The 57,671-nt window shown below is 65.1% G+C and carries 41 protein-coding genes (2 of these 41 running past the window's edge); 15 read left to right on the top strand and 26 right to left on the bottom strand.

Annotation, left to right across the window (positions count from 1 at the left end; all coding sequences use genetic code 11):
- Both AC1MH0_RS12720 and AC1MH0_RS12715 read left to right on the top strand, forming a co-directional pair.
- Positions 1–508, top strand: partial view of a LysR family transcriptional regulator gene (locus AC1MH0_RS12720; protein WP_480963086.1) — the final stretch only. Its footprint begins 686 nt before the window's first position; 508 of the gene's 1,194 nt are visible here — the last part of the coding sequence; its start codon lies off the left edge, out of view; the stop codon is at positions 506–508.
- 239 nt (positions 509–747) lie between these two features.
- Entirely contained in the window at positions 748–885 is a 138-nt protein-coding gene (locus AC1MH0_RS12715) for a hypothetical protein (protein WP_480963085.1), read from the top strand.
- 207 nt (positions 886–1,092) lie between these two features.
- On the opposite strand, the gene AC1MH0_RS12710 is transcribed toward AC1MH0_RS12715, so the two are convergent.
- From AC1MH0_RS12710 to AC1MH0_RS12695, 4 genes are all read right to left on the bottom strand, one after another.
- Positions 1,093–2,022 (bottom strand): dioxygenase family protein, encoded by a 930-nt coding sequence (locus tag AC1MH0_RS12710; RefSeq protein ID WP_480963084.1) that lies wholly within the window; start codon positions 2,020–2,022, stop codon positions 1,093–1,095.
- 87 nt (positions 2,023–2,109) lie between these two features.
- Positions 2,110–3,348, bottom strand: a complete 1,239-nt coding sequence (locus AC1MH0_RS12705) for an ATP-binding protein (protein ID WP_480963083.1) — start codon at positions 3,346–3,348, stop codon at positions 2,110–2,112.
- Between the two features lies 1 nt (position 3,349).
- Positions 3,350–4,105, bottom strand: coding sequence for a response regulator (locus tag AC1MH0_RS12700; protein ID WP_480963082.1), 756 nt, complete (start codon positions 4,103–4,105; stop codon positions 3,350–3,352).
- A gap of 352 nt (positions 4,106–4,457) precedes the next feature.
- A complete protein-coding gene (locus AC1MH0_RS12695; RefSeq protein ID WP_480963081.1) occupies positions 4,458–5,639 on the bottom strand; it encodes a TraB/GumN family protein in 1,182 nt (393 codons plus the stop codon).
- A gap of 929 nt (positions 5,640–6,568) precedes the next feature.
- Between AC1MH0_RS12695 and kdgD the strand changes: the two genes are divergently transcribed.
- From kdgD to AC1MH0_RS12680, 3 genes are read left to right on the top strand one after another with little or no spacing between them, the layout of a single operon-like run.
- The gene (kdgD, locus tag AC1MH0_RS12690) at positions 6,569–7,507 is read left to right on the top strand and encodes a 5-dehydro-4-deoxyglucarate dehydratase (RefSeq protein ID WP_480963080.1); all 939 of its coding nucleotides are present in this window, start codon (positions 6,569–6,571) and stop codon (positions 7,505–7,507) included.
- A gap of 31 nt (positions 7,508–7,538) precedes the next feature.
- On the top strand, positions 7,539–8,429 hold the full coding sequence (locus tag AC1MH0_RS12685; protein WP_480963079.1) for a LysR substrate-binding domain-containing protein: 891 nt from the start codon (positions 7,539–7,541) through the stop codon (positions 8,427–8,429).
- A complete protein-coding gene (locus tag AC1MH0_RS12680) occupies positions 8,426–9,970 on the top strand; it encodes a carboxylesterase/lipase family protein (protein ID WP_480963078.1) in 1,545 nt (514 codons plus the stop codon). Before AC1MH0_RS12685 ends, AC1MH0_RS12680 begins: the two co-directional genes overlap by 4 nt.
- Here AC1MH0_RS12680 and AC1MH0_RS12675 read toward each other — a convergent pair.
- Positions 9,967–11,802: a DUF8034 domain-containing protein gene (locus AC1MH0_RS12675; protein ID WP_480963077.1), complete on the bottom strand. Its 1,836-nt coding sequence runs from the start codon at positions 11,800–11,802 to the stop codon at positions 9,967–9,969. The genes AC1MH0_RS12680 and AC1MH0_RS12675 overlap by 4 nt on opposite strands.
- Positions 11,799–13,151: an MFS transporter gene (locus AC1MH0_RS12670; RefSeq protein ID WP_333927598.1), complete on the bottom strand. Its 1,353-nt coding sequence runs from the start codon at positions 13,149–13,151 to the stop codon at positions 11,799–11,801. The genes AC1MH0_RS12675 and AC1MH0_RS12670 overlap by 4 nt, the downstream gene beginning before the upstream one ends.
- 283 nt (positions 13,152–13,434) lie before the next feature.
- Here AC1MH0_RS12670 and AC1MH0_RS12665 point away from each other — a divergent pair, with 283 nt between their 5' ends.
- Entirely contained in the window at positions 13,435–16,314 is a 2,880-nt protein-coding gene (locus AC1MH0_RS12665) for a TonB-dependent receptor (protein ID WP_480963076.1), read from the top strand.
- 113 nt (positions 16,315–16,427) lie between these two features.
- On the top strand, positions 16,428–18,041 hold the full coding sequence (locus AC1MH0_RS12660) for a family 43 glycosylhydrolase (RefSeq protein ID WP_480963075.1): 1,614 nt from the start codon (positions 16,428–16,430) through the stop codon (positions 18,039–18,041).
- 16 nt (positions 18,042–18,057) lie between these two features.
- Here the strand turns inward: AC1MH0_RS12660 and AC1MH0_RS12655 are convergent, their stop codons facing one another.
- On the bottom strand, positions 18,058–19,050 hold the full coding sequence (locus tag AC1MH0_RS12655) for an alpha/beta hydrolase (RefSeq protein WP_480963074.1): 993 nt from the start codon (positions 19,048–19,050) through the stop codon (positions 18,058–18,060).
- Between the two features lie 78 nt (positions 19,051–19,128).
- The gene (locus AC1MH0_RS12650; protein WP_480963073.1) at positions 19,129–22,131 is read right to left on the bottom strand and encodes a TonB-dependent receptor; all 3,003 of its coding nucleotides are present in this window, start codon (positions 22,129–22,131) and stop codon (positions 19,129–19,131) included.
- A gap of 303 nt (positions 22,132–22,434) precedes the next feature.
- Here AC1MH0_RS12650 and AC1MH0_RS12645 point away from each other — a divergent pair, with 303 nt between their 5' ends.
- Complete coding sequence (locus AC1MH0_RS12645) at positions 22,435–22,821, top strand: cupin domain-containing protein (protein WP_480965739.1); 387 nt, start codon at positions 22,435–22,437, stop codon at positions 22,819–22,821.
- On the opposite strand, the gene AC1MH0_RS12640 is transcribed toward AC1MH0_RS12645, so the two are convergent.
- The 6 genes from AC1MH0_RS12640 to AC1MH0_RS12615 all read right to left on the bottom strand — a co-directional run bounded on the left by AC1MH0_RS12640 (position 22,818) and on the right by AC1MH0_RS12615 (position 29,823).
- On the bottom strand, positions 22,818–24,377 hold the full coding sequence (locus AC1MH0_RS12640) for a carboxylesterase/lipase family protein (RefSeq protein WP_480963072.1): 1,560 nt from the start codon (positions 24,375–24,377) through the stop codon (positions 22,818–22,820). The two genes, AC1MH0_RS12645 and AC1MH0_RS12640, sit on opposite strands and share 4 nt — an antisense overlap.
- Entirely contained in the window at positions 24,364–25,371 is a 1,008-nt protein-coding gene (locus tag AC1MH0_RS12635) for a sugar kinase (protein WP_480963071.1), read from the bottom strand. Before AC1MH0_RS12635 ends, AC1MH0_RS12640 begins: the two co-directional genes overlap by 14 nt.
- A gap of 155 nt (positions 25,372–25,526) precedes the next feature.
- On the bottom strand, positions 25,527–26,282 hold the full coding sequence (gene kduD, locus AC1MH0_RS12630) for a 2-dehydro-3-deoxy-D-gluconate 5-dehydrogenase KduD (protein WP_480963070.1): 756 nt from the start codon (positions 26,280–26,282) through the stop codon (positions 25,527–25,529).
- Positions 26,283–26,397: 115 nt separating this feature from the next.
- Positions 26,398–27,240 carry a 5-dehydro-4-deoxy-D-glucuronate isomerase gene (kduI, locus tag AC1MH0_RS12625; RefSeq protein ID WP_480963069.1) on the bottom strand — a complete coding sequence of 281 codons (843 nt, stop codon included), beginning with the start codon at positions 27,238–27,240 and terminating at the stop codon, positions 26,398–26,400.
- Positions 27,241–27,252: 12 nt separating this feature from the next.
- A complete protein-coding gene (gene uxaC, locus AC1MH0_RS12620) occupies positions 27,253–28,695 on the bottom strand; it encodes a glucuronate isomerase (RefSeq protein ID WP_480963068.1) in 1,443 nt (480 codons plus the stop codon).
- Positions 28,696–28,785: 90 nt separating this feature from the next.
- Entirely contained in the window at positions 28,786–29,823 is a 1,038-nt protein-coding gene (locus AC1MH0_RS12615; RefSeq protein WP_480965738.1) for a LacI family DNA-binding transcriptional regulator, read from the bottom strand.
- A 94-nt stretch (positions 29,824–29,917) separates the two neighbouring features.
- Here AC1MH0_RS12615 and AC1MH0_RS12610 point away from each other — a divergent pair, with 94 nt between their 5' ends.
- The 6 genes from AC1MH0_RS12610 (at position 29,918) to AC1MH0_RS12585 (ending at position 40,565) form a co-directional block, all read left to right on the top strand.
- Positions 29,918–31,396 carry a UxaA family hydrolase gene (locus AC1MH0_RS12610; protein WP_480963067.1) on the top strand — a complete coding sequence of 493 codons (1,479 nt, stop codon included), beginning with the start codon at positions 29,918–29,920 and terminating at the stop codon, positions 31,394–31,396.
- A gap of 29 nt (positions 31,397–31,425) precedes the next feature.
- Positions 31,426–32,832 (top strand): mannitol dehydrogenase family protein, encoded by a 1,407-nt coding sequence (locus AC1MH0_RS12605; RefSeq protein WP_480963066.1) that lies wholly within the window; start codon positions 31,426–31,428, stop codon positions 32,830–32,832.
- Between the two features lie 73 nt (positions 32,833–32,905).
- A complete protein-coding gene (locus tag AC1MH0_RS12600; protein WP_480963065.1) occupies positions 32,906–33,700 on the top strand; it encodes a 2-keto-4-pentenoate hydratase in 795 nt (264 codons plus the stop codon).
- A gap of 24 nt (positions 33,701–33,724) precedes the next feature.
- Positions 33,725–35,044 (top strand): MFS transporter, encoded by a 1,320-nt coding sequence (locus AC1MH0_RS12595; RefSeq protein WP_480963064.1) that lies wholly within the window; start codon positions 33,725–33,727, stop codon positions 35,042–35,044.
- 103 nt (positions 35,045–35,147) lie between these two features.
- Positions 35,148–38,975, top strand: coding sequence for a LamG-like jellyroll fold domain-containing protein (locus tag AC1MH0_RS12590; RefSeq protein WP_480963063.1), 3,828 nt, complete (start codon positions 35,148–35,150; stop codon positions 38,973–38,975).
- 195 nt (positions 38,976–39,170) lie between these two features.
- Complete coding sequence (locus AC1MH0_RS12585; protein WP_480963062.1) at positions 39,171–40,565, top strand: DUF885 family protein; 1,395 nt, start codon at positions 39,171–39,173, stop codon at positions 40,563–40,565.
- 379 nt (positions 40,566–40,944) lie between these two features.
- Here AC1MH0_RS12585 and AC1MH0_RS12580 read toward each other — a convergent pair whose 3' ends face one another.
- Genes AC1MH0_RS12580 through AC1MH0_RS12555 form a run of 6 tightly spaced genes read right to left on the bottom strand, consistent with a single transcriptional unit; the run spans position 40,945 to position 49,200 of the window.
- The gene (locus tag AC1MH0_RS12580) at positions 40,945–41,862 is read right to left on the bottom strand and encodes an alpha/beta hydrolase (protein ID WP_480963061.1); all 918 of its coding nucleotides are present in this window, start codon (positions 41,860–41,862) and stop codon (positions 40,945–40,947) included.
- Positions 41,863–41,900: 38 nt separating this feature from the next.
- Positions 41,901–43,028 carry a CaiB/BaiF CoA transferase family protein gene (locus tag AC1MH0_RS12575; protein ID WP_480963060.1) on the bottom strand — a complete coding sequence of 376 codons (1,128 nt, stop codon included), beginning with the start codon at positions 43,026–43,028 and terminating at the stop codon, positions 41,901–41,903.
- Positions 43,025–45,181: a PQQ-dependent dehydrogenase, methanol/ethanol family gene (locus AC1MH0_RS12570; protein WP_480963059.1), complete on the bottom strand. Its 2,157-nt coding sequence runs from the start codon at positions 45,179–45,181 to the stop codon at positions 43,025–43,027. The genes AC1MH0_RS12575 and AC1MH0_RS12570 overlap by 4 nt, the downstream gene beginning before the upstream one ends.
- 29 nt (positions 45,182–45,210) lie before the next feature.
- Positions 45,211–46,809 (bottom strand): flavin-containing monooxygenase, encoded by a 1,599-nt coding sequence (locus tag AC1MH0_RS12565; RefSeq protein WP_480963058.1) that lies wholly within the window; start codon positions 46,807–46,809, stop codon positions 45,211–45,213.
- Positions 46,802–48,028: an acyl-CoA dehydrogenase family protein gene (locus AC1MH0_RS12560; protein WP_480963057.1), complete on the bottom strand. Its 1,227-nt coding sequence runs from the start codon at positions 48,026–48,028 to the stop codon at positions 46,802–46,804. Before AC1MH0_RS12560 ends, AC1MH0_RS12565 begins: the two co-directional genes overlap by 8 nt.
- Entirely contained in the window at positions 48,025–49,200 is a 1,176-nt protein-coding gene (locus AC1MH0_RS12555; RefSeq protein ID WP_480963056.1) for an acyl-CoA dehydrogenase family protein, read from the bottom strand. The genes AC1MH0_RS12560 and AC1MH0_RS12555 overlap by 4 nt, the downstream gene beginning before the upstream one ends.
- 88 nt (positions 49,201–49,288) lie before the next feature.
- Here AC1MH0_RS12555 and AC1MH0_RS12550 point away from each other — a divergent pair, with 88 nt between their 5' ends.
- Complete coding sequence (locus AC1MH0_RS12550) at positions 49,289–50,389, top strand: acyl-CoA dehydrogenase family protein (RefSeq protein ID WP_480963055.1); 1,101 nt, start codon at positions 49,289–49,291, stop codon at positions 50,387–50,389.
- A 140-nt stretch (positions 50,390–50,529) separates the two neighbouring features.
- Here the strand turns inward: AC1MH0_RS12550 and AC1MH0_RS12545 are convergent, their stop codons facing one another.
- The 6 genes from AC1MH0_RS12545 to AC1MH0_RS12520 all read right to left on the bottom strand — a co-directional run.
- On the bottom strand, positions 50,530–51,612 hold the full coding sequence (locus AC1MH0_RS12545) for a Zn-dependent alcohol dehydrogenase (protein WP_480963054.1): 1,083 nt from the start codon (positions 51,610–51,612) through the stop codon (positions 50,530–50,532).
- Positions 51,612–53,156 (bottom strand): long-chain-fatty-acid--CoA ligase, encoded by a 1,545-nt coding sequence (locus AC1MH0_RS12540; protein WP_480963053.1) that lies wholly within the window; start codon positions 53,154–53,156, stop codon positions 51,612–51,614. Before AC1MH0_RS12540 ends, AC1MH0_RS12545 begins: the two co-directional genes overlap by 1 nt.
- A 12-nt stretch (positions 53,157–53,168) precedes the next feature.
- The gene (locus tag AC1MH0_RS12535; protein ID WP_480963052.1) at positions 53,169–53,966 is read right to left on the bottom strand and encodes an enoyl-CoA hydratase/isomerase family protein; all 798 of its coding nucleotides are present in this window, start codon (positions 53,964–53,966) and stop codon (positions 53,169–53,171) included.
- 79 nt (positions 53,967–54,045) lie between these two features.
- The gene (locus tag AC1MH0_RS12530) at positions 54,046–55,104 is read right to left on the bottom strand and encodes a phosphotransferase family protein (RefSeq protein WP_480963051.1); all 1,059 of its coding nucleotides are present in this window, start codon (positions 55,102–55,104) and stop codon (positions 54,046–54,048) included.
- On the bottom strand, positions 55,101–56,297 hold the full coding sequence (locus tag AC1MH0_RS12525) for an acetyl-CoA acetyltransferase (RefSeq protein ID WP_480963050.1): 1,197 nt from the start codon (positions 56,295–56,297) through the stop codon (positions 55,101–55,103). Before AC1MH0_RS12525 ends, AC1MH0_RS12530 begins: the two co-directional genes overlap by 4 nt.
- Positions 56,290–57,671, bottom strand: partial view of an OB-fold domain-containing protein gene (locus tag AC1MH0_RS12520; RefSeq protein ID WP_480963049.1) — the 3' portion only. The gene runs 73 nt beyond the window's last position; the window shows 1,382 of its 1,455 coding nt (coding positions 74–1,455); its start codon lies off the right edge, out of view; it ends in the stop codon at positions 56,290–56,292. The genes AC1MH0_RS12525 and AC1MH0_RS12520 overlap by 8 nt, the downstream gene beginning before the upstream one ends.

Here is a 57,671-nt window from a genome sequence, read left to right as displayed (position 1 = left end):
CGAACTTCTCCGCAGCGGCAAGATCGATATCCTCATCGGCGCGCTTCGTGATCACCCCGGGACAGACCTTCTTCAGGAACCTCTCTTCGATGATCGGCTCACGATAATCGGACGGGCCGAGCATCCGCTTGCTGGCAGCGTTGCCGGATTTGAAGAGTTGGCGGCATACCCTTGGATTGTTGCCCGCCGCGCGTCCGGCTTGCTCGATCGGTGGCAGAAAATGTTCGATCGGTCCGGGATGGTACGCCCGGAAGCACCCATACAGTGCGGATCCGTGGCACTTATCCGTGGCGTTTTAGTACGTAGCGAATTTCTGACTCTTCTTTCTAAGGATCAGGTAACCGCGGAGATTGAATCCGGCACGCTTGTGAAAATCGATTCTTGCATACCGGATACCATGAGGACGATCGGCGCGATCACCCGTCGCGATCAGATCCCGACCAGACTACAAATATCGTTTATGAACTGCCTCACAAAAGTTGCAGCGGATGTGGGAAACCAGGTCTAGGTATGACCCAAAAGCTGTAGGTCAGCAGCGACGCCGAATGGCTTAAGTTGGTCGGAAGCTGACGTAGCCGTTGGGACCTATCCCCAGACGCTAAACACGCGGGCGAAGCTGCTTATAAACAGGCGGACATTCACCTCGTCTTAAAATGCCACAGTTTCTCTGGCAAAGGTCAGTAACTAATCTAGTAATAGATGTTTTTCCCGTCTGCACCACAAGATGGTGTCTGCTGGAACCGAGCAATGGCGAAGAACGAACATACGAGCGAAAAGGCTGGCAAGGCGGCCTCGAAGGTCTTGAAGGACGGACGAACCGGAAAGGACTCCAAGACGGCCGCTGGATCCGCGTTATCTCAGCGCCCTGAAAAGAAGAAGAAGTGATCGACGAGGTCGGTCGGTACCGGCCCCACCCATAAACATGTCGACCCAACTGTGGACGTTCAAGCGCCCTTTCTAGCTTCTCAAGTTCGGACGGTTGTTCATATCTGGAATAGGACTGATGTGAAATTCCGCCTCTTGCTCGCCGACGTCATCAGCTGAAGGATCGCAGACAATCCGCCTCTGGATAGGCGGGACGCCGATTATCTCCTACCGAGCGATGCCAATAATTGCGGTCGCAACATATCCGTTCGTTGGATCGCCCGTCATCGTTGGCGTTTGCTGCGCGATCTGCGCGGCCGTGTTGTCGCTGAAGACGTTATCGTTGCCGATCATAGTTTGGGTGAAGCGTGTGGCGCTGCCGGGGTAAGTCGTCGTGTCAGCGAACACGGCCGTACATGCTGCTGCGGGCATGGCAAGTTGCGAGGTAAGTACGGAGTAGCGTCCGCCGGTCGCGTTGGCGAGGCTTGAGAAGACCTCGAAATGCATATGGGGATAGCGGCCGGAGTAAGCAGCTGGGAAAATGGTGGTGAAGGTCACTTCGCCATTCGCATCTGTCACTTGGACACCACGCAGATAGGATTCGGCTGCGCTCGATGTTCCGTAGAGCGAGTAGTTGCCCGTCCGGTCACAATGCCAGAGGTAAACAGCATACCCCGCGAGCGAGGCGCAGCTCGCGTTAACGTTCACCACCCGTAGCGTGAGTACCACCTTCACGCCGGTTGCTACCGTCGTCGAGTTGATGAAGCTGGCACGGATATCGGAGCGGACGATACCGCTGACAGTCAAAGCGTTGGAGGTCGAGCCATTCGACGTGTTGGTGCCATCGGCCGGGTATGGCCCCGCGGTTTCGGTTGGATCGGCAATACACGCGGTAGTGCCGGACGATGCCGGGGTCGGGGTCGGCGTCACTGTTGTCGTCGGCGTCGGGGTTGCGGTGGCCGTCCCGCCAGAAACGACAGCGACGGTATCAGACGCGTCACTGCCGCTTCCTCCGCAGCCTGCCACCAGCGCGGCGGTGCCGGCGCCTACGAACCACTTAAGCGCGCGACGACGATCGGCGAGACGGTTCATCAGGACCAAATCCTCCGCCAAACTGTGGCCGTGGTCCGGTTCGTCGATCATGTGCTGCTCGGTCATTCATCCCTCCTCGTGCTTCGGTGGACCTTGTCGAGGAGGTGTCACGCACCCGTATTTCGGCATCGACGCGAATTGTTGCTGTATGTTTCAGCAGGGCAGCAGCACGCGGATCCGCGCGCCGTGCGCGCTCGACTCGAAGGCCACCTGCCCCCCGTGCCGAGACACGATGGCGCGAACGATAGCCAGACCAAGGCCGGTGCCCCCCGTCTCGCGATTGCGTGACGGGTCGCCGCGAACGAACGGCTCAAAAAGGCTTTCAGCTGTTTCAGGATCAACGCCTGGGCCATCGTCATCGACCGATACGGCGACAGCGCCATCGAGCGCATGCCATTCAACACGCGCCCGGTCACCATAACGGACGGCGTTGCCGATCACATTGGCGAACAGTCGCCGAAGCGCAGCCGGATCGCCCATAACCACTATGCGCGGACCAAGGGTGATCGTCACATCGTCACCCGCCGCGCGCGTGTCCTCGGCCAGGCTGTCGAGCAGGCTTCCCAGATCGACGCGCAGGGTTGCACGATCCATGAGCTCGTCGCGCGCATATCCGATCGCAGCGCTAATCATCGCGCGCATTTCGTCAACGTCGGCAGCGGCGCGTGCGCGGGCGACTTCGGGCAACCCTTCGATATGAAAGGCAAGGCGCGACAATGGCGTGCCAAGATCGTGCGCGATCGCAGCGAGCATGGTCGTCCGCCCCTCGGCATGTTGACCGATGCGGGTGTGCATGTCGCTGAGCGCAACGGCCAGTTCGCGCACCTCTCGTGAGCCTTCTTGTGGCAGCGCCAACGGCAGCCCGACCCGCGCAGCCTGGGCCACGCCAACCAAGTGTTTGAGGGGACGCGAAATGCGGCGCGTGATGAACCACGCGGCAACTGACAATAGGACAAGGGCGAACCCCATGCCGCCGAAGGTTACGATGAGCCAGTTTGTGAGGAGCGGCCGGTCAGGGCTGCGAACAGTTCGCCAGCCGTCCGTTGTACGGCCCGACACGGTGAAGCCACCCCGGACCTCGCCCGATTGCCCACGTTCGCGCTCGGCGTAGGAACCAGCGACGGAGCCTCCCAAGGCCAAGGCAAGGGATGCGTCATGTTCAGGATCTGAGATTTCACCCGTCCGTGAGGAATGTCGACCCGGCAGCACGACGAGGTACGGCACGGTCGCGCCGCGCAGTGCGTTGACAATATCTGTGTCGGAAACCGGCCTCGGGCGTGGTGGAGGACCATTGAACGTAATCGCAAACGTGACGGCCGTCGCCAATAAGATGGCGGCGATCACCAACAGAAAGATGGGTTGCGCGATCGATGCTGCGCGCCTGGCGGTCATGTCAGCGTCGCTCGACGTCAGCGGTAAACAGATATCCTTCGTTGCGGACAGTCCGGATCAACTCTTCGCCCCCGCGCCCATCGTCGCGCGCGAGCTTGCGGCGCAGCCGACTGACTTGAACGTCAATCGCGCGGTCGAATTGTTCTGCGTCCATGCCGCGCGAATGATCGAGAATGAAGTCACGGGTGAGAACGCGCCGCGGATGCTCGATCAGGGTCAGCAGGAGACGAAACTCACCATCGGTCAGGTTGATGAGTACATCGTCGGGATCGAACAGTTCGCGCGCCGCAGGATCAACGCGCCAGCCTGAGAAACGAAGAAGCGCTTTGCCTCGATCAAATGGCGCCGGAGCATTTCCGCCCCGGCGGAGGACCGCGCGAATGCGCGCGAGAAGCTCTCGCGGGTTGGCGGGCTTTGCCAAATAGTCATCGGCCCCCATTTCAAGCCCAACGATCCGATCGACTTCCTGACCGATCACCGAATGCATGATGACAGCGGGCCCGTTCGTTCGATCCAGCGAGCGAAGGATCGACAATCCATCTTCGCCGGGCATCATCACATCGAGGACAATGAGGTCATAATGATCGCGCGCCAGCGCAACGCGCATTGCGGAGCCGTCCGGCACGGCATCGACCACAAAACCGTGCTGAACAAGAAACTGAGTGGTCAGCTCGCGGATACCCGGGTCGTCATCGACAATAAGGAGGCGTGTGGTGAGATCCATTATGTCCCGGTGGGCTAGTGCGATGTCGTACATGCCACGATTTTTGGCCTCTCAACGTATCTGCAGCATTACCGGGCTGCAACGATGAGAAACGCGGTCGCGCCGGAAGAAACATTAAAGGCGGGACTGTCACGTCGAAATAGCTGCGGATTGGTATCCGATGAAAAACGCATTTAAAGGAGGGGCTGTGTCCGAGACGCTGTTCTCACCCGGTAAACCTATTCGGGTTGAGGAAATCCAGAAGCGGACGCTCAAAGCATCGGTTCAGCTTCTTAATTTCGGCCGCTTGTTCATGTCCACGGCCAGAGGGAAGTTGGGGCGGCGAGCCCCCTCCCTCTGACCACCAAGGCTTTCTCAGAAGGGATCCGAAAAGGAATTCCGCCTTTTACCGTCCCTGCTCGGGGCCGACCACGAAAGCCAGCGTCAGCTTAGGAGCGATTGCGACCAGATCATAGGCTTGCACCAGCTGACGCCAGCCAGCTGGCATGTCCGGCGTTGGTCGTCCGCGAAGCCGCCGGAGATCGATCAGCAGCCAATCCGATCCGGTCATCGCCTTGGGACGGGCGGCTAGAGCATCCCCCAACCAAGAGTAACTGGCATCCGACATAGGGGTATATGGCTGAATAGCGACTTGCTGGTCGACGCCGTTATACCCGCCCAGTGAGCCGCTGGCGCCCACCACGAGAATGTGCAGCGAGGAAGACCCTTCGCCGTCGGCACGCTCGGCAACGAAATTACCGAGATCGCGCTGCCGCAGAGTGTTCACGCCCTTGGCGGTGTGAACATCGCCAAACTTCATCAGGATACGGCTGCCTGCCGGAGCCTTTGCCAGATAGCCGGACAATGTGCGCTTGATGAGCCTGGCCCGGCGTCCGTTCGGGTCACTCTGCCCGCTTGCCGATGCCAGATAGATTGATCTTGTCTCTGCGAGCGCATCAAACAACTGTCGCGCCCGTGCGCCGCCATCGGTCGCGATCGCAAGCCGCGCATCGTCCATTTGGCGATCGGTTATCGTGTAGATCAGGAACTTGCCCGGCGAATGGGAGGCAATCGCGTCGGCCGTCGCAGCGCGATCTAACCCCATGAGCCGGCTGATAGAAGCCTTGGCCACGGGACCGGTAGATGCTGCCGCCATTTTATCAAGGAGGAAGCCGCTACTGCCGAAAAATTCCTGATCCAGCCCCCAGACCTGGAAAGTAGGCCCTGCTTCGCGGGCGCAGCCCGCAGCCATGTCGCTTTCATCCCTGCCGTTCTGGAACGCCATCGCATCCGGGTTCGCGTGCATGAATTTGGACAAGCGTGCGAGCCGGTCAGACCGGCGGAGATTGGCGTTCACGATCTGCGCGGCTTCCGGTCCAGTCTCAACGGCTATCGCGCTGAGACCTTGCGGTGCCATGAGGTGACAGAGCGCGACCGTGAACCGCGGAATCTCACGCGAGAAGTGAGCTTCCCCAATGAGAACATAACGAGCCTGATTGATCGCAGCTGCCAAAGTCGTGGAACCCGGCCCGCTCAGGTTCGCATCGCCTAACTGAAATTCGCTTTCAGAAGCAGCGACCTTCTCCATGAACGACGGTGCCGGAACAGGTGTCTGGGCGAAGGACGATGTTGAAAGGACGCTGACCAGCAGTCCGAACGCACAATGTATCCTCAACTGCAGCCCCCCATCCTGTTTCAGCTTTGAATGGCCGCTAACGTGCGAAGCTGCAAGGTTCGGAAACGCTCCGTCGACGAGCGGACATTGGGTAACATCAAGATGGCAGCCGCCGGCTTACTCAATTGGGAACCCATAGCGGGAACGTCGCACAGGCAATCGCGCCAAGATCTGTCCGGGGGGACCCCTTCCTTAAAAAATATGTCCCGATTGCTCCCCTGGAAATGTCCTGCCCTAGACTGAGCAACGGGAAAGATCGCGATTTATGAATGGCCGTTATTGACAGCCGCATCGCCAGCCTGGAACGGGTAAGCATGGGCGGCACCACCCATCAACGCGGGGCCAGCAAGACCCACAATCGGACGCTCACGTCCCGCCCCTCGCTTCCCAACTTCGGACGCTGGTTCATATTTGTACGAAAGGTGGCAGCGGTCCTCAAGAACAAGATTACCCCGACATTCGCGCGGTCTTTCCCGCTTTCCTACGTTGACCACTCGTTCATTTGGTTGGACGTCAACTCGCTCCGCTTTCTGTACGGTACACATGGAAGGCAAACAGCCATGGCAGTCGTGGAGTGACATATTTGGAAACGCCGATTGCCCGACCATCCGTGGGTTGTCGTCCGATCTCGATTCCACCGATAGATAGTGTCAAGATTGCGATCTAATCCACATACTACCAAGGCCCGTGCGGTAGGAAGATCATGCCCCAACAAGATCGAGCTAGTATACGCATCGATCGAGCGCGCCTTTGGTTTGGACCCGCGCGGCCGTGCGACCTACCTAGATCCCCGGATTGGCCGCGACATGAGGGCGGACCAGGCGATCGAGGGGATGCACGTTATGACGACCATGAGCCCGACCGAGATGGCGCAGCGCCTTGGCGGCGGATTGCTGTCGTTCCCTGTCACCCATTTCGATGCGGAGGGTGCGTTCGTCGAGGACGAATATCGCAAGCATTGCGCATGGATGCTCGAGCACGAACTGTCCGGCCTGTTCGCGGCAGGCGGCACGGGCGAGTTCTTCTCGCTGACGCCAGCCGAAGTCGCCCAGGTCGTCGGCGCCGCGGTGGCCGAAGCCGGCGGGCGACTGCCGGTAATCTCGGGCTGCGGCTACGGGACCGCGATCGCAACGGGAATTGCGCGCGACGCGGAGAAGGCTGGCGCAGACGGCCTGTTGTTGCTCCCCCCCTATCTGGTCGGATCGAAGCAGGAAGGGCTCGCCGCGCATGTAGAGGCGGTCTGCAAGGCGACCGGGCTAGGCGTGATCGTCTACAACCGCGACAATGCGATCCTCGACGACGATACGCTGGCGGGCTTGTGCGATCGCAACCCCAATCTGGTCGGCTTCAAGGACGGTGTCGGCGACATCGAGCTGATGACGCGCGTCTATGCGCGGATGGGCGACCGGCTGACCTATATCGGTGGCCTGCCGACCGCCGAGACGTTCGCAACGCCGTATCTGACGATGGGCGTCACGACCTATTCGTCGGCGATCTTCAACTTCCTGCCCGAATGGGCGCTGGCCTTCTACAAGGCGGTGCGCGCTGACGACCGGGTCGAGGTTCTGAACCAGCTCCGCGATTTCGTGCTGCCCTACATCACACTGCGCAACCAGGGCCGAGGTTATGCGGTGTCGATCGTCAAGGCGGGCATGCGCGTCGTCGGGCGCGATGCCGGGCCGGTGCGCTCGCCGCTGACCGATCTGTCGGCGGCGGAGGACGAGCGGTTGCGCGTGCTGATCGAGAAGGTCGCCCCCACCGCTCTTGCCAAGGCGGCGTGACAGCGGGCGAAAACCGACGGATAGTGCGGCGATGATGTTCGAACTGAGCCAGCTTCGCTGCTTCGTCGCCGCCGCCGAGGAACTCCATTTCGGGCGCGCGGCACAGCGCCTGAACATGACGCAATCGCCGCTCAGCCGGCAGATCCAGCTGCTCGAGCGAATCCTCGACGTGACGCTGCTCGAACGCACCAGCCGGCAGGTGAGCCTGACGCCTGCCGGCCGCGTGTTCCTGATCGAAGCGCGGCGGATCGTCCGGCTGTCGGAGAGTGCAGCGCTATCGGCGCGGCGCGTGGCGAAGGGCGATGCGGGACGCGTCGCGATCGGCTTCACCGCGGTGTCGGGGTATAATCTGGTGCCGCAGATCGTCGCGCAAGCGAGAGCGAGCCTGCCCAATATCGACCTCGAACTGCGCGAGATGGTGACGACCGATCAGGTCGATGCGTTGCTGACCGGGTTGATCGACATCGGCTTCGTACGACCGCCGCTCGATCGTCACGAGTTCGACACCGTCTGCGTACAGGTCGAGCCACTTGTCGTCGCGCTGCCCGCGGGGGATCCGCGACAGGCGAAGGCGGAACTCGAACTGAGTGATTTCGATGGCCTGCCGCTGATCATGTATGCGCGGCAGGGCGCGGGGTATTTTCACCAGATGCTTATCGGGCTGTTCGACGGTGCGGGCGTGTCGCCGCACTATGTCCAGCACGTGACGCAGATCCATTCGATGCTGGGGCTCGTGCATGCGGGGCTGGCCGCAGCGATCGTGCCGGAATCCGCATCGGGGCTGCACATGAACGACGTGCAGTTCCGTCGGCTTGCGACCGAGCCCGAGAAGCCGGTCGAGCTGCACATGGCGTGGCGGCGCGACAACAGTAACCCGGCGCTGGAGCCGATGCGGCGGTTGTGCGCCGAAACCGCGGCGTGATCGACCGGCGCGCGGTGCTCGCTGGGCTCGCGGCGACACCGGCGCTGGTTGCGGCGCGCGTACCGGCGAGCCTCGTCGCGACGACGCGATGCGGACGGGTGCGCGGGACGGTAGAGGGCAATGTGCTGGTCTTTCGCGGGGTGCGCTACGGCGCGGATACGCGCACGCGACGGTTTGCGCGTGCGGTGGCGCCGACGCCTTGGACCGACATTGCGGATGCCACGCGGTACGGCGCCGCATCGCCGCAGACCAAGGCGACCGAGTCGACCAGCGAGGATTGCCTGTTCCTCAACGTCTGGACGCCTGCGCTCGACGCAGCGCGACGGCCGGTCATGGTGTATATCCACGGCGGGGCGCACGCGCACGGCTCGGGGTCCGATCCGCTGTATGATGGCGGCAATCTGGTGCGGCGCGGCGACGTGGTGGTCGTCACGCTGAACCACCGGCTGGCGGCGCTCGGCTATGCGTATCTCGCGCAGCTTGGCGGGCCGGCGGAATCGGGCAATGTCGGCAATCTCGACATCATCCTCGCGCTGCAATGGGTGCGCGACAACATCGCAGCGTTCGGGGGCGATCCGAGCCGGGTGATGCTGTTCGGCCAGTCTGGCGGCGGGGCGAAGATCGTGACGCTGATGGCAATGGCGGAGGCGCGCCCGCTGTTCCATGCCGCTGCAACGATGAGCGGCCAGCACGTTACGGCGGCTGGGCCGAACCACGCGACGATCCGGTCGCGGGCGTTTATGGCGAAGGCCGGCGCAGGCGACTTTGCGGCACTAAACGCGCTGCCGATCAAGCGGCTGGTCGAGGCGATGGCGACGACCGATCCGATCGAGGGCAAGGGCGAGATCAGCTTTACCTCGACGCTCGATCACCATGTGCTGAAGCGTCATCCGTTCTTTCCCGACGCGCCGCGCGAGGCTGCTCATATTCCGCTGATCGTCGGCAATACGCATGACGAGACCGGGTTGTGGATCGGCGAGATCCTGAAGCGCGGCGACACGAACTGGGAGAACCTACCCGCGCGGTTGGTGCGGGAGATGGCCAAGGACCTCGAGCCCGATCACGTCATCGCGCGCTACCGCGACCTCTATCCCGATCGGACGCCGGGGCAGATCCTGCTGGCGGCATCGACCGCGGGTCGGTCCTGGCCCGGGCATCTGATCCAGGCCGAGGAACGCGCGAAGATCGGTGCGCCGACCTGGATGTATCAGCTCGACTTTCCTTCGCCGGAAGCGGGCGGCGTGCTCGGCGCGTTCCATACGCTCGATATCGGCCTGGTGTTCGACAATACGCGGGAGCCGAGCGCGCGGACGGGTGATGGGCCGGAGGCGAGACAGCTGGCCGGGCGGATGGCGGATGGGTTCATCGCGATGGCGCGGACCGGCGATCCGAACTGTGCGAGCGTGCCGACCTGGCGTCACTATGACCTGGCGCGGCGCTCGACGATGATCTTCGATCGGGCGGTGCAAATAGAAGACGATCCCCGGCGCGAGGAACGCCTGCTGTTCGCGGTCGCGCCGTATATCAAGCCGGGCGGCTAGCGGTCCCACGGAAAGGCGAGCGTCGGGCGGTTGGCGTAGCGGCGCAGGCGCAGGCTCAAGCGCGCACCGGCGCCGGGCTCGAGCCGGATCGTGAACGCGGCGCCGACGACGTCGGTCGTGCGGCCGTCGATCGTCACGGCCTCTATCCGGTGCTCCGCATAGGCGCCGCCTTGCACCACGACCGTACGCGGTTGCGTGGTGCTCAAGTTCACCAGTGTTACCTCGGTCGTCGTGTCGCCCAGCGTTTGCACCAGCGCGGCGACGTCTTCGGGCACGCCAGCGCGTTTGCGGTCCGCATCGAAGTAGCGGAGCCGGCAGTGGAGCGGCACGCCGCCTTGCGATGGCGAAGTCTTCGACCAGGGCGGGCGGGCGATGTGCAGGCCCCCGGTCATGAGCTGCACGAGGCTGGTGACGTTGGCGGGGTTGATGTCGATCGGCCAGTCTGCGAGCCGGGTCTCCGGCGTCGTCGGATCGGACACGCGCGCCGCGACCCGGTCGGCGACGGCCTTCAGGTCCGCGCGCAACGCGGTTACGGCGTAGCTCGGGTTCTTGCCTTCGAGGAAGCTCACCCACGGATGATCGCCGGCAGCCGCGCGGTCGGCGGGCGCCTGCGACATGTACCAGATCTCGAAGCCGTTGGTCTTGAACGGACCAGGTTGCCAGCCATACCAGCCGTCCGCACCGTGCATCGTCGGCGTAGACAGCACGCCGCCGATCGTCTTGGCTTGCGCGTTGATCCGCGCGGTCTGGCGGCGCCAGACGTCGATATACCCCTGGTCGCTGGTCAGCAGCGTGCCAGTCATGAACGCCGTGATCGAACGCGGCACGCGGTTGCGGTTCTCGCGCTTGCCGGTCTGCGGCACGATCGGCGAGAAGCCCCAGCCATAGACGCCACTCCACCAGTCGCGCGGGACGATGCCATCCAGACCAACGCGGCTGGGGATGATGTCGCCGTTCGCTTTTGCCCGGCCAACCCACGCGTCGAGATAGTCGAGCGCCCAGGTCCGGTATCGGTCCCCTGCCCCGAGCGCATAGGCGTTCAGTCCGAGCGTCGTCGCCTGCAGGTTGAGCGGATTGTCGCCGACAACGTCGCCGTACTCGGCATAATGCGCGAGCGTCTGCGCATAAGTCGTCTCGCCATGCTCCATGTGGAAGCGTTCGCCGGCAGCGAACGGATCGCCCGCCCAGTCGAGCTCGGTCGCGCGGCGCAGCATCGGGCCACGACTTCCGTTCATCAGGCTACGCATCATCCGCAGCTTCGGATCGTAGTTGCCCGTCGTCGGATCGCGGCCGGTGTAGAAATCGGCGTAGCGGCGCGTGCGTTCGATCAGCTTCAGGTCGCGCGGGCCGGACAGCCCCATCATGTTGAAGGTCGTCAGCCCTTCCGCATTGTGCTGCCAGTCCATCTGGACGGGAAACTCGCGAAAATACATCCCCTTGCGTGCGATCGGCACGTCGACCGTGCGCGCAGCGGTGAACTGATTGAGGTGACCCTCCCACGCCCGTGCGTACAGGTCGCGGATACGATCGGAACCGCCTAGCGCGTGCAGGATCGCCCAGTCGTTCGTCGCTTCCGCCGCATCGTCGGGGCCGTCGTTCGCACCCCAGCGCTCGAACACGCGCAGCCAGCCGCGACTGTCGACATACTTTGCGTAGAACGCTTCGCAGGCTTCGGCATTGGCGGCGAGCAATCGGCGTTGCAGGACTGCCCATTCCGGCGCTGCCATAGGCGTTGTAACCCGCAACGTCGCTGGCGCAGCACGAACGGCTGTGGGTAATGTGGCAAGCGCGGCCGCGGCACCCCCGAGCAGCGTACGGCGATCGACGGTCATGCGGCCAGCTCGACACGGCGGATAGGACCGACGATCACCAGAAACGAGAAGATCGTCAGCAGGCAGTGCGCGCCGACGAACACCAGCGCCCAATCGAACGAGCCGGTAGCGCCGACGATAAAGCCGATGACGATGGGCGTGACGATCCCGGCGACGTTGCCGAACATGTTGAACACGCCGCTGGTCAGCCCGGCGAGCTGCTTCGGCGCGACGTCCGACATTACGGCCCAGCCGAGCGACGCGACGCCCTTGCCGAAGAACGCGACCGCCATCAGCGTGACGACCAGCCACTCGGCCTCGACGAACACGCAGGCGATGATGAGCGTCGCCAGCAGCATCCCGAACACCAGCGGCACTTTGCGCGCGATGTCGATCGAGCCGGTGCGCTTGAGCAGCAGATCGGACGTGTAGCCGCCGACCAATCCGCCGACGAAGCCGCACAGCGCTGGTGCAGCAGCGGCGAAGCCCGCCTCCATGATGTTCAGCCCGCGCTCTTTTACGAGGTAGATCGGGAACCAGGTGACGAAGAAATAGGTCAGCACGTTGATGCAATACTGGCCGAGATAGATGCCGAGCAGCATCCGGTTCGCGAGCAACTGGCGCAGGTTCGTCCACGAAAAGGCCTGCGGACGGTTGGCGGCATCCTCCATCCGGATCAGCCCGCCGCCAGCCTCGATATGCGCGAGTTCGGCGGCGTTGATCTTCGGATGGCGGACCGGGCTGTGGATGTAGCGGACGAACAGCGCGGTCGCGACCAGGCCGATCGCGCCCATCACCCAAAACACTGCGCGCCATCCATAACTATGCACCAGCCAGCCCATCAGTGGAGCAAACGCAACGAGCGAGAAATACTGCGCCGAATTGAAGATCGCCGACGCGGTGCCCCGCTCGGCACCGGGAAACCAGGCCGCGACGAGGCGGGCATTCCCGGGGAACGACGGTGCTTCGGCGAGACCGACCAGGAAGCGCAGCGCAAACAGCATGGCGACCGCAGACACACCCGCGATCAAACCGGTCAGCCCTTGCGTGGCGGTGAAGATCGACCAGGCGAGGATCGCGCCCGCATAGACGCGCTTGGTGCCGAACTTGTCGAGCAGCAGCCCGCCGGGGATCTGCGCGAGGACATAGGCCCAGGCGAAGGCGGACAGGATGAAACCGGTCTGGACCGACGACAGCCCGAGTTCGGTCGAAGCGGCAGAGCCTGCGATCGAGAAGGTCGCACGGTCGGCGTAGTTGATCGAGGTGATCAGGAAGATGAGCGCGATCACGCGGTATCGCACCGCGGTCGGACGCCCGGTCACGCCTCCTGCGACCGCATCTTCGGCGGGGGATGATGCGGCGATCGTCATGCTTCGCTCTCCAGTCCGGCACTCGATCTGCGCGAGTGTTCCGGTTCGGTGTATCGAGCAGAATGGGGTCGGTCCAAGTCCTAAAACGGGTTGATCCAGCCAACCCATGACTTGATGGGATAGCGGAGCGACATGCCGGTCTCCGATCAGTGCATCGTTCGCATCGATCGATGTCGGAATGAGATTGGCTTAGGCGACCGCACCCGGCCTAACACAGATTGCGACAGACCGGCTCTAACGAAGCCGGCAGCGGGCACATCGTGCCGGAGTTAGGGGAGTGAGTATGACTGGGATCCGCAGCTTCAAATCCGTGTTGGCCATGTCGAGCGCGATCGTCGCCTGCTCTCTGGCGACGATGGGCCATGCCCAGAGCGTGCCGGAAACGACCGCGCAGAAGGAAGCGCGCGCCGCTGGCAACACCACCGATACCGACACGCCCCCCGCCTCCCCTGCTCTGCCGCCCGAGCAGAGCGTGACCGACGCGCCCCTCGCAGCAGATGTGCCCGATATCGTCGTCACCGGGTTCCGCGCGAGCCTCAACAGCGCGATCAATATCAAGCGCACGCAGACCGCGACCGTCGACGTCATCAAGGCGGAAGACATCGCCGAATTCCCCGACCTCAACCTGGCGGAATCTTTGCAGCGCATCCCCGGCGTCTCGATCAGCCGCGTCAACGGCGAAGGCCGCAACATCTCGGTACGCGGTCTCGGCCCCGACTATACCCGCGTTCGGATCAACGGCATGGAGGCGATCGGCACCACCGGCGGCACCGACAACTCGGGCGGCGTCAACCGTGGCCGCGGGTTCGATTTCAACATCTTCTCGTCCGACCTGTTCAACAGCATCGCAGTTCGCAAGACCGCCACCGCCGACGTCGAGGAGGGTTCGCTCGGCGGCACCGTCGACCTGCAGTCGTCGCGCCCGTTCGACTACAAGAAGGCCACCGCGGTCATTTCTGCCAGCGCGAGCTACAACGACCTGCGCGAGAAGGTGACGCCGAAGATTTCGGGGCTGATCACCAAGACGTCGGATGACGGCCGGTTCGGCGTGCTGCTGTCCGTCGCGTACGAAGAGCGCGCGATCAAGGAGGAGGGCGCGAACATCACGCGCTGGACGTATGGCGGGTTCAACGCCGGGTTCAACGCCGCGTCGCGGTTGCCGGGCAAGACGCTCGCACAGATCAACGATCCGAACCCCGTAACCGGGCTGTACCATCCGCGTATTCCCGGCCTCGTCAGCTACGACATCTTCCAGAAGCGGCTGGGTGCGGCAGGATCGGTCCAGTTCCAGCCTACGTCCAAGACGCTGATCTCGCTAGACGCGCTGTATTCACGGCTCGATGGGACCCGTAAGGAATCGCAGCTGCAGGCGATAAGCTTCAGCCGTTCGGGCACCGGCAAGCCGCAGACGATCATCCGCGACGGCGTGGTCGACGGCGACAACAACATCATCAGCGGCACGTTCGACAATGTCGATCTGCGCACCCAGTCGCGCTACGACAAGCTGGTCACCGATTTTTACCAGGTGACCGGTACGCTCGACCAGAAGTTCGGCGAGAACTTCAAGGTCGGCGCGGTCGTCGGCTATGCGGACTCGGCATTCAGCAACCCGATCCAGTCGACCGTCACGATCGACGCCGCCAACACGCCCAATTTCTTCTACGATTTCCGCACGCGGTTTCCGACGATCAAGCCCGGCGTGGACCTGACCAACCCGAACAGCTTCACCTTCGTTAGCGGCACGTCGGAAGTTCGCATCCGTCCGCAGACCGTCAACAACAGCTTCACCAACGCCAAGACGTTTGCCGAGTGGACGGTCAATCCGTTGCTCAAGCTGAAGGTCGGCGTCGACTGGCGCCGGTTCGACTACAGCTCGACCGAGCAGCGACGCCTGTCCGGCGAGTCGGTCGTGCAGACGCTGACGCCCGCGCAGCTCGCCGCGGCGACGACGCTCTTCTCCGGCTTCGGCAAGGGCCTCGACACGCCAGCCGGTACGCCGACGGCGTGGGTCGTCCCCGATCTCGCCAAGTTCGCCGAGCTCTACGGGATCTACTCGAACCCACTCTACGCGACCGGTGGGGTGAACAATGCCAGCGCACGCGGATCGTTCATCACGGTGCGCGAGGACGATATCGGCGGCTGGGGCATGGCGGAGTTCAACTTCGCCGATCGCGGGCTGCCGATCCGCGGCGATGTCGGCGTGCGCTACGCCAACACCGACCAGCGCTCGACCGGCTATGCGGGACAAGGCGTCGCGACCAACCTCGTCGTCGCGGACCGTAGCTATCACCGCTGGCTGCCGTCGGGGAACCTGGTGATGGACGTCACCGATACGCTGCTGGTCCGCTTTGCCGCGGCGAAGACACTCGCGCGCGCCGGCATCTCGGCGATCGCACCGGGCGGCAACCTCAGCGTTTCGGGCGGCAACCGCACCTTCAGCAGCGGCAACCCCGATCTGAAGCCGACAGAATCGGACAATCTCGACGTTTCGGTCGAATGGTATCCGACGCGCGGCGCGATCTATGCCGTGTCCGCGTTCCAGAAGGACATCGGCACGTTCGTCCAGTCGCTCAGCACCACGGTGCCGTTCAGCAGCCTGGGCCTGCCGGACTCGCTCCTGGCTGGCACGAGCGCATCGCCGACCGACCTGTTCATCGTCAGCCAGCCGGTCAATTCGAGCGGCGGTCGGCTCAAGGGTTTCGAGGTCAACGTCCAGCAGCCCTTCAGCTTCCTGCCGGGCTTCCTGTCCAACTTTGGCGTGCTGGCCAACTACACGCACGTGACGTCGAACATCCAGTATCTCACGTCTGCCACCGGTGGCACGTCGGTGACGGCGCCGCTGATCGGGCTGTCGAAGCACGCCGCCAACGGCACGCTGTATTTCGAGACGGCGAAGTTCCAGATCCGCGGCTCGATCGCCTATCGCTCGCGCTATCTGACGGCCGTCCCCGGCACCGAGGGCAATGCGTATAACGGCACGAGCGGCACCACCAACGTCGACGCGCAGATGTCGTACAATTTGACGGATAACCTCAAGTTCAGCATCGAGGCGATCAACCTCACCGATCAGGTCAACGACCAGTTCGTCGACGAGACCAACCGCCTGAATGTGCTGACGCATAGCGGCCGTCAGTTCACGGCGGGGATGCGCTTCTCGTTCTGATGGTTCGGTGCCGCCCGGCTGGATGGTGACAACCATCGATCCGGGCAGCATCATGCTGGGACGACGGGTCTCGACAGTCAGGTCACGACGCCAAATCAGAACAGGACGAGCGCATGACTTATAATCGCCGCGAGACGTTTGGACTGGCATTGGCGGGCGGTACGGCTGCGCTCGTTCCGGCTACGCCCGCCGTCGCGGAACCGCCCAAGCCGGACGCGTGCGTGCCGTGGTTCGACGACGGTTGGCGGCGCGGCTTCGAAGGGCAGCGCGTAGCCGACCTCGGGGATGGCCGCTTCCTTAATCCGTTGATCGCCGGCGACCATCCCGATCCCGCTATCCTGAAGGATGGCGCGGATTATTACATGACGTTTTCCAGTTTCGATTCCTATCCGGGGCTGACGATCTGGCACAGCCGCGACCTGGTGAACTGGCAACCGCGCAAGGCCGCGCTGACGAAGAACATCGGCTCGGTCTGGGCGGTAAGCCTCGAGAAGCACGACGGCCGCTACTTCCTGTATATTCCCGTCAAGGCCAAGCCGAACGCGATCCACGTCATTTGGGCCGATCATATCGACGGCCCGTGGTCCGAACCTATCGATCTCGGGCTGCCCGACCATATCGATCCCTGTCACGCGGTCGGCGAGGACGGATCGCGCTGGTTGTTCCTGTCCGGCGGCGACCGGATTCGGCTTGCCGACGATGGTCTGTCGACGGTCGGCAAGGTCGAGCATGTCTATGATCCGTGGCGCTATCCCGACACCTGGGACGTCGAAGGCTTCAGTCCGGAGGGGCCGAAGATCGTCCGCCACGGCGGCTGGTTCTACATGATCACCGCAGTCGGAGGCACCGCCGGGCCCCCGACGGGGCACATGGTGATCGTCGCCCGTTCGCGCTCGATCCACGGCCCCTGGGCGAACGATCCCGCCAACCCGGTCGTGCGAACCGTCAGCACCGACGAGAAATGGTGGTCGCGCGGTCATGCCAGCCTCGTCGAGGCCCCCGACGGCAGCTGGTGGTCGATCTATCATGGTTTCGAAAACGGCTATTGGACGCTCGGCCGGCAGGCGCTGCTCGATCCGATCCGCTGGACCGCCGACGGCTGGTTCGCGATGACCGGCGGGGATCTGTCGAAGCCGTTGGCAAAGCCGAAAGGCGGCGCCGCGCTACCTCATGGCCAACCGCTCTCCGACGATTTCCGCACGCTGCAAATCGGCAGCAAATGGAATTTCTTTCGGCCGAGCCGCACCGAACGCGACCGGTTACATGTCAGAGACGGTGCATTGATACTCAAGGCCACCGGCACCGCGCCAGTGGACTCGTCCCCCTTGATGCTGATCGCCGGCGACCAGGCCTATCGGTTCGAATGTGATATCGAAATCGCACCCGGTGGCACCGCTGGCCTCGTGCTGTTTTACGACGACAAGCTGTATTGCGGGCTGGGCTTCGACGAACAGCGATTCGTCACGCATCAATATGGAAATGAGCGCGGGCGTCCCGCCAATCCGCACGGACGCCGCATGCGGATCCGCATCACGAACACGCGCCACATCGTCGCGATCCATACCAGCAGCGATGCGGGCAGGAGCTGGCAGCGCTTCGATCGGGGCATGGAGGTGTCGGGCTATCATCACAATGTCCGCGGCGGGTTCCTGATGCTGCGCCCCGGCCTGTATTCGGCCGGTAGCGGCGAGGCACGGTTTCGCGATTTCCGATACGAGGCACTCTGATCCCGGCGCGCGTCCCTCACCCAAGGCCTTGCGCGCGCGCCCATTCCTCGAACAGCGTCGGCCATGAAGCTGCCGGCTTGCCGACTGCCCTGCTCAGGCCGAAACCATGTCCCCCGGTCGCGAACAGATGCGTTTCCACCGCCACGCCGGCCTTGATCGCCGCCGCCCGAAACGCCAGGGTATTGTCGACGACGACGCTCCGATCGTCTTCGGCGTGGACGAGGAAGCAGGGCGGCGTCGCCGACGTGACGTTCGAGGCGGTCGAATGCGCGTGCTCTAGGGCGGGCGTCGGCGACGGTCCGAGCAGCAGCGTACGTGACCCGCAATGTGCGAGCGGCAACGCCATCGATTGCACGGCGTACATCAGCGCAGCGATGTCGGGCCGTGCGCTGGCTCGATCTGCGCTATCGACCGGCGTGTAGGTTGGCTGCGCGAACCTCGTCGCCAAGTCGCCACAGACATGACCGCCGGCTGAGAACCCCATCGCAGCAACGCGGTCGGGCTTGATTCCGTATGTGCCAGCGCGTGCACGGATCAGTCGCATCGCGCGTTGCGCATCGGACAAGGCAACGTCGGGCCCGGCCGCCCAGCCATCGCCGGGCAACCGGTAGAACAGCACGAACACCGTCCAGCCGCGATCCGCCAGCCGGCGTGCGATCTCATACCCTTCGCGATCGACGACGATCCGGACATAGCCCCCGCCCGGCATCACCAGTATCGCCGACCCGTTGGGCTTTGCTGGGCGGAACACGACCATGCGCGGACGGGCGATGCCGTGGACGGCGCGATCGGTCATGCCGGCATCCGTCGCCCGATCCTCGACGATTTCTACCGGCAAGGTCCGTGGTGCGCCGGGTGCTCCAGCCGGCCAGAGATCGATCGTTTCGGTCGGGTCCGGCTGCTTCGGCCCACGGCCACCGACCTGCGCGGGTGGCGGCGTCTGTGCATCGACGCCCGCCGACAGACCGACGGCCAGCGTCCCCAGGATTGCACTCCGACGATCGATCATCCGCTTAGGCCCATCAAAGAAATAGGCGCACTCCGTGAGGAATGCGCCCGAGGAGAGGAGAGATTATGCCCGGCGCGCCTACATCTTGAAGCGCGCACCAACGAGGAAGGTGCGGCCGAAGTGATTGTTCTCGTAGTTCCGGTTCGCATCGAGATCGGTGTAGCGGGTGCGATAATTATCGGTGAGGTTGGTCCCCTCAAGCGACACCTCGATCGCGGGAGTCAGCTTGTAGCGCATCGATGCATCGACGTTGGTCGTCGCGCCATAACCCTCGAACAGATTGCCCGTCGCCGATGCGCCGTCGATATACGGGCTGCGATAGCTAATTGATCCGCGCGCGCTGAACTTCGTGTCCTCGTAATACAGCGTGCCGTTATACGCGCGCTTCGACAGGCCGTAGAGCGTCGCCGAGCGGGTCGTGTTCGGCAGCGCGCCGAGCGTGCCTGCGGGGGTAACGATCGTCGTGGCCGGACCGCCCTGCGAATAGCCTGCACTCGAATCGACGAACGTCGCGTTGGCGAGCGCGCCGAAGTTGCGCAGGAAACCAGGCAGGAAGCGGAACGTCGTCTGGAGCGAGATTTCCGCCCCCTTCAACGACGCACCGGTGCCGTTGATCGGCGAGGTGATCTGCCACAACTGCCCTTCCGGGTTACCGGCGGCTGGCGAGCTTGCCGGGATAACGGACAGCGGCAGGCCGGTCGACGCGAACGTCCCGCTGCGCGTCGCCGAGACGGGGAAGCTCTCGACGTTCTTCTTGAACAGCGCGACGGAGAAGATCGACTGCGGTGCGAAATACCATTCCGCCGAGATGTCGAACGCCGTCGCGCGGAACGGGTTGAGCTGCGGGTTGCCGAAGTTCACGCGGTAGTTGAAGCCGTCGACCGAGCCGCCCGGCGTCAGGCTGCCGAGGCTCGGCCGGGTCAGCACCTTGGCGATCGCGCCGCGAATGATGACGTCTTCCGCCGGGAACAGCGCGACGTTGATCGCGGGCAACCAATCGTCATAGGTCCGCTCCACGGTCGCAGGGGTATTGACGGTCACGCCGCCGACGACCGCGGACGACAGCCCAGTCGAGCGCTGCTTGGTGTGGACGTACCGAATGCCGGCATTCGCGGCGTAGCGCAGGCCGAGGATGTCGCCCTTGACGTCGAACTCGGTGTAGCCGCCGGTGACCTGCTCGGACACGCTGCGGGTGTCGCCGACCAGCACGGTCGCCGGACGGTTGTAGAGTCCCGTATAGGCCGCCGACGCATCGATGTTCGGGATCAGGAAGCTGGTCGTCGTCCCGGCAGGCTGGCCGGCCTTGCCGAGATTGAAGATTTCGCCGAGGTTGCCGGCGGGGAAGCCGTATACCGCGGTCGGCCCGAACAGCGTGTTCGGCGAACAGGTCAGCGTCCCCAGCACGACGTCGCGACCGCCGGCATTGGGGCAGACGACCGCGTCGCGCGAGAAGCCCTGCGTGTCGAAGGTGAACTTGCGGTACAGCCCGCCCGCCTTGATCTGGAACCCTTCCGCGACGTCCCATTCGGTCCGCAACTGCGCGGTGCGGAACTTGTTGACCGTCTCGGACGGCCGATCGCGGATTTCCGCGAGCTGGAAGTTCGCCGGATCGGTGACGCTCGTCCCGAAGGTCAGCTTCGGGCTCTTCATGTCGGTATAGTCGTAGCTATACCCCTGCGCGTCGCGGTCATCGAACACGAAGGTCGTCTCGACCGGGATCGTCGCATCCGATTTCGAAATGCCGCCCATCAGAGTGAAGCGCAGCTTGTCGGTGACGTCCTGATCCCAGCTGCCGCCAAGCTGGTAGAATTCGGTCTGCGACTTGCGCAGATAATGCTCGGTGCGCACCCAGGCGTCGTTGAGCGTCGCCTTGATCAAGTTGTTGTTCAAATCGATCGTGTAGTTGCTGATATCGATCGACCGCTCGTTCGACCGCAGCAGGACCTCGCCCCATTTCTCCTCGCGGGTTTCCTTGAACCGCGAATACAGCCCGTCGATCGAGACCTTGGTCGCCTCGCTCGGCGACCACTGGACGCTGCCCGTGATACCCAACCGCTCGCGCTCGTGCCGGACCGAGCCGTAGCGCGGGATGCGCGGGTGAAAGGCGAGCGCAGCCGCGGTGCAGGCCGTGCTTGGCACATACACCCCGCCACGGTTCTGCGTGGTGTAGCAGCGCGTGCCGTCCACCGAATCGAACGGCCCCTGTGCCCAGCGCACGGTGTTGTTGCCGAGCTCGAAGTTGTTCGTCTTCGAATAGGCTGCCGACGCCGCGACGCCGAAGCTGCCGTCCGCCGATTTCCACGACAGCAACCCGGCGAGGCGTGGCCCGGTATTCTTGCTCAGGTCGTTATAGCTCGCCTGTGCCGAACCGACCGCGGTAAAGCCGATCTTGCCACCGAGCGGGTTGCCCGTGTTGAGATCGACGACCGCGCCGAGCGAGCCTTCGTCGAGCGAGGCCTCCGCGGTCTTGTGGACGACAATCGAGTTGAACAGTTCGGAGGCGAAGACGTTGAAGTCGAACGCTCGATCGCGGTTCGAACTGGCGCCGTCGGTCGAGGTGGCGACCGTCTCCATGCCATTGACGCGGACGCGCGTAAACTGCGCACCGAGGCCACGCACCGTGATCGCACGGCCTTCACCGGCGTCGCGCTGGATCGAGATGCCGGGGATACGCTGCAGCGACTCGGCTAGGTTCTGATCGGGAAACTTGGCGATATCTTCCGCGACGATTGCGTCGACCGCGGCAACGGACTGCCGCTTAACGTTGAGCGCGGCGTCGAGCGACTTGCGAAAGCCGGTGACGATGATCTCGGCGGTCTCGCCTTCCGGTTGCACCGTCCCGGGTGCGGTCTGCGGTGCGGTGGTCGCGGCCTGATCTACAGTCTGCCCCTGCGGCACGACGGCGGTCTGTGCAGGCGACGGATCGACCTGGGCCGGCGTTCCCGGCGACGCGCTGTTGGGGATCTGTGCCGCCTGCGCCGCTGCGATCGAAGGCATCGCGAGCGCGAGAACCAGACTGCCTGCGGACACGCCGCCCAGCCAGCCCATCCGTCGAACCGCAACCGTTGCTTGAACTTCCATTGCATCCACTCCCCGTTCGGCAATCGCCGATGACACCGGTTGCGCTATCGACGGCCCGCCGTTGCGCTTCCGACCTGACTATCTTGGAGAGTTCGACCCGTTACTGACCACGGTGGCGCCCGATCCTCTGCCGAAAAGCCAGCTCTTGCTGGTCTCCCCACCCGTCCCTTGCCTGCCTAGGTAACCGGTGTCACAACAATGTCGCAGGATCTTTGGCGTGTCAACATGCCGCGTCACACATCATATCAAGCAGGAGATGCATTGATGAAATTGTTGGGAATTATCGCCCCCGCGCTCGCCATCATGCTATCCACGACGGCACCGGCACAACAGCCCGCCTCGCGCCCGATGGTCATAGTCGACGAGGCCGATACGATGCGCCAGGAGCCCCCTCCCCACGGCGCGATCGGCTTGAGTACCGCATATCGGATCAGTGACGGCGTCCCCGGCCGTACGATGGAGTTCCGCAAGCGCATCCTCCATCCGGGCAACGCGATCGGCCTCCACCGCATCGCGCATGACGAGGTCTATTACGTGATTTCGGGTACGGGCGCGGTCTCGTCCGGCGGCGCGACACGACCGGTGCGGACGGGGATCGCGGCCTATCTATTCGACGGCGAAACGGTCGGCATCCGCCAGACGGGTCGTGACCCGCTCGTGCTGATCATTGCCTATCCGATCCCGCGCTAGGTTCCGGGCTGGATATACGGGACGCGCGCGAACAATTCGCGCTCCCACCTGCGCGGATCGTCCTCGACCCTGGATCGCGCGTCGAAGATCATCGTCGCTCGACGAGCGCGGTCGTACCGCGGCCAATGGGCCATGCCCGCATGATCGGGATCGCCCGTGATCGCGAACGCGACGAAACTGTCCTGCATCGCCTTCGACGCCGCCTGCGCATCCGCCGCGGTGCCGGTCTGAGATCCGGTCGCGCCCAGCGTGCCGAACACCAGCGGGATATCCATCGTATGGAACGCGCCGCGCCGTGGGTCCGTCCGCGACGCGAAATCGATCTGATAAACCCAGGTCGGCGTTCGCGCATCGGCGCGCGCCTCCGCCTCGATCACCTGCCCGCGCCAGCTCCGCCCCGCCGTCGTCGCGCCGTAGAAGACGTCGGTCGGCGACCAGTCCGGATAGCGCGCGCGGTACTGCGCCACGACCCATTCGGGCAGGATGTCGATCTTAAGCTCTGGCGCCATCCGCGCCGCGACGTTGCTCCAATCGAGCCCCCTCACCTTTGGGGAGTCCAGCCCAATGAACGCCCGCGTTTCGTCATGCGTGTTGCCGAGCATCATCGGAATGCGGTTGCCGAGCGGGTTCGCATCCGGCCAGAACGGGTGTCGCGTCAGCCACGTCATGTCGAGCACCGGCCCGAAATAAACCCCGCCACCCATGATCGGATCGCTCGCCGACAGCGCCGCGACCAGCTTTTCGACCGGCATCGTCAGCAAAGGCGATAGGTCGGCCTCGGCCGCCCCCAGCTTCGCCAGATAAGCGCGCGCCCGCGTCGTTGCGTTGAGTGGACCGGATGCGGTCACCTGCTGCCCGCTCATCGTCGCCGCCCGGTGGAACAGGCCGGCGGCGACGGGCATCCCCATCATCGTCGCGATCTTCGCGCCGCCGCCAGACTGGCCGAACACCATGACGCGGGAGGGATCACCGCCAAACGCCGCGATGTTGTCGCGCACCCATTTCAGCGCGAGGATCAGGTCGAGCTGCCCTGCATTGCCACTGTCGGGAAACCGGGAATCGAGCCGCGCGAGATACAGATAGCCCAGTGCATTGAGCCGGTGGTTGACCGTCACGACCACGACATCGCCGCGCGCCGCCAGCGCCTGCCCGTCATTCTGGGGATCGGTGACGCTGCCGTTCGAATACGCGCCACCGTGGATGTAGACCATCACCGGTTTCTTCGCGCGGCGGTCGGCGTCTGCGGTCCAGACGTTCAGGAACAGGCAGTCTTCGGACTGCGGACCGTAAGCGCCGGACTGCGGACAGACCGGTCCGAAATCGCGTGCCGGGCGCGTCTGGCCCGGCATCGCCACGGCGGTCGGCGCACGAAACCGTTCGGCGCGACCATAGCGTATACCTTTGAAGATATGGACGCTTTGATCGACCGTTCCGACGAAGTTACCAGCCGGCGCGCGGACCGTGAGCGACGTCGCCGCGCGGGCGCCGGACGCCAGGATCAGCGCAGCGCCTCCACCCAGCGCCCCACGTCGCGTCCAGCCGTCAGCGACGGACATCGAGTCCACCCGCCAGATACGCATCGATATCGGCCTGTCGGAACAGGCTCGCATCGCCCGGCAACGAATGCTTCAGAGCAGCAAGCGCGAGGCCAATCCGCGCGATGTCGCCAATGTCCTCACCGGAGCGAAGTCCGTGCAGCACGCCTGCCGCAAAGGCGTCGCCGCCGCCGATCCGGTCGACGATCCCGGCCAGCACCACTTCGTCCGTCTGGACATGCGCCGACCGCGTGTCGATCCGTGCCGACAGCCGGTGAAGATCGACATGCTCGACGTGCCGCGCGGTCGACGCAATCGTCTGCAGCCGCGGGAACGCTTCGAACGCCGCTTCCGCCGCCTCGCGCCGCCGGTCCTCCGCACCGCCTGCAAAATCGCGGTCCAGCAGCAGCGCGATATCGCGGTGGTTGCCGAACATCAGATCGGCATGCGCGACGAGGTCGGTCAGGATCGTACGCGGGTTCGAGTCCCAGCGTTCCCACAGTTTGCCACGCCAATTGCCGTCGAACGAGACGGGAATGCCGCGCTCCGTCGCTGCTTCGACGGCAGCGAGCGCACTGGCCGCCGGAACCGGGCCGAGCGCCGGCGTGATGCCCGAGAGGTGGAAGCGATCGACACCGCCGAGCAGCGTATCCCAGTCCCACGCGCTCACCTGCGCCTCGGCAAACGAAGACCAGGCGCGATCATAGATCACTTCGGTCGCGCGCAGGCCCGCACCCGAAGTGACGAAATACAACCCCATCCGTTCGCCGCCGACCGCAATCGTCGACGCGTCGACACCGTGACCGCGCAGCGTCGTGATCGCCGCGCGGCCGAGGTCATTATCGGGCACCATCGTCGCCATGCCGACGTCGTGGCCAAGCCGTGCCAGTTGCGTGACGACGTTCGCCTCCGCGCCGGCGACCCACACATTGAGCTTTGGCGTCTGCAACAGCAACTCGCGCCCCGGTGGCGAAAGCCGCAACATGATCTCACCGAACGCCAGAAATTTGCTCATATCGCCCCTTGTTCAAATCCGTACGCTACCGCTGACATCCGTATCGTCATTCCCGCGAAGGCGGGAACCCATCGTGGCAAGCTTAGCGATACGATCACTAGCCTTCGCCAATATGGATCCCCGCCTGCGCGGCGATGACGAACAAGCAGGCGAGATTATCGCGCCAGCCAGCCGCCATCGACTGCGAGAATGTGCCCCTGGACATACTTCGCCGCCGCCGACGACAGGAACACCGCCGCGCCGCCGAGATCGCTCGCATCGCCCCATTTGCCCGCCGGAATACGGTCCATGATCGATTTGTTGCGTACTTCGTCCGCCTGCAACGCCGCGGTATTGTTGGTCGCGATATAGCCCGGTGCTATCGCGTTGACGTTGATGCCCTTGCTCGCCCATTCGTTGGCGAGCAGCTTGGTCAGGCCGCCGATACCCGACTTGGACGCGGTATAGCTCGGCACACGAATGCCGCCTTGGAATGTCAGCATCGACGCGATGTTGACGATCTTGCCGGAACCTTGCGCGATCATGTGCCGCCCTGCCGCCTGGCACAGGAAAAACACTGACTTCAGGTTCGTGTCGATCACCGCGTCCCAGTCCGCTTCGGTGAAGTCGACCGCGTCGGCGCGGCGGATGATGCCGGCATTGTTGATCAGGATGTCGAGCCCGCCGAGCTTGGCGACGGTTTTATCGACGACGCGCTGAACCGGCTCGATCGTCGACAGATCCGCGGACACGATCTCGGCCTTGCGGCCAAGCGCACGAATCTGCGCGACGGTGTCTTCGGCAGGCGTACGGCCCACGCAAGCGACGTCCGCGCCGGCGGTCGCAAGCGCGACGGCGATCGCCTGGCCGATGCCCGTGTTCGCGCCGGTGACGATGGCGACCTTGCCGGTTAGGTCGAAGGGATTTGTCATGCTTTCTCTCTCATTCCCCTCCCGCTTGCGGGAGGGGTTAGGGGAGGGGAAACGCGGACCAACCTTGCGGCGCGCCCCTCCCCCGACCCCTCCCGCATGCGGGAGGGGAGAAGATTTACGCCAGCTGGCAGATATCCAGGACGTTCATGTCGGTATAATCCTGGTTCTCGCCGGCCATCGCCCAAATGAACGCATAGGCCTTCGTGCCCGAACCCATGTGGATCGACCAGGGCGGGCTGATCACCGCTTCCTCGTTGCCCATCACGATATGCCGGGTCGCCTCGCCCTCGCCCATATAGTGGAACACGCGATCCTTCTCGAGATCGTCGAGCTCGAAGTAGAAATAGATCTCGCTGCGCCGCTCGTGGATGTGCGGCGGCATCGTGTTCCACACCGAGCCGGGCTTCAGGACCGTCAGGCCCATCACCAGCTGCGCGCTGTCACAGATGCCGGGAATGACCATCTGGTAGATCGTCCGCTCGTTCGAGTCCTCCAGCGAGCCACGCTCTAGCGTCGTCGCGTCGCCGACCGAGATCACCCGCGTCGTGAACGCCTTGTGTGCGGGGCACGACGCGAGATAGAAGCGCGCGCCGTCGCCGGAGAACTGCACGTCCTTCGCGCCCATCGTCACGTACAGGCAATCCTTGTTGCCCAGCGTGAACGTCTCGCCGTCGACCGTAACGGTGCCACTGACCTTGCCGACATTGACGACTGCAAGCTCGCGGCGTTCGAGGAAAGGATGCCCTGCCGCCGACGCTGGCTCGGCCTGATCGGGCAGCTTCACCGCTCCGCTAGCAACGGCGACGCCGCCGATCACGAAGCGCTCGGCGTGCGTATAGTTGAGAACGCACTCACCGTCGCGAAACAGGTCCTGGATCAGATAGCGGTCGCGCAGTTCGTCGTTGGAGACGCACTCCATCATGTCGGGATGCGTGGCGTAATACGTGCGGTCGTACATAATTAGCTCCGGTCAGGCCGCTTGCGCAGCGAAAGATGGTTCGTCGATACGGTAGGCGCGGCGGACGAGGCCGCTGGTAAGTTCGTGGGCAAGATCGGCCGCTTCCCAGTCGGCAAGCCGGTGTTCCGCCACCAGTCGCGCCAGGAACCCGCAATCGATCCGCCGCGCGACATCGTGCCGTGCCGGGATCGAGAGGAACGCCCGTGTGTCGTCGTTGAAGCCGACGGTGTTGTAGAAGCCCGCGGTCTCGGTCGTCATCTCGCGGAACCGGCGCATCCCCTCGGGACTGTCGTGGAACCACCAGGACGGCCCGAGCTTCAGGCACGGATAATGCCCGGCAAGCGGCGCCAGTTCGCGCGCATACGAACTTTCGTCGAGCGTGAAGAGAATGATCGACAGCTCCGTGCTGATTCCGAACCGATCGAGCAACGGCTTCAGCGCATGCACGTAATCGGTCCGCGTCGGGATGTCGGCGCCCTTGTCACGGCCATGGCTCGCGAACAGGCCGGCGTTGTGATTGCGCGACGATCCCGGATGGATCTGCATCACCATGCCGTCCTCGACCGACATCGCCGCCATCTCGGTCAGCATCTGCGCGCGGAACAGTTCGGCGTCCGCCGGCGTCCAGTCGCCGCGCGTCACCTTGGCGAACAGCGCCTCCGCCTCGACGCTCGACAGGTTCGCGGTCGCGGCGGTCGGATGACCGTGGTCGGTCGCCGTGGCCCCTGCCGCACGGAAGTCGGCGCGGCGCTTGCGGTGTGCGGCGAGATACCCCTTCCAGTCGTACACGTCCTCGCCGGTCAGTTCGGCGAAGCGCGCCATCGCTGGCTTGAACGCCTCGTGCTCGACGTCGATCACGCCGTCCGGGCGATAGGTCGTCACGACGCGCCCGTTCCAGCCCGATTGGCGGATCCGGCGATGCGCGGCGAGATCGTCGTGCGCGCCTTCCGTGGTCGCGAGAAACTCGATCCCGAACCGGTCGAACAGTGCACGAGGACGGAACGCGTCGGAAGCCAGCTTCTCGCCGATGAGGTCGAAATACCGGTCCGCAGTCGACGCTTCGAGCGCGACGTCGATCCCGAACACGTCGGCGAACACATGATCGAGCCACAGCCGCGACGGCGTTCCCCGGAACAGCGTATAATGATCGGCGAACAGCTTCCACGCCGCACGCGGATCAGTCGCCGGCACGCCGCTCAACCGCGGGATCGCCAGCGCATCGAGGTCGACGCCCTGGCTGTAGAGCATCCGGTAGAGATAGTGATCGGGTGCGAGCAGCAGCGAAGTCGCGTCGGTCCAGTTGGCGTTGTCCGCGAACCAGGTCGGATCGGTATGCCCATGCGGGCTGACGATCGGCAACGCCGCCACCTCGGCGTACAGCGCCCGCGCAATCGAACGCGTCGCCGGTTCCGCCGGGAAAAGGCGGTCCGGATGCAGTTCCAGAGCCCTTGCCATCGTCCATCCTCCTTGCCGCTTCGCGCGATCCTCGGCGGATCTGGTAACCGGTGTCAGCAGATCGTGCAACTGCGATTTCCGCCGATCAGCCTACGACTCGCCGTCCGCCGGTGGCGAAACCGATGCACGCCGGATCAGCGTCGAGAGGAACAGTGACGGCTCCTCGACCAGATCGCTGCCATCATCGACACCCGCGATCAACTTCAACGTGGCCGAGCGCGCCATCGACGCGATCGGCCAGCGCACCGTGGTCAGTGGTGGCCAGACATGCGCGGCGATCGGCGTATCATCGAACCCGATGATCGACAGGTCGCGTGGAATATCGAGCCCGCGTTGCCGCGCGGCATGAATGATCCCCGCCGCCATCTCGTCATTGGACGAAAAGATCGCGGTCGGTCGCGGCATGACGTCCAGCAGTCGTTCCGCCGCGACCAGCCCCGACTCGAACGTGTAATTGCCGTCCGCGATCATGCTGCGGGGCAACGCGATCCCCGCTGCGGCCAAAGCATCCTCGAACCCTAGACGCCGCTCGCGCGCCGATCGGAACCCGTGCGGCCCCGCGACCAGTCCGATCCGACGATGCCCTTGCTCGATCAGGTACTCGGTCGCGGTCCGCACCGCCTCGCGGTCGTTCGACGCGACCATATGGTCGGTATCGTCGATCACCGCCGAGCCCATCCGCACATAGCGACAGCCGATCGAATCGCACAATTTGGCGACCGAATCATTCTCGCTGACCGGCGGCATCAACAGCACGCCGAACAATCGCTGCCGCTCGAGAAAATGCCGGAGGTCGTCGAGCATCGTCGCGGAGCCGCGATCGAGCGGACGCACCACCATCTCGAACTCCGTCCCCTGCAACGCCTCTAACATGCCCTGCTGCACGTTCAGCACGGTCTGCGCATTGGGGTTGTCGTGGACCAGCCCGATCAGGAAATTGCGGCGCAGCGCCAGCGCCCGCGCCTGTGGGTTGGGAATATAGCCGAGCTCGCCGATCACGTCCTCGACGCGCTTGCGTGTATCGTCGTTGAGCAACGGCGATCGGTTGATCACCCGGCTCACCGTCTTCTTGGAGACCCCGGCGATCCGGGCAACATCGTTGATCGTCGGCTGACCGGTCTTCTGCATCGCAAGGACATAGCCCGACCAGACCAAGCCGTCTTGCGGAAAAGCCATCGCCGCCGCATAATGCTGACACCGGTTACCGATATAAGAGGATGCGATGGTCAAGGCTCTGAGGGTCGATCCGCGCGACGGCGTGGCGACGCTGCTGCACGATGCGCTGGCGGGCGAAGTCGTGACGGTAGGCGAAGACGCGTTGGTCCTGAGCGCTGATATCGGGCGCGGTCACAAGGTTGCGCTAGCATCGATCTCCGCGGGCGAGCCAGTGCTGAAATACGGCTTCCCGATCGGCACCGCGACGCAGCCGATCGCCCCCGGTGGCCACGTCCATTCGCACAATCTCAAGACTGGCCTCGAAGGTACGCTCGCCTATCGATTCAATCCCGCCGATATCGTGTCTGCCACCAGCGCATCGTCCGCGATGTTCGAAGGCTATGTCCGTGCGGATGGCAGCGTCGGCACGCGCAACGAGATCTGGATCCTGTCGACCGTGGGCTGCGTCGCGCGCACCGCCGAACGAATCGCCGCCACGGCCGCGGCGCTGGTCGGCGATAGCGTCGACGGCGTCCACGCCTTCACCCATCCGCATGGCTGTTCGCAGCTTGGCCAGGATCTGGAGGGGACGCGCACGATCATGGCGAGCCTCGCCTGCCATCCCAATGCCGGCGGCGTTCTGATCGTCGGGCTTGGCTGCGAGGAGAACCAGATCAGGGCGTTGCTCGCCACGATTCCGGAGGCACGCCACGCATTAATCCGCACCTTGACGACGCAGGTCAGCGGCGACGAGATCGCGGAAGGCTGCGCGCTGGTCGCTGAACTCGCCGCGCTGGCGAAGGCGTCGCGCGAGACGGTCGGTCTCGACAAGCTCGTCCTCGGCGTCAAATGCGGGGGGTCGGATGGCCTGTCGGGCCTCACCGCCAACCCATTGGTCGGCCGGATGAGCGACCGCGTCACGTCGGCGGGCGGGCGTGTGCTGGTCACCGAAATCCCCGAGATTTTCGGCGCCGAACAGATGCTGATGAACCGTGCGGCGAGCGAGCCCGTGTTCGACCGCATCGTCGCAGTCGTGAACGATTTCAAACGCTATTTCCTGGATCACGGCGAGACGGTGTCGGAGAACCCCTCGCCCGGCAACGTCGTCGGTGGCATCACCACGCTCGAGGAAAAGTCGCTCGGCGCAGTCCAGAAGGCGGGCCGTGCCGCGGTCGCCGACGTGATCGACTATGGCGCGCGGGTCCGGATCGACGGGCTGACGCTGTTGGAGGCGCCGGGCAACGACGCGGTCTCCTCGACCGCGCTGGCGGCGGCGGGCGCGACCGCGATCCTGTTCACGACCGGCCGCGGCACGCCACTTGGCTTCCCCGTGCCGACGATCAAGATCGCGTCCAACACCGATCTCGCCACGCGCAAGCCCGGCTGGATCGATTTCGATGCAGGCGCCGTGCTGGACGACGGTTTCCTGGCAACCGAAGAGGCGCTACTTGCGCGCATCATGCAGGTCGCGTCGGGTGCCGAGACCGCCGCCGAGCGCAACGGCGAACGCGAGATCGCGATCTGGAAACGAGGCGTAACGCTTTGAACCGACTGTCTTTCGCAAGCCTGTCCACCATGCCCGACTCTGTGCAAAGCCCGAAAGGGCGCCCACCCGGCGGCGTCGGCATCGTCCATTTCGGCCCCGGCGCATTTCACCGCGCACATCAGGCAGCCTATGTCGACGACCTGCTAATGCACGATCCTCGCTGGGGGATCGCCACGGTATCGATGCGGACGCGCGGCACGATCGACGCATTGGCGGAGCAGGACGGGCTTTATACGCTTGCGATCCGCGACGCCGATCCATCGATGCGCGTGATCGGCGCGCACCGCCGCTTCCTGGGGCCTGAGGACGCGGCAGAGACCCACGCGCTGCTTGCCGACCCGGCCGTCGCGCTGTTGACGTCGACCGTGACCGAGAAGGGTTATTGCCTCGCGGGCGATGGCACGCTCGACATGGGCCATCCCGATATCGTCCACGACCTTGGCGGAACTACGGTTCCGCGCAGCATCGTCGGCTGGATTGTCGCCGGCCTCGCCGCGCGCCGGGCCGCCGGGACCACCCCGTTCGTGCCGATGCCGTGCGACAATCTCGCGAGCAACGGCGCCAAGTTGCATGCCGCACTGGTCGCCTTTGCTGGACGAACCGACGCAGGACTTGCGGATTGGATCGCGAGCGAGGTCCGCGTGCCCTCGACGATGGTCGATTCGATCACCCCGGCAAGCGACGCCGCGCTCTATGCCGATGTCGCCGCGACGCTCGGCGTCGATGATCGCGCCGCGGTTCAGCGTGAATCGTTCACACAATGGGTCATCGAGGACATCGGACGCCCGCTCGGCCCCGACCTCGCCAGCGTTGGCGCGACTGTCACCAACGACGTCGGAGGCTATGAAAAGGCCAAGCTGCGGATCCTGAACGGTGCGCACTCCACGCTCGCTTATGCTGGCCTGTTGCGCGGATCGAGCAGCGTCGCCGACGCGATGCGCGACCCGGAACTCGCTGCGTTCGTCGACGCGATGATCGCCCGCGACATCATCCCGATTCTGCCCCCCGTCCACGGGCTCGACATTCAGGAGTATCGCGCAGCCGTCCTGCAGCGCTTCCGCAACCCCGTGATCGTCCACCGGCTCGACCAGATCGCACAGGACGGTTCGCAGAAGCTACCCTACCGCCTCGGTGACACGCTGATCGCCAACCGGCGCGCAGGACGCATGCCGACGCACGTCGTCGCGGCATTCGGCGCCTGGACCGCGTTCCTGATCCGCCGATCGCGCAGTGGACAGCCGCTCGTCGACCCCGCCGGCGACAGGCTGGCCATACTGGCATCCGAGGGCAGCGCGGCGGATATCGTCACGCGCTTGGCTGACGAAGGCCTCGGCATTCCTCGCGAAGTGCTTGAGGACGCTGCGCTAATGGCAGCGCTCGGCCACGCCGCGACCGATGCTCACGACCAAAACTGGGGCTCATTGTTCACGGGTTGAGCAAGTCGGCTTGTCAATGACACCGGTTTCCCATACGCTTCAAAAAAATAGAACGACATCACAGGAGGGGTTCTTGGCGGCACAGCCGAACACGACCAACACGACACGGATCGCCCAGACCTTCGTGGATGCGCGCCGCGACGGTGGCGTCGTTCCCGAATTTCCCGGCGACGTGCCGGTCACGCTCGATGAGGGCTATGCCGTGCAGGACGCGGCGCTGCTGCTCGCGGACGGCGTCGTCGCGGGCTGGAAGGTCGGCCGGATTAACCCGCCGCTCGACGGGATCGACCGCCTGACCGGCCCCATCTTCGCCGATCAAATCGTCATGGCCAGCGCCGATCCGGTCGCGATGCCGGTGTTCGCGCAAGGGTTTGCCGCGGCAGAGGCCGAATTCCTGCTCAGGATCGGCACCGCGCCCGCCCCTGCCAAGTCGACCTATACGATCGACGAAGCCCGCGCGGTGGTCGACGCGGTGCATGTCGGGATCGAGATCGCGAGTTCGCCTTTTCCGGGGATCAACGCGCTCGGGCCGACCGTCACCGTGTCCGATTTCGGCAACAATAATGGGCTGGTCGTCGGCGCAGATGCCGAGGGATGGCGTGAGGGCGACGTCAACGACTGGCCGGTCGAACTATGGATCAACGATGCCTTGATCGGTGCCGCGACGAGTGCGACGATGCTCGACGGGCCGTTCGGCGCGGTCCGCTATCTGCTCGAACACATGGCCGCACGCGGGATCGCGTTGTCGCCGGGACAATGGGTCTCGACCGGCGCGGTCACCGGCGTCCATCCGGTCGCGATCGGCGACCGGGTCGAGGCGCGCTTCGACGGACGGTTCGCCGTCCACTGCACCATCAAGGCCCGCTAGAGGCTGCCTTTAGGAGAGAAGCCAATGGCGAGCATGAACATGCCGGAGGTGGGCGCGCCCAACGCGAACGGGGCGATCGGTGACGCAGGGGTAGGCGGCAAGATCGGCCGCTATCGCTGGCTGATCTGCAGCCTGTTGTTCGCCGCGACCGCGATCAATTACGTCGATCGGCAGATGATCGGTGTGCTGAAGCCGACCATCTCCGCCGAACTCGGCTGGAACGAGACGACCTACGCCGACGTCATCTTCTGGTTCCAGGCGGCCTATGCGATCGGGTATCTGAGCTTCGGCAGGATCGTCGACGTGCTCGGCGCGCGGATCGGCTACTCGGTCGCATTCGTGATCTGGACGCTCGGCCACACGCTGTGCGGGTTCGCGGGCAATGCGTTCCAGTTCTCCGCGGCGCGCGTCGTGCTCGGCCTTGGCGAAGCGGGCAACTTCCCCGCGGGCATCAAGGCGGTCTCGGAGTGGTTTCCCGCCAAGGAGCGCGCGTTCGCGACCGGCGTGTTCAACGCCGGCGCGAACATCGGCGCCGTCATCACGCCGCTGATCGTGCCGATCATCACGATCGCGTTCGGCTGGCGGATGGCGTTCATCATCACCGGCGCGATCAGCCTGATCTGGCTGGTGGCGTGGATCGCGATCTATCGTCGTCCGCGCGAAGTGGCGAAGCTGTCGCCGGCCGAACTCGCGCATATCGAGAGCGATCCGGCCGATCCGGCGAAGAAGATCGGCTGGCTCAAGCTGCTCGGCTACCGCGAGACCTGGGCGTATGCACTCGGCAAGTTCCTGATCGATCCGATCTGGTGGCTGTTCCTGTTCTGGACGCCGGACTTTCTCGCGAAGACATACCATCTGGATCTCAAAAGCTTCGGACCGCCGTTGGTCGCGATCTACCTGCTGTCCGATCTCGGCAGCGTCGCAGGGGGCTGGTCGTCGTCGAAGCTGATGAAGCGAGGCCATTCCGCCAATTTCGCGCGGAAGGTCACGATGCTGGCTTGCGCGTTCCTGGTGATGCCGATCTTCTTCGCGCAATATGTCGACAATCTCTGGCTGGCAGTCGGCATCGTCGGCTTGGCGACGGCGGCGCATCAGGCGTTCTCGGCGAACTTGTACACGATCCCGTCGGACATGTTCCCGCGCGGCGCGGTGGGGTCGGTGGTTGGGATCGGCGGCACGGTCGGCGCGATCGGCGGCATGATGATGGCCAAGTTCACCGGCTACATCCTGCAGACCACAGGCAGCTACACGCTGATCTTCGCGGTCGCCGGCAGCACGTACCTCATCGCGATCACCGTCGTGCACCTGCTCTCGCCAAGGCTGGCGAGAGTGGACGCGGGCTAACACTGCCGTCTCTTGTTCTCTCGCGAAGGCGGGAACCCAGACTGGGGCCCCGCCTTCGCGAAAGAACAAGCTTCTGACGACGAACATTCGGCCAAATCGCTCAATGCCGATTGGCCCCAGGGAGAGAGCAGTGAAGCGTTTCACCACGGCGTCCGTCCTAGCATTAGCCGTTGCAAGCATCGCTCCGGCACAAGCACAGGATGCGACCGGGCTGCTGTTCCGTGCCTCCGCCGACAAGAGTCTGACCGCCGACTACGCCGCCGGCGATCCCGTCCCCAATTTCCGCAGCGGTGTCGACATCACCCCGGATGGTGCGATCGGTGGCGCCGCGCGATGGGCCGACGACGGCTATGTCGCCTGGAAAGCCCCCGGCAACATCCGCGCGGATCGTGGTACGCTCGCTTTCTTCTGGCGCGCCCGCACCCCCGTCGGCGAAGCCCCGTTCGTGATCTTCCGCACCGGATTCGCCGACCATTCGAGCTGGGACATGGCGTTCCTGCGGATCGACTGGAACGGCCACGGCTTCGACGCTTTCGTCACCGACGCGAACCTCTCGCGCATCCGCGTGTCCTGGACGATCCCGCAAGCGCCGGTCGCGGACGCGTGGTTGCACATCGCGTTCGCCTGGGACGAGACGCTCGGCGTCCAACTGTTCGTCAACGGCAAGCTCGTCGCTCGGAAGGATCAGAAGGCCGACCTCGACAGCGGCCTCGACCAGTTCGGGCTAGCCGGCCGCGTCATGTCCCCGCATCAGGTCCAAAGCCGCTACAATTTCATGCGCGGCTCCGATCTTGACGAGATCCGCGTCTACGACCGCACCCTCCCCGCCTCCGATGTCGCAGCGCTCGCCGACAAGCGCGAACCATCCCCCGCCCCCGCGTCCGACCCCATAGCAAAGCGCACCGCATGGCTACACCGCTACGGCTGGGACAAGACCGCGCCACCCGTGCTCGACGCCCCCGTCACCCGCGTCCGAAAGGTCGAGTTCGCCGACGCGAAGGACCTCAAGGAATGGATGTGGAAAGGCGTCGACGGTATCGCCGAGACGACCTGGCCCGGCGTCTACAACCGCTCCCGCCTGCCCGGCCGCGACGATTATTTCGAATTGCCCGACTGGAATACTTATGTCGAAGGCGGCAAGCGCTACGACCTGACGATTCCCGCCGGCGAACGCGTCAACCGCGTTGAGATCCGCGGCGCGGCCTATGGTCGCCTGGACTGGAGCGACGGAACCAAGCCCGCCCTGATCGCCACCCGCGCCCAAGGCACAGTCCGCAGCGTAAACCAGTTCGCCCCCCGCACCGGCGGCACGCTCAGCTTCACCAACACGATGCAGGAACAACCGATCCAGGAGCTCTGGGCCTACGACATCGGCGCAGGCGCAGAACCCACTGGCAGCTTCAAGCTTTCCTACACCGTCGACGCAACCGCCTCTCCCAACCTCGCCGCCCTCGCGCCCCTCAACGCCTACATCGCAGGCCGCTTCGCCCCGGACGAGCGCAGCACCGTCGTCGCGATGCCCTCCGCCGGCCTGAAAGCCGCTGTCGGAGCCGGCACCGGCGGCGCATCGGGTGCGCCCATCCGCCGGGACAATGCCGCCCCGATCGTCCACATCCTGATCCCGGCGAGCTTCGGCGACGCGCTCCCCGACCGCCCGCTCGCCCGCGCCTTCGATTACGGGTGGCAGAACCTCAACGACGGCCTCGACGGTATCGCGATCGACATCCCCGCGCTGAACGCCAAGTCCAACGCCGCCGGTCTGATCGCGCTGAACATCCGCGTGAAGGACCCGATCTGGCCCGGCCGCGACATGATCGACCTCTCCGTCTCGGTCCGTCCGAACGAAGTGCGTACGCTGTGGCTGGACCTGCGCGACCGCATTCTCCCGAACGACAGCCTCGACCTGACGATCGCGAGCGCCGCGCCGGACTTCGACGCCACCGCGCTCAACGGCGCCAAGATACGCCTCGTGTTCAAACCTCGTGCGGAAAGCCTGCCCGAACACGTCGCCGACCGCATGGCGCAGGTTAAGGACAATTGGGGCTTCCTCGTCGAGGAGCATACCGCGTCGAAACGCGCCGGCCTCTACCAGCGCCTGTTCGCCGACATCTCCGACCTGCTACGCGTCGACCCCGACAATGCGCGCGCCCGCGCCTATTGGGCCGACATCAACTACCGCCCCGAAAACCTGCCCGCGTTCGTCCAGCCGATCGCGCCCGCCGGCGTCCCCCTATGGGCCTTCCGCCAGCTCGAAGACCTCAAGCGCGTCCGCCAGTTCGTCACCTGGTGGATCGACGAGCGCCAAGTCCCCTACGGCGATTTCGGCGGTGGCATTTCCGACGACACCGACCTGACGCAGCAATGGCCCGGCCTCGCGCTGATGGGCGTCGAGCCGGACAAGATCAACGCCTCGCTCCGCGCGCTTTCCGACGCGGTCTACAAGAACGGCATGATCGTCAACGGCCTCGGATACATCACCGCCGACGAGCTCCACGCGTACGAGGAGGGCCTGAACAGCAACGCCGAGCGCCTCTACCTCAACTGGGGCGAGCCCAAGGCCGTCGAGCGCCTGATGGAAAACACGCGCGCCCTCCAGACCGTCATTCTCAAGAACCCCGCCGGCCACATGCACTTCGCCAGCAACTGGTATGGCGGGCGGAAAATGTACCGCGAGGGCGCGTGGGAATGGCAGAAACCCTATGCCTTCACCGTCATGCACGGCCCGATGCTGGTCGGCCTCTACAACGCCAACCCGCTTGCGCGCGGGCTCGTCACCGGCGTGATCGACAGCTGGATGGCGCACGGCAAGCAAGCACCGGACGGCAGCTGGACCTATCCCAACGAGATCAACTGGCGCACCGATGCCGAGCGTACCGGCGACGGCGGCGGCATCACCACGTCGCTCCAAGCGACCTGGGCCGCATGGCGCTACACTGGCGACGCGAAATACCTCCGCCCGATCGAAGCACGGCTCGCGAAAGCCGGCCCCGGCGCGCTGGCCGAATTCAACGAGAACGCGTTCGACGCATTCCCCGGTGGCGCCGCGGCCCGCACCAAACTTGCCACGGCCAAGTCCGAAGACCCGTTCGCCCGCTACACTGCCTGGGCCGCGACCGGCGACACCGCCCCCTTGGAAGCACTCCACGCCGACGCGATCGCCGACAAATCGCAGCACATGGACATGTACACCGAGGGCCATTGGTGGAGCGACCGCGTCGACCAGCCGAGTGAGATCCTGCAACGCGAACGGCTTGGCGGCGTGGCACTCCGCCGCAACCAGAGCTGGCCCGGCAACACGGTAAGCTGGCGCTTCGCTGAGCCGGGAGCGGCTGAGAGAGTGGCGATCCTGCTGCCCGGCGCGACGACGACAAAGTTTCGGGTGATCGCCTACAACACCACCGATCACGCCCAGCGCGCGACGATGTCCACCTGGACCGTCACCGCCGGTCGCTGGTCGATGCAAGCGTCGAGCAGCACCAACGGCGGCAAGACACTCGCACCGATCGGCAGCGCTCAGACCATGACGCTCGAACGGAGCGCTGCTACCGACGTCGCGTTCGCACCGGGCACGACGGTGATCGACTTCGCGTTGGTAGAAACAGGCACACCGGTGGACCAGCGCGCCGACCTCGGCATTGGACCGGACGACGCGATCGTGAAGGGTCGGAACGTTACGGTCACCGTCCACAGCCTCGGCGCCAAAGACGCAGCGGGCGGGCGGGCCGAACTGATCGACGCGACAGGCAAAGTCGTCGCCACCACGAGCATTCCTCCGCTAGCCGCCCCGCTCGATCTCAATCCCAAAACGACAACTGTGAGACTTGCGGTCCCGGCGCGCCTCGATCCCGCGACGCTGACCGTCCGCGTCGGGCTTACCGGAGACGAGCCCGAGATCACGCAGGCCAACAACCGCGTGGCATTGCCCCGATGATGCGCACCCCATGACGCCTCCCCATTTTCCCGGCGCCTGTTCCGTCGGTTGCGTGGCCGCCCCCACCCCGTTCGTGCTGAGCGAATTTGAAGCGCACCTCCCTTGGGTAACACCCTCTGACGTCGCTCAGGACGATGGGGATTCTGTGAGATGATGCCGAACCGCAGAAAGATACTCGCTGGACTGGCGTCATCAATGCTCTTCCCCGCGAACACGCACGCCCGGACCACCGCGTCGCTACGCCAAGCCCTCGACGCAGCCGCAGCGACCGATCCAGACGAAGCACTCCGCCTGCTCGCCCCCTTCGACCCACACGCCTTGCAACCCGGTGACCGTCTCGATCTGACGACCGCGCGCGCCGGTCTGGCGATCGACGCCGCCATCGCACGGTCCACGTTCGGCCGCACCGGACGCAGCCCCTACCGTGTCACCCCGACGACCGGCGCATGGAAGGCGGCACGCCCCGATCGCGCCAGGATCGACGCCGACACCACCGCGATCCTCGCCGATGCCGAAACCGGCATCGTCCTTCCCCGCCTGTCTCTCGATCGCACGGTCGACGCTCTCCGGACGGCGCTCCCAGATACCGCGATCGAACGACAGATCGCCGCGCTCGAAAGTCTCCGCGACACCGCGCCTTCGACTCCCGGAGTCGGACGGTTCAACGGCGGCGCGGACTGGTACGCTCTCCAACTGCAACGCTCGCTCGGCACCATGACGCCGGCCTATGCCGAACGCCGGCTTCTCGTGGGATTGAACCGCCTCCACGCCCGCGCCGCGCACCTGTTCGACCGGATCAGCGCACCCAACGGGACGGTCGCAGCACGCTATGCCAAACTCTGGCAGGACGAGCGCTTTCTCTATCCCGACACCGACGCTGGTCGCGCCGAGGCAATTGACGACATGAACCGCATGCTGGCCACCGCGCGCGCCAAAATCCCGATGGCGTTCGGCGAGCTCCCTCCCTGGTGCCTGAACGCCAGCGCCCGCGCGTTATCCGCAGAGGAGATCGCCGCCGGCCGCGGCGGCTATCGAGAGGTCCCTACTCCGGCCCGCGCCGGCGCCTATGTCGTCGACCTCAAGGACATCCGCCGCCGTCCACGCTGGACGCTCCCGAGCGTCGTGGCACACGAACTGCTCCCCGGCCACATGATCCAGCTGGGTCTGGAGGGTGCCAGCCCGCCCCACCCGCTCCGCATCGAATACGCGTCGGCCTTCGTCGAAGGCTGGGGAATCTACGCCGAGCAACTTGCCGAAAAAGCCGGCGCCTATACCGACCCCCACGATGCGCTCGGCCATATCCACTGGCTTCTGTTCCGCGTCACCCGTGCGCTCGTCGATCTAGGTATCCACCTCCACGGCTGGTCGATCGGTCAGGCCCTTGACCGCTTTACCGAATGGCAAGGTCAACCCGCCTATTTTGCGCCGTTCAACATCGAACTGGCCCGGATCCCCCTCGAACCGGGCATTCGCGTTGCAGAGACAATGGCTTGGCTGTCAATCGTCGACCAAAGCCGAAGTAGATCACCTACCGCCTATCATAGGAGCCTACTACTCCCCGGACGAAGCCAAATCTTATCTGCTTTATAAGAAAGTCGATAATCATGGATGAAAATGATCTAGTTAAAAGTTTATTTTTTGTACTGAGATAGCCCGCCTGTAATTTAAACCTTCTCTACTCTTGAATATGAAAGTACGTCCGCTGCCCCGCTAGTGGCGTCCGAAAGCGGCCATTCCGCTTTTACCAGAATCGGCCCATTGGGCCCCTGCCCAACAGATTAACGAACGGCTGCTTACCGCCGATCGGCGCCCGAAAACGGCCGGGCCGCTTTCCACCAGGAACCAGCCCCTCGCCACCCTGCCCCACCTTCTGAACGAACGTCCGTTTACGTGGATCGCTGCCCGATAGCGGACAGGCGGCTTTCCACCAGATTAACTGGCATGACTCACTCGGTAACGTCGCAGTCAATCAAACCCGAGAACAGGTCGGCGCCATGCTACGATGCAAGGACCGTATCCGGTCAAGATATGTGGTTTCCGTCAACCGGCCGCGTGGCAGCAGGTCGAAGGCGTGGAACGCGCCGGGATAGACGTGCAACTCGACGGGAATGCCGGCCCGTAGCAGGCGCCGTGCGTAGTCCAAGTCTTCTTCGACGAACAGATCCAGGGCGCCGGTGGCAATAAATGTCGGGGGCAGGCCTTCAAGATTTTCGGCGCGCGCGGGTGCCGCGTAGCAGGATATGCCAGCGCCACCCGGTGCGCTGCCCAAGAGCGATGTCCAGCCGAATAGGTTGTTCTGAGGCGTCCAGACGAACTCGCCGGCATAGGGCGATGAATTGTCCCGCACACCTGTCCGATCGTCGAGCATCGGATACATCAGGTGCTGAAACGCCAACGAAAATTCGCCGCGGTCGCGTGCCAGCAGCGCGAGTGCCGCCGCCAGGCCGCCGCCCGCGCTCTCACCCATCACCCCGATCCGCGTTGGGTCGATGGTCAGTGCATCGCAGTTATTGAACACCCAGCCGAGCGCCGCGTAGCAATCCTCGATCGCGCCGGGAAACACCGTCTCGGGTGCGAGTCGATAGTCGACTGACACGAGCGCGCAACCGAGGTCCGCGACGAAGCGGCGATGGACGAATTCCTGGTTCGCCGCCTTGCCCATCACGAAGCCGCCGCCGTGCATATGGAGAATGCAGCCGATCGCGCCGTCGATGCGCGCCGGGCGATAGATGTGGACCAGGATGTCGGGTGCGCCTGCCGGCCCCGGTATCCAGCGCCGCTCGAGTACGACCCCGTCATCGCCCGGCGGCGGCATCGGATAGGACTGGGCACGGGCAAGGGCCAGCGATGCCGCATCGTGGGGAATTACCGGAAGCAGGCCGAGCAAAGGCCGAAGCTCGGGATCAACGAGATGCGCTGACGGAGTCATTGGCACCCTTTCAACATCGCAAAGCGCACGCGATCGGCGCTGGACGCGGCTGACCACGCCTTCAAGATCGCAGCGCTGTTGGTGGGTTCGGTTGGCGCGGTCACCGCCGGCGTCGCGGAGAAGCGTGGTGCCGGCATCGGCTGCATCGGGCCGGATGGCGCGGCGAAGGTGGCGCGGGCGTGGTTGTGGGGATGGTGTGGCGCCTCGGCCAGCGACAGGACCGGCGTCACGCAAGCGTCCGTACAGGCAAAGACCTCCGCCCAGTCGTCGCGCGATCGTTCCGCAAAGCGCGCGGCGAAGCGGCTCGCGAGGACCGGCCATGCCGCTCGGTCGGACTGGTCGATTCCGGCCGTATCCAGCTCCAAACCGGCCAGCAGCGCGGCGAAGAATGCCGGCTCGATCGCACCCACGGCGACGTGCCCGCCATCCGCGCAAGCGTAGGTCCGATAGAAGGGCGCCCCGCCGTCGAGCAGGTTCGCCTCGCGCGCATCACGCCAATGGCCGGCGGCATGCATCGCATAGAACAGGCTCATCAGCAAAGCGCTGCCGTCGGTCATCGCCGCATCGACCACCTGCCCCGTCCCGGTCGTTCGCGCCGCAACCAGCGCGGCAGTCACGCCGAGCGCGAGCATCATCGACCCGCCGCCATAATCGCCTACGAGGTTCAGCGGCGGCACCGGCCGGTCGGCACCGCCGATCGCGTGCAGCGCGCCGGTAAGTGCGATGTAGTTGATATCGTGCCCGGCGGTCTGCGCGAGCGGCCCGGTCTGGCCCCACCCCGTCATCCGACCATAGACGAGCTTTGGATTGGCCGCGAGACACGCATCCGGACCGAGCCCGAGCCGCTCCATCACCCCCGGCCGGTTGCCCTCGATCACCACGTCGGCGCACGCGACGATCGCCAGCGCGGTGTCGCGTTCCGCCGCGTTCTTCAGGTCGAGCGTTATACAACGACGCCCGCGTCCGAGGATCGGACCGTCCGCACTCGGACTTGGAGGTCGTCCTGCCCGTCCGATCCGGACGATCTCGCAGCCGAAATCCGCGAGGATCATGGCCGCCAGCGGTACCGGGCCGATCGCGTCGAACTCGACGACCCGGACGCCCGCCAGCGGCCCGCCGGTCACTTCTTCGTCTTAGCAGGAAGATTGGCCTTCGCCCAGTTCGCTTCGCCGATCACGTAGTAGCGAACCGACTCCGCCTGCTCCGGCGTCATCACGCGCGCGAAGCTGACCATGCCCTGGTCCTTCAGCACGCCGTCGATCAGAACCGACTTCCACGCCTCCCCATTCGCCAGAGTGCCCGACCGTTGCAGGTCGGGCGTCACGCCGCCGCCCGCGGCGTTGCCGCCGTGACAGACTTGGCAGTTGCGGCCGAACAACGCCTTCCCCTCGGCGATCTGCTGCGGTGTTCCCGCAGGCGGTGGCGGTGTGAAATCGACGGGCGTAGTCGCGGACAACGCCGGCAGTTTGGCCGTGCCACCGAGCTTGAACACCAGTACGCGGGGGATGTTCGGGATGGTTCGCGCGGCACCGCCCGCATAGCCCGCCGCCAGTGGGAAAGACCCGCCCCGCCCCGTGGTCACCGCGACATATTGCACCCCGTTCACGGCGAAGCTGCTCGCGCCTGCCATGATCCCCGACTGTACCGGATAGGCGAACACCTGCTTGCCGGTGTCGGCGGCATAGGCGCGGAACTCGCCCAGCGCAGTGCCCTGGAATACCAGATTGCCCGCGGTCGCCATCGTGCCGCCATTCCACGGCACCGGATAATCGACCCGCCAACGCTCCTTCCCCGCGACCGGATCGAACGCGACAAGCGCGCCGACGGTCGCCTTGGTCGCTCCCGCAATCACCTTTGGATCATGCGGCAACATGCCTTCGGAGAAATTAAGCCCGACGTTGAACCCGAGCGGCTGGCGCGCGGCATCCTGCGGCGTCAGCGGCGGAATATACGCCAGCCCGACCTCCTGCGCGGGGATATAGACGAGCCCGGTCTTCGGACTGAAGCTCATCGGCTGCCAGTTATGCGCGGCGAGCGCCGACGGCACGCCGATGAAGGGCTTCTGCGTCCGGTAATAGCGCGCCGCCGCCGTCTCGACCGGACGTCCATCGGGGCCGTAACGGTCCGCCCAGTTCACCGACTTGATGAACTTGTTCGCGGCAATCGGCTTGCCGTTGGTCCGGTCCACGACGAAGAAGAAGCCGTTCTTGGGTGCCTGCATCAGCACTTTCCGCTGGATCCCGCCGATCGGGATGGTCGCGAGGATGATCGGCTGCGTCGCGGTGAAGTCCCAGCTTTCCGCCGGCGTCTCCTGATAATGCCACAGATACGCGCCGGTCTCCGGCTTCAGTGCGACGACCGAGGACAGGAACAGATTGTCGCCCTTGCCCTCGCTGCGCAAACCGTGGTTCCACGGATTGCCGTTGCCGACTCCGATATAGAGTTGGTCGAGTTCGGCATCGTAGACGATTGCGTCCCACACCGTGCCGCCACCGCCCGACTGTTTCCACTGCCCGCCGGCAGACCAGGTCGATCCCGCCTTCGCCTTCAGCACCGCGTCGGATGCCTCGCCGTCCGCCGCGCCGGTCGCGTTCGGCACGGTGTAGAACCGCCATTTCTTCGCGCCGGTCGCCGCGTCATACGCGGTGACATAGCCGCGCACGCCGAACTCCGCGCCGCCATTGCCGATCAGCACCATGTCCTTCACGACGCGCGGCGCGCCGGTGATCGTGTACGGCTTCGCGTTATCGGTGGTCTGGACCGACCAGGCCGGCTTTCCGGTATCGGCGTCGAGCGCGATCAGCCGGCCGTCGAGCGTGCCCAGATACAGCTTGCCCTTCCACGCCGCGACGCCGCGATTGACGACATCGCAGCACGCATCGACGGCCTTCGCCTTGTCGACGCCGGGGTCGTAGGTCCACAGCGGCTTTCCCGTCACCGCGTCGTAGGCGAACACCTTCGACCACGGCCCCGTCACGAACAGCTTGCCGTCGATGACGATCGGCGTGGCCTCCTGCCCGCGCGCATCGGGCAGGTCGGCGGACCAGGCAAGACCGAGCTTGCCAACGTTCGCTGCGTTGATCTGCGTCAGCGGGCTGAAGCGCTGCTCCTGGTAGTTATACCCGGTCGCTGCCCAGTCGCTGCCGTTGCCGCCCGTCGTCAGATACGCCTCGTCGATCTTGCCGACTCCGCTTGCCGCCGGGGGCGTTGCCTTGTCCTGCGATACCGTGCAGCCAGCCAGCAACACCAGCCCGAGTGCTTCCCACCGAATCCGCATCCCGTCTCCTTCGCGTCCGCTTATGCGGATCAAGCCTCGATTGTGGCACGCCGTTCGAACCCGGCATAGTCGTTCGCGACCACCTTTTCGCAGATCGCCCGGTACACCGCGACGCCGCCGATGAACGGCATGAACACGCGCGGTTTGCCGGGCACGTTCGCGCCGAGATACCAGGAGTTGCCGGACATGAAGAGCGTGCGGGCGGCCATCGCATTGCCGCGGTCGACCCACCGGTCCTCGGCCTCGCGCGTCGGCTCGATCCGGGTTTCGCCGCGGTCGCGCAGAGCTATGAGGCAATCGCGCACCCATTCGACATGCTGCTCGATCGACAAGACCATGTTGGTCAGCACCGATGGACTGCCAGGTCCGGCGATCAGGAACAGGTTCGGGAACCCCGCCGACATCAGCCCTAGATACGTCCGCGGGCCCGCGCTCCATTTCTCCGCCAGCGTGTTCTCCGTGCCGGTGATGGCGATCCGCAGGAACGAGCCGGTCATCGCATCGAAGCCGGTCGCCAGCACGAGAACGTCGAGCGGCGTCGTACCCTCGGCCGTCTCCACGCCCTGTGCGACGATACGCCGAAGCGGATCCTTGCGCAGGTCTTTCAGCGTGACGTTGGGTCGGTTAAACGTCGCATAATAATCGGTATCGACCGCGATCCGTTTCGACCCGATCGGATAGTCGCCCGGCGTCAGGCTCGCGGCGGTTTCGGGATCGGCAACCGTTTCGCCAATTTTCGCACGCACGAAATCCGCTGCGGTCGCATTAGCGGTCTGGTCGAGGATCAGGTCGTTGAACACCTGCGCGAACCCTGCGCCGCCATGCGTCCACGCGTCTTCATAGGCGGCCGTGCGATCGGCATCCGCAAGGTCGTGCGCGGACTTTCCGGTCATGCGGAAGATCACGCCCGGCGCGGTCTGCCTGACGGTCGCGCGGTGATCGCGGTACGCCGCCTTGCGCGTCGCGATCTGGTCCGGCGAGAGCGGCGCATTGCGCGCCGGCACGGTGAACGAAGGCGTACGCTGAAAGACCGTGAGGTGCTCCGCCTGCGCCGCGATCAAGGGGATCGCCTGGATGCCCGACGATCCGGTGCCGATCACGCCGACCCGCTTGTTCGCGAAATCGACGCCATCCTCGGGCCAGTTGGCGGTCGAGACCGTCTGGCCCGCAAAATCGCCGAGCCCGGCGATGTCCGGAGCCTTCGCGGCCGACAGGCTGCCCGTCGCGAGGATCAGGTACCGCGCGGACCATTCGCCCGCGCTGGTCTTGACCTGCCAGCGCCCTGCCGCCTCCGACCAGTCGGCCGCTGCAACTTCGGTGTCGAACGCGATAAGCGGGCGCAGGTCGAACCGGTCTGCGACATGCTCGAGATAGCGCAGGATTTCGGGCTGCGTCGCGAAGCGCTCGCTCCAGTCCCACTCCTGCTCGAGCGCGGGGTCGAACGAATAGCTGTAGTCGAAGCTTTCGACGTCGCACCGCGCGCCTGGATAGCGGTTCCAGAACCACGTGCCGCCGACGCCCGATCCGCGCTCGAACCCCTGCACGCTGAACCCCGACTTGCGCAGTTCGTGGAGCAGGTAGAGCCCGCCAAAGCCTGCGCCCACCACGACGCAATCGACCTCACGCATCCTTGGTCTCCGATTTGGCGCGGAACGGCGCGGTCTTGTCGGCACGCGGTTCGGCGGGGAGGCCCAGCACGCGTTCGGCGATCACGGTACGCAGAATTTCGTCGGTGCCGCCGGCGATCCGGTAGCCCGGCGCCCAGGTGAAGCTGTCGTGGAAGATGCCCTCGGCCGCGTCGTCGTCGCGCTCCATCACCAGCCCCATCGGCCCGCGCGACAACAGCGTGTCGCGCGCCAGCCCCTGCATCTCGTTGGCGGTCACCAGCTTCGTGATCGCGTTCTCCGGCCCCGGCTTCTCGCCGCGGGACACCGCGGTCAGCAACCGGCTCCGCGTCAGGCGAACGCCTTCGTAGCGGATATGATGCTCGACGATCGCGTTGCGGGTCGCGGGATGATCCGCCGCGGTCCCGAACTTTCCAGGGGTCGCGCGCGCCAGTCGGATCGCGGCGGCGATATCCGGCCCGCCGACATCGCCGATCGAGACGCGCTCGTTCATCAACGTCGTCATCGCGGTCGCCCAACCGGCATCGACCGCGCCCAGCCGCTGCGTGTCCGGGATACGAACGCCGCTCAGGAACACCTCGTTGAAGTTTGCGAACCCCGACATCTGCCGGATCGGCCGCACCTCGACGCCGGGCGTTCGCATGTCGAGCCAGAACATCGTCATGCCACGGTGCTTGGGCACGTCGGGATTGGTCCGCGTGAGCAGGATCGCGAAGTCGGAGAATTGCCCGCCGGTCGTCCACACCTTCTGCCCGTCGACGATCCAGTCGTCGCCGGCCTGAACCGCGCGCGTCCGCACGCCGGCCAAGTCGGAGCCGACTGACGGTTCGGAGAAAAGCTGGCACCATATCTCGTCGCCGCGCATCGCCGGCGTCGCCATCCGGTCGATCGTCGCCTGATCGGCAAAGCTCGCCACCGTCGGGACGCACAGGCCGATGCCGATCTCGAAATACGGGAAATGCAGCCCCGCTGCGGCTTCCTCCTGGTCGAAGATCAGCGCCTGCGCGACGCTGCCCTCGTGGCCGCCCCAGCTCTTGGGCCAGGCGATGCCGACATAGCCTGCGTCCGCCTTGATCCGTTGCCATGCGCGCGCGAGCCCAAGCCATTCGGGCGTCGCATCGCGCCGACGACGGGTCTGCGGCAACGCGATGCGGTTCGCAGCGATCCAGTCGCGGACCTGCGCGCGGTATCCTGCTTCCACTGCGGTATCGTCGAAGTTCATGCGTACAGGTCCCGGCCGATGATCTGCTTCATCACTTCGGCGGCACCGCCGGCGATCCGCGTGATCCGCGCGTCGATATAGGCGCGTGCGATCGGATATTCGGTCATGTACCCATAGCCGCCGAAGAACTGGAGGCACTGGTCGACCACCTTGCAGTGCAGGTCGGTGACGATCAGCTTCACCTTGGCGGCATCGACCGCGGTCAGTTCGCCCTCGCCGAACCGCTTGATGCACCAGTCGGTGAAGATCCGCGCCGCCATCGTTTCCGCCGCTAATTGCGCCAGCACGAACTGCGTGTTCTGGAAATCGGCGATCGTCCCGCCGAACGCCTTGCGCTCGCGCGTATAGTCCACGGTCCAGCGGATCGCCGCCTCGCAGACGCAGGCGCTGCGCACCGCCTGCGCGAGACGTTCCTGCGCCAGCTTGGTCATCATCATCGCAAAGCCGCGGCCCTCGTCGCCAAGACGGTTGCCGACGGGTGCGCGGACACCCGAGAAGAACAGCTCGGACGTGTCCTGTGCCTTGAGCCCGATCTTGTCGAGATTGCGCCCGCGCTCGAAGCCCGGCGTATCCGTCTCGACGACGATCAGGCTGACACCGCGTGCGCCCGCGTCCGGGTCGGTCTTGCACGCCAGCACGATCAGGTCGCACAACTGGCCGTTGGAGATATACACCTTCTGCCCGTCGATGACGTAGTCGTCCCCGTCGCTCACCGCGCGCGTGCGGATCCCCTTGGCATCGCTGCCGGCGCCGGGCTCGGTCATGCCGAGCGCGCCGATCATCTCGCCGGTCACCATCTTCGGGAGATAGCGGCGCTTAACGTCCTCGCTGCCCCAGGCGAGGATGTAGGGCGCGACGAGATCGGAATGGATCATGAAGCCGGGCCCGGTGATACCGGCGCGCGCGAGTTCCTCGATCACGACGACGTTGTAGAGCCAATCGCCGCCGAACCCGCCATATTCTTCGGGGATGTTGGGGCACAGCATCCCCATCTCGCCGGCCTTGCGCCAGACCTCGCGCGGGACGATCCCCGCCTCTTCCCAATCGGCGTGATGCGGAACGAGTTCGGCCTCGACGAAGCGCCGCACGCTGTCGCGATACTGGTCGTGTTCGGGCAGGAACATATCGCGCGCGATCGTAAAGTCGCCGGTGTTGGAGCCTCGTTCGGCCATTGCATCCTCCGTTTGATCGGATATTAGTTTGGTTGCGTACCTTATTCAAGCTACCTAATTGCCGAACACCGAAACGGGGGATGGAAACGTGGATTTCGACTATACCGAGGACCAGCGCTATCTCCGCGACGAAGCGAGTCGTTTCCTGACCGCGCACTGTCCGCTATCGCGCGTCCGGACCGTCCTCGACGACGCCGGCACGACGCACGATGCGGCGCTCTGGAAGCAGATCGTCGAACAGGGCTGGCTCGGGATCACCATTCCGGAAAGCCATGGCGGGCTCGGGCTCGGTGCGGTCGAACTGGGGGCGATCGCGGAGGAGATCGGCGCCGCGCTGGCCCCGGTGCCGTTCGGATCGACGCTGTATCTGCTGGCCGAGGCGGTGATGCTCGCCGGGTCCGAGGACCAGAAGACTGCAATCCTGCCCGCTATCGCCGAGGGTTGCTTGATCGGGTGCGCGGCACTGTTCGATGGTCCGGGCGATCTCGATTACGCGCGGATCGCCACCACGGTCGCTGACGGTCGTCTTACCGGAACCAAGCAACCGGTGGTGGACGGCAACATCGCCGATACCGCGCTCGTGCTCGCGCGTGACGAGAACGCGGTCGGATTGTACTTGGTGAACCTGGACCAGGCTGGCGTCACCCGCACCATGCTGGACGCGATCGACGGTGCGATGAATGTCGCACGGCTGGAGTTCGCCGACGTTTCCGCGGAACGGCTCACCACGGGCCGCGCGCAGATCGAGGCGATCTTGGCGCGCGCGGCGGTCCTGTACGGCTTCGAACAGGTCGGCGCGGCCGATCGCTGGCTGCGGATCACGACCGACTATGTGAAGGAGCGTCAGGCGTTCGGCGGCCCGGTCGGGCGGTTCCAGGCGGTGAAGCACAAGCTCGCCGACCTTTACGTCGCGAACGAGCTTGCACGAAGCCACGTCTTCCACGGCGTCTGGGCGATGACCGACGCACCCGATCGGCTGATGCAGGCGGCGGCGGCGGCGCGCGTCGCGGCGTGCGATGCCGCATGGCTCGCGTCTAAGGAGGCGATCCACCTCCACGGGGGGATCGGCTATACCTGGGAACACGACGCACATCTCTTCTACCGCCGCGCGCATCACTGGTCGCTGAACCTAGGCAGCCCGCAGGCTTGGAAAGACCGGCTGTTCGACGAACTCGCCGCTGCGGTATGAGGCCCACGTTCCGCCCCCGTAAGGGGGAGGTGGCGCGAAGCGACGGAGGGGGCAGACACGGAACGTAGGTGGCACTTACCTCCCCCTCCGTTAGGCAAGTGCCTGCCACCTCCCCCTTGCGGGGGAGGATTAAAGGGAAGTCAGAACGTCACCACCGACCGTGCGAGCTTTCCCGTCTTCAGTTCCGCCAGCGCATCGTTGATGCTGGTCAGCGGAACACGCGCAGAAATAAGCGCGTCGAGCTTCAACCGCCCCTGCATATAGAGATCGACCAGCCGCGGCATGTCGACCGGGAAATGGTTCGACCCCATGAACGAGCCTTGCAACTTGCGCTCCATAAGCAAGTCCATTGCGCCGATATCGAAGCTGGTGCCGATCGGCGCGACGCCGACGACGGTGCACGTCCCGCCCTGCCGCAGCATGCGGAACGCCTGTTCGACGGTCGGTTTCAGTCCGATCGCCTCGAAGCTGTAATGCACGCCCCCGCCGGTCAGTTCGCGGACCATCTCGACGACGTCGCCACTCGATCCGTCGATGATGTCGGTCGCGCCCATCGTCTGCGCCAGCGCGAGTTTCTCGGGCACCCGGTCGATCGCGATGATCCGCGCGGCGCCGGCGATCAACGCTGCGTTGACGATCATCAACCCGACCCCGCCGCAGCCGATCACCGCGACGGTCGATCCCGCCTCGATCCGTGCGGTATGCACGACCGCGCCGTATCCGGTCGTCACTGCGCAGCCGATCACCGAGGCGAGATCGAGCGGCATGTCGCGGCGTATCGCGACGCAGGATCGCTCATGCACCAGCATCATCTCGGCGAACCCGCTGAGCCCGCCGACCTGATGGACGCGCTTGCCTGCTGCGTTGGTCATCCGCGGCGTCGCACCCCGCGGCCGGTCGATCTCCTTGACCTGGCAGATCGAGAGGTGCCCCGTCACGCAATCCTGGCAATGACCGCAAAAGCCCGAGACGCAGGTAACGACATGATCGCCGACCTTCAGCCCGCGAACCTCATCGCCGATAGCCTCGACCACACCCGCGGTCTCGTGGCCGAGCACGGCCGGCATCGGCGCGGGGAACGATCCGTCCGCCATGTGCAGGTCGGAATGGCATACGCCGGTCGCCGCGACCCGGATCAGCACTTCGCGCGGGCCGGGCGTATCGACGCTTAGTTCCTCGATCTGGAGCGACTGGCCGCGCTCGAACAGGACGGCAGCTTTCATCACACAGTCTCCGGCAAGGTTTTAAGGCGATCGCGCACCGCGCGTCGCAGGATTTTTCCGGCCGCGTTCTTGGGCAGCATGTCGACCACCTCGAGCGTCTTGGGCCGCTTGTAGCTGGCGATCCGCGCGCGCGCCCAGCCGAGCACGTCGTCCGCATCGACGACCATGCCCGGCTTGGCGACGACGACCGCGTGGACGCATTCGCCCCAGCGATCATGCGGCACGCCGACCACGGCGACCTCGGCGATCGCCGGATGGCCATAGATCGCGCTCTCGACTTCGGCGGGATAGATGTTCTCGCCGCCCGAGCAGATCATGTCCTTCACCCGGTCCTTGATATACAGGAACCCGTCCGCATCGAGATAGCCCGCGTCGCCAGAGCGCAGCCAGCCATGGGCATCGATCGCCTCCGCGGTCGCGTCGGGTCGGTTCCAATATCCCTTCATGACGCCCGATCCGCGGACCAGTATCTCACCGATCTCGCCCGCCGGCAGGTCTGCGCCTTCGTCGTCGACGATCCGGACTTCGGTCGCAAAGGTCGGCTTGCCGGTCGAGCGCAAGCGGTCGGCATCGCGGTCGTGGTGATCGACCGGTGCCAGCATCGCCATCACGCCGTTCGATTCCGTCATGCCGTACGTGCCGACGAAGTCGCAGCGCATCCGGTCGAGCCCTTCCTTCAGCAAGCCGACCGGGATCGGCGCGGCGCCGTACAGGAACTTGTCGAGGCTGGTGAAGTCCACCTCGGCCGATTTCGGATGCGCGAGCATCATCTGCAGCGCGGTCGGGACGAGGCCCGTCATCGTCACCTTGTGGCGGCCGATATCGGTCAGGATGCGCTCGAGATCGAACTCGCGGTGCAGCACGACGGTCGCGCCGGTGAACAGCGGCCGCAACAGCAATTCCAGCCCGCCGACATGGAACAGAGGCAACACGACGAGGCATATCTCGTCGCGCGAAATGCCCCACCACGGCGGCGTCTCGGGCGCATCGAGCCCGCAATGCCGGATGAAGTTGCGGTGCGTGATCATCGCGCCCTTGGGGTGCCCGGTCGTTCCCGACGTGTAGATCAGCATCGCGACATCGTCAGGGTCAACGACGACGCCCGGTTCCTCGTCGGACGCAGCGCCGTCCAGATCGAACGCGGTGTCCGCGAACCCGATCACCGTTCGCCCGACGATCGCGTCGGCTGGCACGAGGCCCTCCAGTCCGCGTTCGATGAACAGCATCGAGGGCGCGGAGTCGCCGACGATGTAGGCGATCTCGGTCGAGGACAGGCGCCAGTTCAGCGGCACCAGCACGGCGCCGGCCTTGGCGATGGCAAACATTAGTTCGACGAAACCGGCATTGTTCTTCGACAGCACGGCGATCCGGCCGCCGGGCTTCACGCCAGCCTGCACGAGCTGGTTCGCCAAAATGGACGTCCGGCGGTCGATCTCCGCATAGCTGAACGCGTGATCCTCGACGATCAGCGCGGTCTTGTCGCGGACCGCGCGCCCGATCGGTCGCACGACATCGGCGAGCGTGACATAATCCTCAGCGCGCATCTCGCGTCTCCCTCAGCGGCCGGTGAACGCGGCCCGGCGTTTCTCGACGAACGCGGTGACGCCTTCCAGATGATCGTCGCTGGCGGCGATGTCGGACAGCGTCCGTGCCTCCGCGGCGGACTGTTCGTCCCAGGTCGACTCTAGCGACTGACGGATCAGCTGCTTGGCACCCCCCATCGCCAGCGTAGGCCCGCGCGCCAGCTTGCGCGCGAACGCGATCGCCTCGTCCTTCAGGCTGTCCGCGGGGAACGTCCGGTTGACGAGCCCCCATTCGACCGCCTGCGCCGCGGTGAACCGCTCGCCCAGCATCGTGATCTCCAGCGCGCGGCGCTCGCCGACGATCCGCGGCAGGAAATAACTCACTCCGCCGTCCGGACTGAGCCCGATATGCCGATAGGCGAGCGTGAACTGCGCATCGTCCGCCGCCAGCGCGAAATCGGCGCAACACATCAGGCTGATCCCCATTCCCGCGGTGATACCCTGCGCGGCGACCACGACCGGCTTCGGCATCCGCCGCAGTCGGTGGAAGGTCAGATGCCCGCTGACGATCCGCCGCTCCATGCCCGACGCGTGGCCGAACCGATCCGCGGTCAGCGCGTCGTGGAAGCCGTGGACATCACCGCCCGCCGTGAACGTCTCGCCCTCGCCGCGGATCAGCACCGCGCGCACCGCATCGTCGCGTTCGAAGCGGTGGACGATCTCCGTCATCTGCTGCGCCATCTCGGCGGTGAACGCGTTGCGGCGCTCGGGGCGGTTGATGACCAGCGACCCGACGCCGTCGGTCACGTCCGCAATGAGATAGTCGGCCATGCATCTCTCCAAGCTCGGCAGCGGTATTCCGCTCTGGCTGCATACAACAACGCCTACATATAGTTCGCAAGCGTTCTTTTTATTTGTGACCCTCGAGCAGTTTTTCGGCAAGGTCGGCCCAGTCGCGGGCGCCGTTGCCGCCATCGTGCAGCGCGCGCGCGTTGCCGGCCAGCGTCCGTTTGTGCACACCCTGCGCGATCGACGCCAAACGGAACGCGGAAAAGCCGAGATAGAACTCGAAATCGTCGATCCCCGCCCGCCCGCTCGCCGCGCAATAGGCGGCCACGAACTCGGCTTCGGTGGGAATGCCAGTCGCGGCAAAGTCGATCGTCTTGCTGCTGCCCCAGTGCATGAAGTCGGCGTGGTAGAAGAGGCAGAAGAAGCCGAGATCCGCCAGCGGCGCGCCGAGCGTCGACAGCTCCCAATCGAGCAGCGCGATCACCGCGGGCTCCGTGGGCGCGAACATGATGTTCTCCTGCCGGAAATCGCCGTGAACGATCCCGACCCGTTCGTCCGCCGGAATACGCATCGGCAGTGCCGCCATGACGCGCTCCATGCTGGCGATGTCGTCGGTCTGCGCGTCGCGATACTGGCGCGACCAGCGTGCGATCTGACGCTCGAAGTAATTGCCCGGCCGCCCGAAATCGCCAAGCCCGACGCTGGTCGGATCGACCGCGTGCAGCGCGGCCATCGTCGTGGCAATCGCGTCATACGCCGCCGCCCGTTGGTCACGGGTCATGTCGGCGAAGCGGTTGTCCTTGTAGATCCGCCCCTCCAGGAACGGCATCAGGTAGAACGGCGTACCGATCACGTCCGGATCGTCGCAATAGGCGAGCATCTCGGGCACCGGCACAGCGGTATCGCCCAACGCGGCCATAATCCGGTATTCGCGGTCGACCGCATGCGCGCTGGGCAGCAATTCGCCCGGCGGCTTCTTGCGCAGGACATAGCGCGCGCCGGTCGCGGTATCGGTCAGCAGGAAGGTGGGGTTCGACGCACCACCGTGGAATTCGGCGATCTCGAGCGGGCCGACGAACCCGTCCAGCACGCCTTGGCAATAGGTTTCGAGCGCCGCGCGGTCGAACGCATGCCCGCCCCAGACCGCACCGACGCGATCGAGCGCGCCGACGCCGCTCACAACCGTCCGAGGATCGAGATCGCCGCGATCCCCTGATACGGCACGCCGCCAAGATTGTGCGTCAACCCGAGCGACGGGTCCTTCAACTGTCGCTCGCCCGCGCGCCCGAGCAATTGCGTGTACGTCTCGTATGCCATCCGCAGCCCCGACGCCGCGATCGGGTGACCGAAGCATTTCAGTCCGCCATCGATCTGGCAAGGAACGCCGCCGTCCGCGTCGTAGAACCCGTCGAGGATATCGATTGCCGCGCGGCCTTCGGCGGAAATGCCAAGGTCCTCCATCGTCACGAATTCGGTGATCGAGAAACAGTCATGCACCTCGATCATCGACAATTGCTCGCGCGGGTTGTCAATTCCCGCTTCGGCATAGGCGCGCTTGGCCGCGTTGCGCGTGTTGCGAACGTAACTGCCGTCCCAGTCGGACATCGTCGTCTCGGTACCCGAACTGATCGACAGCTGGATCGCCTTGATCGTTACCAGGTCGCGCTTCCCCAAAGCGCGTGCGATCTCGGGCGTCGTCACGATCGCGCACGCCGCGCCGTCCGATACGCCGCAGCAATCGAACAGCCCAAGCGGCTCGGCGATCATCGGCGCCGCCAGAATCTGCTCCATCGACACCGCCTTGCGCAGATGCGCCTTCGGGCTGTGCTGGCCGTTCTGGTGGCTCTTCCACGAGACGTGCGCGATCGCCTGCTTCAGATCCTTGCGGCTCGTGCCATGCTTGCCGCGATATCCCGCTGCTAGCTGCGCGAACCCGGCCGGTGCCGAGCCGAGCGGCAGCCACAGATCGTTGAACGTACCCTTGTACGGCGACGGCAAGCCGCCATAGCCGGTGTCCTTCAACTTCTCCGCACCGATCGCCAGCGCGATATCGCACGCGCCGCTCGCCACCGCATAGGCGGCACCGCGCAACGCCTCGGTACCGGTCGCGCACATATTCTCCAGCCGCGTGACCGGAATGCCGTCGAGCCTCAGGGCGACCGCCGCCGGGATCGCCGAGTTGCCGACGTTCACCGAATCGAGCGCCGACCCATACCAGGCCGCATCGATCTGGCCGCGCTCGATCCCCGCATCCGCCAGCGCTTCGTCGAACGCCTCCGCCAGCAACTGGTGCGTGCCGGCGTCCCAGCGTTCGCCGAACTTCGAACACCCCATGCCGAGGATCGCGACCTTGTCCTTGATGCCACTAGCCATGATGCGTCTCCGCGACGGGCGTCGCTTTCCAGAAATAACGGTTGAAGCCGCGTGCCTTGTCGCGCTCCTTGATCCGGTAGACCATGCGGAGCGGCGTCCCCGTCTCGAGCTGCTCGGGGGCCGCGTCGACGATCTCCATCAGCAGCCGCGCATGATTGTCGAACGCGACGAACCCGACGGCGAGCGGCGGTGCGGGGTGATAGGAAAGCCAGTCCGACGTCACCGTGAAGATTGTCGCCCGCTCGTCGGCAAGGCTGATCGGAGCGAGCTTGTCGGCCGGCGCGTTGCATGCCGGATTGACGCAATAGGCGAGCACCGGGAACTGCACCGTGCCGCACACCGCGCACTTGCCGCCGGTAAAGGTGTCGAGCTGGTCCGAGACCCGGTATTGCTCGGTCAGCGCCGCCTTGCCGGTCTTCTCGCCGCGCATCCCCCAGTCAAGCGTGATCTGGTCGTAGAAGCTGAGCATCCGCAGGTAATCGCGCGTCACGATTTTGTCGGCCACCGCCCCCGCGACACCGCGCGCCGCCGTCGGCCGGCCGCACAGGTCGGTCGCCTCGAACAGCAGGACGTCGACGCCCTGCCCGAACCCGATCATCAGGATACGCTCGCCCGATTTAGCCACGGCCAGCGTCTCCGCCAGCATCAGGAACCCGTGCGCGACGCCGCAATAGCCGATCGCCGGCTCGAACGCGCCCGCGATAGTCCCTGCAAACCCGATCTGCTTGCCGATCGTCGCGGCGATCCCGCGCACCGGTGCCGGCAGAATCAGGTGCTGGACATCCGCCGCCATTACGCCTGCCACGGCGAGCGCCGCCTTCACCGCTTCGGGCACCAGCTTGGCATAGCCCTCGTCGCGGATCCACCGCTCCTCCCAGGCATAGTCGGACGGCTGGTCCGCGCTGCGAAACCGATCGACGAAATGCGCCTGCCGCGAGGTCGCCGCGAGCAAAGTGGCGATCACGCCCTCGCTCCCCGTCGTCACGGCCGCAGCCCCCGCCCCCGTCTGCATCTCCGCGACGCTCGCCGGCAACGCACGCGGCTTTTCGCTGGCGACGATCAGGCCGTCGCCATCCGCCGCTTCCAGCGCCTGGATCAACGCGGTCGTCCCTGCGCGCTGCGATCCCGCAGCATTCGAGGCCCGCGTATCGTGATCCAGCCCCAGCGCCGATGCGACGATCACCGCATTCGACAGGTCGGCATAGGGAAAGGTGGTCGACGCCAGGCTGATCGCGGAGATCGCATCGCGCGGCCGGCCGGCAAGGCAGTCGCGTGCGGCCTCGACCGCCATCGTCACGACGTCCTCGTCCCAGCTACAGAACGCGCGCTCGCCCTTGCCGCCCGCCTTGAGCGACGGGTTCATCCACGCATGCG

It is taken from the genome of Sphingomonas sp. AP28, from assembly GCF_056680455.1.
Note: the sequence above shows the minus strand (reverse complement) of the source record. Positions and strands in the feature narration are given on the sequence as shown.

Excerpts from the sequence above, each read along its gene's own strand:
- AC1MH0_RS12635 (WP_480963071.1), bottom strand. The coding sequence starts at position 25,371 with ATGAGCAAATTTCTGGCGTTCGGTGAGATCATGTTGCGGCTTTCGCCA.
- AC1MH0_RS12585 (WP_480963062.1), top strand. The coding sequence starts at position 39,171 with ATGCTCTTCCCCGCGAACACGCACGCCCGGACCACCGCGTCGCTACGC.
- kdgD (WP_480963080.1), top strand. The coding sequence starts at position 6,569 with ATGACGACCATGAGCCCGACCGAGATGGCGCAGCGCCTTGGCGGCGGA.
- AC1MH0_RS12555 (WP_480963056.1), bottom strand. The coding sequence starts at position 49,200 with ATGGCCGAACGAGGCTCCAACACCGGCGACTTTACGATCGCGCGCGAT.
- AC1MH0_RS12650 (WP_480963073.1), bottom strand. The coding sequence starts at position 22,131 with ATGGAAGTTCAAGCAACGGTTGCGGTTCGACGGATGGGCTGGCTGGGC.
- AC1MH0_RS12665 (WP_480963076.1), top strand. The coding sequence starts at position 13,435 with ATGACTGGGATCCGCAGCTTCAAATCCGTGTTGGCCATGTCGAGCGCG.
- AC1MH0_RS12645 (WP_480965739.1), top strand. The coding sequence starts at position 22,435 with ATGCTATCCACGACGGCACCGGCACAACAGCCCGCCTCGCGCCCGATG.
- AC1MH0_RS12685 (WP_480963079.1), top strand. The coding sequence starts at position 7,539 with ATGATGTTCGAACTGAGCCAGCTTCGCTGCTTCGTCGCCGCCGCCGAG.
- AC1MH0_RS12700 (WP_480963082.1), bottom strand. The coding sequence starts at position 4,105 with ATGTACGACATCGCACTAGCCCACCGGGACATAATGGATCTCACCACA.
- AC1MH0_RS12540 (WP_480963053.1), bottom strand. The coding sequence starts at position 53,156 with ATGCGCGCTGAGGATTATGTCACGCTCGCCGATGTCGTGCGACCGATC.
- AC1MH0_RS12525 (WP_480963050.1), bottom strand. The coding sequence starts at position 56,297 with ATGGCTAGTGGCATCAAGGACAAGGTCGCGATCCTCGGCATGGGGTGT.
- kduD (WP_480963070.1), bottom strand. The coding sequence starts at position 26,282 with ATGACAAATCCCTTCGACCTAACCGGCAAGGTCGCCATCGTCACCGGC.
- AC1MH0_RS12715 (WP_480963085.1), top strand. The coding sequence starts at position 748 with ATGGCGAAGAACGAACATACGAGCGAAAAGGCTGGCAAGGCGGCCTCG.
- AC1MH0_RS12615 (WP_480965738.1), bottom strand. The coding sequence starts at position 29,823 with ATGCAGAAGACCGGTCAGCCGACGATCAACGATGTTGCCCGGATCGCC.
- kduI (WP_480963069.1), bottom strand. The coding sequence starts at position 27,240 with ATGTACGACCGCACGTATTACGCCACGCATCCCGACATGATGGAGTGC.
- AC1MH0_RS12590 (WP_480963063.1), top strand. The coding sequence starts at position 35,148 with ATGCCGATTGGCCCCAGGGAGAGAGCAGTGAAGCGTTTCACCACGGCG.
- AC1MH0_RS12670 (WP_333927598.1), bottom strand. The coding sequence starts at position 13,151 with ATGACGATCGCCGCATCATCCCCCGCCGAAGATGCGGTCGCAGGAGGC.
- AC1MH0_RS12705 (WP_480963083.1), bottom strand. The coding sequence starts at position 3,348 with ATGACCGCCAGGCGCGCAGCATCGATCGCGCAACCCATCTTTCTGTTG.
- AC1MH0_RS12565 (WP_480963058.1), bottom strand. The coding sequence starts at position 46,809 with ATGCGTGAGGTCGATTGCGTCGTGGTGGGCGCAGGCTTTGGCGGGCTC.
- AC1MH0_RS12640 (WP_480963072.1), bottom strand. The coding sequence starts at position 24,377 with ATGTCCGTCGCTGACGGCTGGACGCGACGTGGGGCGCTGGGTGGAGGC.
- uxaC (WP_480963068.1), bottom strand. The coding sequence starts at position 28,695 with ATGGCAAGGGCTCTGGAACTGCATCCGGACCGCCTTTTCCCGGCGGAA.
- AC1MH0_RS12660 (WP_480963075.1), top strand. The coding sequence starts at position 16,428 with ATGACTTATAATCGCCGCGAGACGTTTGGACTGGCATTGGCGGGCGGT.
- AC1MH0_RS12675 (WP_480963077.1), bottom strand. The coding sequence starts at position 11,802 with ATGACCGTCGATCGCCGTACGCTGCTCGGGGGTGCCGCGGCCGCGCTT.
- AC1MH0_RS12605 (WP_480963066.1), top strand. The coding sequence starts at position 31,426 with ATGCCCGACTCTGTGCAAAGCCCGAAAGGGCGCCCACCCGGCGGCGTC.
- AC1MH0_RS12655 (WP_480963074.1), bottom strand. The coding sequence starts at position 19,050 with ATGATCGATCGTCGGAGTGCAATCCTGGGGACGCTGGCCGTCGGTCTG.
- AC1MH0_RS12610 (WP_480963067.1), top strand. The coding sequence starts at position 29,918 with ATGGTCAAGGCTCTGAGGGTCGATCCGCGCGACGGCGTGGCGACGCTG.
- AC1MH0_RS12545 (WP_480963054.1), bottom strand. The coding sequence starts at position 51,612 with ATGAAAGCTGCCGTCCTGTTCGAGCGCGGCCAGTCGCTCCAGATCGAG.
- AC1MH0_RS12560 (WP_480963057.1), bottom strand. The coding sequence starts at position 48,028 with ATGAACTTCGACGATACCGCAGTGGAAGCAGGATACCGCGCGCAGGTC.
- AC1MH0_RS12710 (WP_480963084.1), bottom strand. The coding sequence starts at position 2,022 with ATGACCGAGCAGCACATGATCGACGAACCGGACCACGGCCACAGTTTG.
- AC1MH0_RS12535 (WP_480963052.1), bottom strand. The coding sequence starts at position 53,966 with ATGGCCGACTATCTCATTGCGGACGTGACCGACGGCGTCGGGTCGCTG.
- AC1MH0_RS12695 (WP_480963081.1), bottom strand. The coding sequence starts at position 5,639 with ATGGAGAAGGTCGCTGCTTCTGAAAGCGAATTTCAGTTAGGCGATGCG.
- AC1MH0_RS12570 (WP_480963059.1), bottom strand. The coding sequence starts at position 45,181 with ATGCGGATTCGGTGGGAAGCACTCGGGCTGGTGTTGCTGGCTGGCTGC.
- AC1MH0_RS12595 (WP_480963064.1), top strand. The coding sequence starts at position 33,725 with ATGGCGAGCATGAACATGCCGGAGGTGGGCGCGCCCAACGCGAACGGG.